The sequence below is a fragment of the Kitasatospora papulosa genome (assembly GCF_000717245.1).
Taxonomy (GTDB): domain Bacteria; phylum Actinomycetota; class Actinomycetes; order Streptomycetales; family Streptomycetaceae; genus Streptomyces; species Streptomyces papulosus.
Genome location: NZ_JNYQ01000001.1, coordinates 1084088 through 1141758, shown reverse-complemented (window position 1 = coordinate 1141758; position 57671 = coordinate 1084088). Strand labels below are relative to the sequence as shown.

The 57671-nt window shown below is 71.5% G+C and carries 43 protein-coding genes, 1 tRNA gene and 1 pseudogene (2 of these 45 running past the window's edge); 20 read left to right on the top strand and 25 right to left on the bottom strand.

The features are described from left to right. From IA22_RS0105000 to IA22_RS33965, 3 genes are all read right to left on the bottom strand, one after another. Nucleotides 1-1007, bottom strand: the 5' portion of a protein-coding gene (locus IA22_RS0105000; RefSeq protein ID WP_030122840.1) for an SWIM zinc finger family protein. Its footprint begins 271 nt before the window's first position; the window shows 1007 of its 1278 coding nt (coding positions 1-1007); the start codon lies at nt 1005-1007; the stop codon falls past the left edge of the window. Further along, entirely contained in the window at nt 1004-3889 is a 2886-nt protein-coding gene (locus IA22_RS0104995; RefSeq protein WP_030122839.1) for a DEAD/DEAH box helicase, read from the bottom strand. Before IA22_RS0104995 ends, IA22_RS0105000 begins: the two co-directional genes overlap by 4 nt. A 145-nt stretch (nt 3890-4034) precedes the next feature. Further along, nucleotides 4035-5105, bottom strand: coding sequence for a slipin family protein (locus IA22_RS33965; protein WP_033248548.1), 1071 nt, complete (start codon nt 5103-5105; stop codon nt 4035-4037). Nucleotides 5106-5324: 219 nt separating this feature from the next. Between IA22_RS33965 and IA22_RS0104985 the strand changes: the two genes are divergently transcribed. Further along, entirely contained in the window at nt 5325-5681 is a 357-nt protein-coding gene (locus IA22_RS0104985) for a hypothetical protein (protein ID WP_030122837.1), read from the top strand. A gap of 10 nt (nt 5682-5691) precedes the next feature. Here the strand turns inward: IA22_RS0104985 and IA22_RS0104980 are convergent, their stop codons facing one another. Further along, nucleotides 5692-6396, bottom strand: a complete 705-nt coding sequence (locus IA22_RS0104980) for a class I SAM-dependent methyltransferase (protein ID WP_030122836.1) — start codon at nt 6394-6396, stop codon at nt 5692-5694. 36 nt (nt 6397-6432) lie between these two features. Further along, nucleotides 6433-7581 (bottom strand): ADP-ribosylglycohydrolase family protein, encoded by a 1149-nt coding sequence (locus IA22_RS0104975; RefSeq protein WP_030122835.1) that lies wholly within the window; start codon nt 7579-7581, stop codon nt 6433-6435. A gap of 76 nt (nt 7582-7657) precedes the next feature. Here IA22_RS0104975 and IA22_RS0104970 point away from each other — a divergent pair, with 76 nt between their 5' ends. Next, complete coding sequence (locus IA22_RS0104970; protein WP_030122834.1) at nt 7658-7936, top strand: DUF6343 family protein; 279 nt, start codon at nt 7658-7660, stop codon at nt 7934-7936. 124 nt (nt 7937-8060) lie between these two features. Here the strand turns inward: IA22_RS0104970 and IA22_RS0104965 are convergent, their stop codons facing one another. The 4 genes from IA22_RS0104965 to rpsA all read right to left on the bottom strand — a co-directional run bounded on the left by IA22_RS0104965 (nt 8061) and on the right by rpsA (nt 12201). Next, on the bottom strand, nt 8061-8459 hold the full coding sequence (locus IA22_RS0104965) for a tetratricopeptide repeat protein (RefSeq protein WP_015576760.1): 399 nt from the start codon (nt 8457-8459) through the stop codon (nt 8061-8063). 131 nt (nt 8460-8590) lie between these two features. Beyond that, entirely contained in the window at nt 8591-9193 is a 603-nt protein-coding gene (coaE, locus tag IA22_RS0104960; protein WP_015576761.1) for a dephospho-CoA kinase, read from the bottom strand. Nucleotides 9194-9236: 43 nt separating this feature from the next. Next, nucleotides 9237-10175 carry a PAC2 family protein gene (locus IA22_RS0104955; protein ID WP_014156845.1) on the bottom strand — a complete coding sequence of 313 codons (939 nt, stop codon included), beginning with the start codon at nt 10173-10175 and terminating at the stop codon, nt 9237-9239. 514 nt (nt 10176-10689) lie between these two features. Continuing rightward, the gene (rpsA, locus tag IA22_RS0104950) at nt 10690-12201 is read right to left on the bottom strand and encodes a 30S ribosomal protein S1 (RefSeq protein ID WP_014156844.1); all 1512 of its coding nucleotides are present in this window, start codon (nt 12199-12201) and stop codon (nt 10690-10692) included. Between the two features lie 395 nt (nt 12202-12596). Here rpsA and IA22_RS0104945 point away from each other — a divergent pair, with 395 nt between their 5' ends. Together IA22_RS0104945 and hrpB are read left to right on the top strand one after the other, a co-directional pair. Next, entirely contained in the window at nt 12597-13424 is an 828-nt protein-coding gene (locus IA22_RS0104945; RefSeq protein WP_014156843.1) for a class I SAM-dependent methyltransferase, read from the top strand. A 45-nt stretch (nt 13425-13469) separates the two neighbouring features. Beyond that, nucleotides 13470-15971 (top strand): ATP-dependent helicase HrpB, encoded by a 2502-nt coding sequence (hrpB, locus tag IA22_RS0104940; protein WP_015576765.1) that lies wholly within the window; start codon nt 13470-13472, stop codon nt 15969-15971. 121 nt (nt 15972-16092) lie between these two features. On the opposite strand, the gene IA22_RS37470 is transcribed toward hrpB, so the two are convergent. Beyond that, nucleotides 16093-16452: a hypothetical protein gene (locus IA22_RS37470; RefSeq protein ID WP_234435333.1), complete on the bottom strand. Its 360-nt coding sequence runs from the start codon at nt 16450-16452 to the stop codon at nt 16093-16095. A gap of 471 nt (nt 16453-16923) precedes the next feature. On the opposite strand from IA22_RS37470, the gene IA22_RS0104930 reads away from it, so the two are divergent. Then, complete coding sequence (locus IA22_RS0104930) at nt 16924-17574, top strand: TetR/AcrR family transcriptional regulator (RefSeq protein ID WP_234434582.1); 651 nt, start codon at nt 16924-16926, stop codon at nt 17572-17574. A gap of 169 nt (nt 17575-17743) precedes the next feature. On the opposite strand, the gene IA22_RS0104925 is transcribed toward IA22_RS0104930, so the two are convergent. Further along, nucleotides 17744-19441: a lytic transglycosylase domain-containing protein gene (locus IA22_RS0104925; RefSeq protein ID WP_030122832.1), complete on the bottom strand. Its 1698-nt coding sequence runs from the start codon at nt 19439-19441 to the stop codon at nt 17744-17746. A 186-nt stretch (nt 19442-19627) separates the two neighbouring features. On the opposite strand from IA22_RS0104925, the gene IA22_RS0104920 reads away from it, so the two are divergent. Next, the gene (locus IA22_RS0104920) at nt 19628-20506 is read left to right on the top strand and encodes a DUF4184 family protein (RefSeq protein ID WP_030122831.1); all 879 of its coding nucleotides are present in this window, start codon (nt 19628-19630) and stop codon (nt 20504-20506) included. Between the two features lie 35 nt (nt 20507-20541). Here IA22_RS0104920 and polA read toward each other — a convergent pair whose 3' ends face one another. Further along, complete coding sequence (gene polA, locus IA22_RS0104915; RefSeq protein WP_030122830.1) at nt 20542-23253, bottom strand: DNA polymerase I; 2712 nt, start codon at nt 23251-23253, stop codon at nt 20542-20544. Between the two features lie 213 nt (nt 23254-23466). Here polA and IA22_RS0104910 point away from each other — a divergent pair, with 213 nt between their 5' ends. The 7 genes from IA22_RS0104910 (at nt 23467) to IA22_RS0104880 (ending at nt 32487) form a co-directional block, all read left to right on the top strand. Continuing rightward, on the top strand, nt 23467-25737 hold the full coding sequence (locus IA22_RS0104910; RefSeq protein WP_030122829.1) for an FdhF/YdeP family oxidoreductase: 2271 nt from the start codon (nt 23467-23469) through the stop codon (nt 25735-25737). 88 nt (nt 25738-25825) lie between these two features. Next, a complete protein-coding gene (locus IA22_RS0104905) occupies nt 25826-26296 on the top strand; it encodes a PaaI family thioesterase (RefSeq protein ID WP_014156837.1) in 471 nt (156 codons plus the stop codon). Nucleotides 26297-26887: 591 nt separating this feature from the next. Beyond that, the gene (locus tag IA22_RS0104900; RefSeq protein ID WP_030122828.1) at nt 26888-28123 is read left to right on the top strand and encodes a branched-chain amino acid ABC transporter substrate-binding protein; all 1236 of its coding nucleotides are present in this window, start codon (nt 26888-26890) and stop codon (nt 28121-28123) included. A 98-nt stretch (nt 28124-28221) separates the two neighbouring features. After that, complete coding sequence (locus tag IA22_RS0104895; protein ID WP_014156835.1) at nt 28222-29154, top strand: branched-chain amino acid ABC transporter permease; 933 nt, start codon at nt 28222-28224, stop codon at nt 29152-29154. A gap of 5 nt (nt 29155-29159) precedes the next feature. Beyond that, nucleotides 29160-30890 carry a branched-chain amino acid ABC transporter permease gene (locus IA22_RS0104890; RefSeq protein ID WP_030122827.1) on the top strand — a complete coding sequence of 577 codons (1731 nt, stop codon included), beginning with the start codon at nt 29160-29162 and terminating at the stop codon, nt 30888-30890. A 5-nt stretch (nt 30891-30895) separates the two neighbouring features. Continuing rightward, entirely contained in the window at nt 30896-31774 is an 879-nt protein-coding gene (locus IA22_RS0104885) for an ABC transporter ATP-binding protein (protein ID WP_030122826.1), read from the top strand. Further along, on the top strand, nt 31771-32487 hold the full coding sequence (locus IA22_RS0104880; protein ID WP_014156832.1) for an ABC transporter ATP-binding protein: 717 nt from the start codon (nt 31771-31773) through the stop codon (nt 32485-32487). The genes IA22_RS0104885 and IA22_RS0104880 overlap by 4 nt, the downstream gene beginning before the upstream one ends. Before the next feature lie 73 nt (nt 32488-32560). On the opposite strand, the gene IA22_RS0104875 is transcribed toward IA22_RS0104880, so the two are convergent. Then, nucleotides 32561-33217 carry an ANTAR domain-containing response regulator gene (locus IA22_RS0104875; protein ID WP_014156831.1) on the bottom strand — a complete coding sequence of 219 codons (657 nt, stop codon included), beginning with the start codon at nt 33215-33217 and terminating at the stop codon, nt 32561-32563. Between the two features lie 99 nt (nt 33218-33316). Between IA22_RS0104875 and IA22_RS0104870 the strand changes: the two genes are divergently transcribed. Further along, a tRNA-Leu gene (locus IA22_RS0104870) sits at nt 33317-33391 on the top strand. A 120-nt stretch (nt 33392-33511) separates the two neighbouring features. After that, a pseudogene (locus IA22_RS38195) lies at nt 33512-33607 on the top strand (helix-turn-helix domain-containing protein); the annotation flags it as partial. A 6-nt stretch (nt 33608-33613) separates the two neighbouring features. Here IA22_RS38195 and pyk read toward each other — a convergent pair. Then, nucleotides 33614-35047, bottom strand: coding sequence for a pyruvate kinase (gene pyk / locus IA22_RS0104865; RefSeq protein WP_030122825.1), 1434 nt, complete (start codon nt 35045-35047; stop codon nt 33614-33616). A 259-nt stretch (nt 35048-35306) separates the two neighbouring features. Here pyk and IA22_RS0104860 point away from each other — a divergent pair, with 259 nt between their 5' ends. Then, nucleotides 35307-37118 carry a bifunctional metallophosphatase/5'-nucleotidase gene (locus IA22_RS0104860; RefSeq protein ID WP_014156828.1) on the top strand — a complete coding sequence of 604 codons (1812 nt, stop codon included), beginning with the start codon at nt 35307-35309 and terminating at the stop codon, nt 37116-37118. 72 nt (nt 37119-37190) lie between these two features. Here the strand turns inward: IA22_RS0104860 and IA22_RS0104855 are convergent, their stop codons facing one another. The 5 genes from IA22_RS0104855 to IA22_RS0104835 all read right to left on the bottom strand — a co-directional run bounded on the left by IA22_RS0104855 (nt 37191) and on the right by IA22_RS0104835 (nt 44327). Then, a complete protein-coding gene (locus tag IA22_RS0104855) occupies nt 37191-38624 on the bottom strand; it encodes a lysine N(6)-hydroxylase/L-ornithine N(5)-oxygenase family protein (RefSeq protein WP_014156827.1) in 1434 nt (477 codons plus the stop codon). Then, nucleotides 38621-40021 carry a pyridoxal phosphate-dependent decarboxylase family protein gene (locus IA22_RS0104850; RefSeq protein WP_030122824.1) on the bottom strand — a complete coding sequence of 467 codons (1401 nt, stop codon included), beginning with the start codon at nt 40019-40021 and terminating at the stop codon, nt 38621-38623. Before IA22_RS0104850 ends, IA22_RS0104855 begins: the two co-directional genes overlap by 4 nt. A 295-nt stretch (nt 40022-40316) precedes the next feature. Next, nucleotides 40317-42899, bottom strand: coding sequence for an aminopeptidase N (gene pepN, locus IA22_RS0104845; protein WP_030122823.1), 2583 nt, complete (start codon nt 42897-42899; stop codon nt 40317-40319). 137 nt (nt 42900-43036) lie between these two features. Further along, nucleotides 43037-43360 (bottom strand): chorismate mutase, encoded by a 324-nt coding sequence (locus tag IA22_RS0104840; protein ID WP_014156824.1) that lies wholly within the window; start codon nt 43358-43360, stop codon nt 43037-43039. 190 nt (nt 43361-43550) lie between these two features. Beyond that, nucleotides 43551-44327 carry a S1 family peptidase gene (locus IA22_RS0104835; protein ID WP_014156823.1) on the bottom strand — a complete coding sequence of 259 codons (777 nt, stop codon included), beginning with the start codon at nt 44325-44327 and terminating at the stop codon, nt 43551-43553. A 258-nt stretch (nt 44328-44585) separates the two neighbouring features. Between IA22_RS0104835 and IA22_RS0104830 the strand changes: the two genes are divergently transcribed. Next, nucleotides 44586-45494 (top strand): hypothetical protein, encoded by a 909-nt coding sequence (locus IA22_RS0104830; RefSeq protein ID WP_014156822.1) that lies wholly within the window; start codon nt 44586-44588, stop codon nt 45492-45494. A gap of 38 nt (nt 45495-45532) precedes the next feature. Beyond that, a complete protein-coding gene (locus tag IA22_RS0104825) occupies nt 45533-46603 on the top strand; it encodes an ankyrin repeat domain-containing protein (RefSeq protein ID WP_030122822.1) in 1071 nt (356 codons plus the stop codon). 91 nt (nt 46604-46694) lie between these two features. On the opposite strand, the gene IA22_RS0104820 is transcribed toward IA22_RS0104825, so the two are convergent. The 4 genes from IA22_RS0104820 to IA22_RS0104805 form a co-directional block, all read right to left on the bottom strand. Continuing rightward, nucleotides 46695-48446, bottom strand: coding sequence for a DEAD/DEAH box helicase (locus IA22_RS0104820; protein ID WP_030122821.1), 1752 nt, complete (start codon nt 48444-48446; stop codon nt 46695-46697). Between the two features lie 203 nt (nt 48447-48649). Then, entirely contained in the window at nt 48650-48853 is a 204-nt protein-coding gene (locus IA22_RS0104815; protein ID WP_003969786.1) for a cold-shock protein, read from the bottom strand. Between the two features lie 473 nt (nt 48854-49326). After that, the gene (locus IA22_RS0104810; protein WP_015576777.1) at nt 49327-49944 is read right to left on the bottom strand and encodes a TetR/AcrR family transcriptional regulator; all 618 of its coding nucleotides are present in this window, start codon (nt 49942-49944) and stop codon (nt 49327-49329) included. Nucleotides 49945-50003: 59 nt separating this feature from the next. Next, nucleotides 50004-50525 (bottom strand): pyridoxamine 5'-phosphate oxidase family protein, encoded by a 522-nt coding sequence (locus tag IA22_RS0104805; protein WP_038271685.1) that lies wholly within the window; start codon nt 50523-50525, stop codon nt 50004-50006. Between the two features lie 246 nt (nt 50526-50771). Between IA22_RS0104805 and IA22_RS0104800 the strand changes: the two genes are divergently transcribed. Continuing rightward, entirely contained in the window at nt 50772-51686 is a 915-nt protein-coding gene (locus IA22_RS0104800) for a rhomboid family intramembrane serine protease (RefSeq protein ID WP_030122819.1), read from the top strand. A gap of 58 nt (nt 51687-51744) precedes the next feature. After that, on the top strand, nt 51745-53013 hold the full coding sequence (locus tag IA22_RS0104795) for an SLC13 family permease (protein ID WP_014156816.1): 1269 nt from the start codon (nt 51745-51747) through the stop codon (nt 53011-53013). A 123-nt stretch (nt 53014-53136) separates the two neighbouring features. On the opposite strand, the gene IA22_RS0104790 is transcribed toward IA22_RS0104795, so the two are convergent. Further along, entirely contained in the window at nt 53137-54615 is a 1479-nt protein-coding gene (locus tag IA22_RS0104790; RefSeq protein ID WP_030122817.1) for a glutamate synthase subunit beta, read from the bottom strand. Then, nucleotides 54608-57671 carry the 3' portion of a glutamate synthase large subunit gene (gene gltB / locus IA22_RS0104785; RefSeq protein WP_014156814.1) on the bottom strand. 1496 nt of this gene lie beyond the right edge of the window, so the window shows 3064 of its 4560 coding nt (coding positions 1497-4560); its start codon lies off the right edge, out of view — the gene reads right to left on this strand; the stop codon is at nt 54608-54610. Before gltB ends, IA22_RS0104790 begins: the two co-directional genes overlap by 8 nt.

The following is a 57671-nucleotide window of genomic DNA, read 5'->3' as shown; positions in this document are numbered from 1 at the left end:
CCCTGCCGCCACGCGGCGACGGCCCGGGCCAGGTCCGTCGTGCTGCGGCCGGTGGCGAAGGCCAGCTCACGGTAGAGCGCCCGGGTCGTCGCGGTGAGTCCGGCGGTGGGCCGGGACGCGGCGATCCGTACGGCGTCCTGCCAGGTGCCGAGCCCGGCGAGCGGGTCCTCGCCGGTGGTGAGCATCGTGTGCGCGCGGGCCGCCGCGTCCCTGGCCAGGTGGTCGAGGCCGAGCGGGTCGCGGGCGCCGGGCAGTTCCGGGTAGGAGGGCGGCTCCCCCGGATACTGCGGCACGGGCAGCGGCGCGGGCAGCGGCGGCAGGAAGCGGTCGGCCAGCGCGTCGGAGGCCGCGACCGACGGCATGGCGGGGGTCTCGGGGCGCTCACGGGCGGAGTGCTCGGCGTTGCGGCGGCCCAGCTCGTCGAGGAGCTCGCGCTCACCGCGGCCCCGCATCAGCAGCAGGACGAACGGGTCGCTGTCGAGGAGCCGCGCCGTCTGGAAACAGAGCGCCGCCACGTGCTTGCAGGGCCAGCCGCGGTCGGGGCACGAACAGTCCGGGTCCAGGTCACCGGCGGCGGGCAGCAGCCGGATTCCGGCCTCGCCCGCCGTGTCGACCAGGGAGTGCGGCATCTCCTTGTCGAGGAGCGCGGACAGGTGCCCCGGCCGGGCGGCGACGGCGTCCAGGAGGGTGTCCCAGTCGGACGCGGGGAACGAACGCAGGCGCAGCTCGGCGCGGTAGGGGCGGGGACGGCTGCCGTGGACGTAGGCGATGACCCGGCCGGGAGTGACGGTGATCGCTGCGACATGGCCCCCGTCGGCGTACTCACGGCCGCGTGCGAGCCGTGCCTCGTCCATCGACAGGGATTCCAGGGCCTCCACCCAGGCCCTGCCCCACCAGCTCTCGGCGAAGGGGCCGTCGGCGTCCGAGGTGCGGGCGGGCACGGCTTCGAAGGTGCGTCGCAGGTCGTCGGGGCCCGGACGGGCGGCGGGTCCGCCGTTCGGGCTCATGAGGTCCTCCGGAGGGAGACGAGGTCGGCGAGGTCGCGGTCGTCGAGCTCGGTCAGAGCGGCCTCGCCGGAGCCGAGCACGGCGTCCGCGAGGGCACGCTTGGACTGCAGCAGTTCGCCGATCCGGTCCTCGACCGTGCCTTCGGCGATCAGCCGGTGCACCTGCACGGGCTGGGTCTGGCCGATGCGGTACGCCCGGTCGGTGGCCTGCTCCTCGACCGCCGGGTTCCACCACCGGTCGTAGTGGATGACGTGGGCGGCCCGGGTGAGGTTCAGGCCCGTGCCGGCCGCCTTGAGGGAGAGCAGGAAGACGGGGACCTCGCCGGACTGGAAACCGTCCACCATCCGTTCCCTCTCGGGTACCGGCGTGCCGCCGTGCAGCAGTTGGGAGGGGATGGACCGGGAGGCGAGGTGGGCGGAGAGGAGACGGGCCATCGACACGTACTGGGTGAAGATCAGGACGGAGCCGTCCTCGGACAGGATGGTGTCGAGCAGCTCGTCGAGAAGGGCGAGCTTGCCCGAACGGCCGGTGAGCCGGGTCGGCTCCTCCTTCAGATACTGCGCCGGGTGGTTGCAGATCTGCTTGAGCGAGCCCAGCAGCTTCATGATCAGTCCGCGCCGTGCGATGCCCTCGGACTGCTCGATGAACGCCATCGTCTCGCGGACGGCCGCCTCGTAGAGGGTGGCCTGTTCGCGGGTGAGGAAGACGGGGTGGTCGGTCTCGGTCTTGGGCGGAAGCTCGGGCGCGATGCCCGGGTCGGACTTCTTGCGGCGCAGCAGGAAGGGGCGCACCAGCCGGGAGAGCCGCTCGACCGCCTCCTCGTTGCCCAGGCCGGCGGCGGTGCCGGTGTTCTCGACGATCCTGGCGTGCCGGGAACGGAAGGCCTTGAGCGGGCCGAGCAGGCCCGGGGTGGTCCAGTCGAGCAGGGCCCACAGCTCGGAGAGGTTGTTCTCCACGGGGGTGCCGGTCAGGGCGACGCGCGCGGGGGCGGGGATGGTGCGCAGCGCCCTGGCCGTCGAGGAGTGCGGGTTCTTGACGTGCTGTGCCTCGTCGGCGACGACGAGGCCCCAGCCGTGCGCGGCGAGCTGCTCGGCTCCGGAACGCATCGTGCCGTAGGTCGTGAGGACGAAGCCGCCGTCGGAGCCGTCGAGGGTGCGGTCCGTGCCGTGGAAGCGGCGCACGGGAACACCGGGTGCGAAGCGGTTGATCTCCCGGTGCCAGTTGCCGAGGAGGGAGGCGGGACAGACGACCAGGGTGGGTTCGGTCCGCGCGCGGTGCAGATGGAGCGCGATGACGGTGATCGTCTTGCCCAGGCCCATGTCGTCGGCGAGACAGCCGCCGAGGCCGAGCGCGGTCATCCGGTCGAGCCAGGCGAGGCCGCGGAGCTGGTAGTCGCGGAGGGTGGCGTGGAGGCCGGGCGGGGCGGGGAGGGTGGCGTCCTCGTCGAGGATCCGCTCACGGAGCGCGGCGAGGGCTCCGGCCGGCACGGCTTCGACCTGTTCGCCGTCGACCTCGGCGCTGCCGGTGAGGGCCACGGCGAGCGCGTCCACCGGGTCGAGCAGGCCGAGCTCGCGCTTGCGTGCCTTGCGGACGAGTGCGGGGTCGACGACGACCCACTGGTCGCGCAGTCGCACCACCGGCCGGTGCGCCTCGGCCAGGGTGTCCATCTCCGCCTCGGTGAGCCGGTCGTCGCCGAGGGAGAGCTGCCAGTCGAACGCGAAGAGCTGCTCGGCGTCGAAGAAGGAGGTGCCGTCGGTCGCCGAGCCCGGCGCGGGCCGGACGACCGCGGCGGCGGTGAGCGAGCGGGCGAGCTCCCGGGGCCAGTGCAGAGCCACCCCGGCGGCTGCGAGCCGTGCTCCGGCGGGGCCGATCAGCTCGTACAGCTCGTCCTCGGTGACGGCGAGCACGTCGGGGACGGGCTGGTCGAGCAGCCGCTCCAGCGGCGGCCAGACACGGGCCGCCCGGCGCAGCGCGAGCACGGCGTCGATCCGGGCGCGCGGCCCGAAGGGCTCGCCCGCGCCGCCGCTCCACAGGGTGGCCGCGTCGGTGACGTACGTCGGATCGGCCAGGCTGTGCACCTGGGTGATCGCGGCGGCGGCATGGCGCGTGGTGGCCGCCCCGTCGTCGCCGGCCGTCTCCCCCGGGGCCCCTGCCGCGTCGAACAGGTCGTACGCCGACAGATCGAGCCGGAGCGAGACGCGCACCCCCGCGTCGAGGCCGGCTGCGACCTCGACGGCCCAGGCCCGGGCCTCCGGCAGATACTGCGCCTCCCGGGCGGCGAACGGCGCCCCCATGGCATGGGCCGCGGCGGGCGTCCGGGGCAGGGTGTCGGCGACGGCGTCGAGGAAGGCGCCGAGCAGCGCGCGGGGTTCGGGGACGCGCAGGGGTGTGCCGTCGAGCGGGACGGCGTGCCCCTCGGGCGGCATCGAGGCGGCGACGGCCCTGAGATGGGCGATGTCCTCCGCGTCACGCGGTCCGGCCCGCCAGGCGTCGTGGCCGTCGGACGTCAGCCCCGGCAAGATCCTGCCGCGTGCGACGAGCGTGAGGGCGTGCAGGGCGGCCGCGCCCCACGCGCGGGTGGCGGGGTGGGCGGACGCGCGGTGCCGGGCCCGCGCGAGCAGGGGCACCGCGTCCGCGACGGGAAGCGCGACGGCGGGCACGATGCGGGTGCGGACCCCGTCCGTGCCGTGCCGCTCGACGACGGTGAGCTCGGTGAAGGTGAAGGCCTCGGTGTCCACGTCGGGACCGGCGAGGTCCTCGCCCGTCCCTGGGCCGGGGGCCCAGAAGGCTATGCGGCCGTCCCGGGGAAGCGCCGCCGGCAGGAAGACCGCGGCGCACCGGAGCAGCCGTTCGGCGGTGACGTCCTGCGTATGCCGTGTCATGCTCACCGCCCCTCACTGCCTCGATCCGGTGTCGTCTCTCCTGTCCCGGTGAGTCTAGGCGGGGGGTGTGACAACGCCCGCCCCGGCCGTGTCTCCAGGTCGGAGCGGGCGCGGGGCGGTGCCGGTGGCGGGTGGGACGGCCGTGTCAGTGGTGGCTGAAGGGGTTGCCGCGGCGACGGCCGGACGGCTCCGGATCGAACTCCGGGACCGTCTCCGGGTCGAACTCCGGCACACCGTCCGGAGCGGCTTCCGGCAGGCTCCCGTCCGGGCCGGTGTCCTCATCCGTGAGGGGCGCGTCCGGGAGCGGCTGGTCGGTGAAGGTCTGCGCCGTGACCGCGGGGTCCACGACGTCCGGGTCCATGGGGGACGCCGGTTCGGCGGGTTCGGCGGGCCGCTCCGGTGCCGGCTGTCCGGACCCGTCCTGTGGCCGCCCCGCGGCGACGGACGGCTGCGGCCCCTGCTGGGCGCGCTCCAGGAAGCGGAGCAGCTCCACGGGGAAGGGCAGGACGAGCGTGGAGTTCTTCTCGGCGGCGACCGCGACGACCGTCTGCAGCAGCCGCAGCTGGAGCGCCGCCGGCTGCGTGGACATCTGCTGCGCGGCCTGGGCGAGCTTCTTCGACGCCTGCAGCTCCGCGTCGGCGTTGATGACCCTCGCACGCCGCTCACGGTCGGCCTCGGCCTGCCGGGCCATGGACCGCTTCATCGTCTCCGGCAGGGAGACGTCCTTGATCTCCACCCTGTCGATCTGCACACCCCAGCCCACCGCGGGGCTGTCGATCATCAGCTCCAGGCCCTGGTTGAGCTTCTCCCGGTCGGACAGCAGATCGTCCAGGTCGCTCTTGCCGATGATCGAACGCAGGGAGGTCTGCGCCATCTGGGAGACCGCGAAACGGTAGTCCTCGACCTGGATCACCGCGCTCGCGGGGTCCACGACCTTGAAGTAGATGACGGCGTCCACCCGCACGGTGACGTTGTCGCGCGTGATGCCGTCCTGGGCGGGCACCGGCATCGTCACGATCTGCATGTTCACCTTACGGAGCCGGTCGACCCCGGGGACGATCATGGTGAACCCCGGGGGACGCACCTCGTCGTGGAGCCGGCCGAGCCGGAGCACCACGCCCCGTTCGTACTGCTTGACCACCCGGGCCGCGGCCATGGCGTACACCAGACCGCCCGCGAGCACCGCCACCAGGGCAACCACCAACGCCTGGACCATCACGGCCCCCTGCCTACAGGGTGCGTTTCCGCACCCGCCTATCACGCCCTATTAACACCATATGCCCGATACGCACACCTGCGAACCTCTGTCCGGGTGTCAGGGGACCCGGCCGGCCGCGCACGGGATGCCGGTGCGCGACCGACCGGGCAGGGTGGCCAGCGCCAGCACGTCCCCGAGACGTACCGATGAGCCGGACGAGCAGACGAGGACCCGCCCATGTCCGTCACCGCGCCCCCCACCGTTCTCCGCCGCCGTGCCGCTATCGCCGCCGGTGCGACCCTGCTCGTCCTGGCCGTCACGGGCTGTTCCGGCCTGGGGCGCACGGCGGTCGGACCGGTCTCCTACACCACCGGCAAGGACGAGGTCGTCAGCGTGCACAGCCCCTCGGTGAAGGGCTGCCACACGATGGGGCCCGACGGCGCGACCAAGGTCGACAACCGGACCCTGATCGACATGGTCCTGTACACCAGCCGCGACTGCAGCGGCCAGGGCACCGCCTACGTGGCCACCACGTTCTCCGACACGAACGCGGCGAGCGCCCGGCCGTGGCGCAGCTACACCTTCATCCACTGAGCGGGCGGGGTCACGGCCGACGGGGGCGGGCCAGCACCCAGACACCGTCCGGGGTCAGGCAGCGGTCGACCACGAGCCCCGCCTCCCCCAGATACGCCTCGAACCGCTCCACGGACAGCTCACGCGACCGGAAGGTCTGGGTCCAGCGGGCGTCCTCGAAGACGTACTCCACGCGCACCTCGTCCACCCCCTCGCCGACCGGGTGCGCCGAGAGGATCCGGATGACACATCCTGCGGCCGGGTCCTCCCGCTCCCGGGGCACGGCGGAGTGGTAGTCGGCGGCCTCCCGCTGGACGAGGACGAGGCCGTCGTCCTTCACGTACGTGCGGCAGGTCCTGAGCAGCCCCTCCCTGACCCGGTGATCACCCGAGTGCACCAGGAACGATCCGAGCACGACCGCGTCGAACCGCTCCTCCCCCAGGTCCAGGGTCTCGATGGGGCTCAGGACCGTACGGGCTCCGCGCACCCGCTCGAGCATCCCCGGCGACTCGTCCACCGCGGTCACCTCGAAGCCCCGGGCGACCAGCGGGTGGGTCACCCGGCCGGCGCCGCAGCCCAGTTCGAGAATGCTCGCTCCTGGCCGCAGCACCGAAGCGATCACCTCCGGCTCGGTGCCGACGGACAGGCGTGCGTACAGCTCGACGGCACACCCGTCCGGCGTGATCGAGCCCGGCCCCGTCCCCGTGTATCCCTCACGTACCAGCGGTCCGCTCATACATCCGGAACGGGCGGGTGCCGCGGCGCGTTCCCCTCAGCACTGCGGGTAACGGCCGTCGGGCCAGGACACCGGCTGCTCCAGCTCCATGCACAGGTCGTCGGCGACCTCGGCGATCACGGACCGCCCCTCGGTGACGGCAAGCCAGGTGGCCGGCAGCCGTACGTCACCGTGGTGCGCGCCGAGCAGGTTGCCGCAGATCGCGCCCGTGGAGTCGCTGTCACCGGAGTGGTTGACCGCGAGCAGCAGCGCCTCGGCGACGTCGTCGGCCCCGGGGAGCACGAGGGCGCAGTACACGGCGACGGCGAGCGCCTCCTCGGCGACCCAGCCCGCGCCCAGGGACTCGACCCGCTCCGCGGTGGGCCGGCCCCGGGCCGCGAGGTCGACCGCCGCACGTAGGGCGGCCGTCGTCTCGTCATGGCCCGGATGGCGGCCCAGCAGGTCCACGGCGCGCAGGACGGCGCCCTCGGGCGAGTCGCCCTGCAGCAGATGCGTGACGATCGCGGCGAGCGCGCCCGCCGCGTAGGCGCCGGTCGGGTGGCCGTGGGTGATCAGGGCGCACCGGGCGGCCAGCCCGAAGGCGGTCGCCGCGTCCGTGCCCAGCAGGCCGAAGGGGGCCGACCTCATCACCGTGCCGCAGCCCTTGGACTGCGGGTTGACGGGGCCCGGCAGACCGAGCGGGGCGCCGGTCCGCGGGACGTGGCGGGCGGCCAGACCCGTGAGGCAGGCGTTGCCGGGCGCGCGGCGCGCGTACAGCCAGGGCTGCTGCCGGAGCCAGCCGGTCCGTACGGGCTCGTCCCCGCCACGCGCGGGCGGGGCGGGATGATTCTGGGTGTCGAGCCAGCGCAGGTAGGCGTTGCGGACGAGCTCCACCTCGGCTCCCGCGGTGCCGGTCGCGACCGCCCGGGAGTGGACCCTGATCAGCCCTTCGACCGTGAAGAGCGTCATCTGGGTGTCGTCGGTGATCCGGCCGACGACACCGTCGGCGTCCGGGACCGGGCCGCGTATCCCCCGCTCGCCGTGGCCTCTGCGGATGCCGTCCAGGGAGAGGAACTCGACCGGGTTGCCCAGTTGGTCCCCGACCGCACCGCCCAGCAGCGTGCCCCGCACCCTGGACCGGCGGGCGACGGCGTCACCCCAGGCCGCCGCCCCTGTTGCCGTGTGCCCGTGCCCGGTCGTCGTCACAACCCGCTCCCCGTCGTCCGCCCGCCTGTTTCCGTACGCCGCGCCTCGGGGTCATGCTGGAGACGAGGCGATCGTGATGCGTACCGGAAATGAACCGTCCACCGCACGCAGCCCCCTGCGGATGCGACTCTGGCTGAGTCTATGGGGCATGATCTGGGCCGCGCTGGGGCTGGCGGCCTTCGTGGCGACCGGACGCGTCGGCTGGGCGACGGCGTGCGGGGTGCTGCTGGTGGTCACGGTCACCGACCTCTGCTTCGTGGTCCGGCATCTGCGGCAGGGGCCGCGCTACCAGCCGGGCCGGGACGTCCCCCCGTACGAACCGGACAGGGGCGGGCGGGCCCGGTACCGCCGCTGAGACCACGGCCCCGAGCGGGTACCGGCCGGTCGCGAGGTCAGCGGCGACGGCCCCGTCGGCGCACGCTCGTGGGGCGCGGGCCCGTCAGCCGCGTCGCGGACCCGTCAGCCGCGTCGCGGACCCGTCAGTCGCGGGCTTCGCCGTCGCGGGCCTCGCCGTCGCGGTCCTCGAAGCGGGCGGCCTGGAGGTACTCCGGCTTGGGGTCGAGCGCGGCGGCCAGACGGAAGTGGCGGGTGGCCTGCTCGGGCCGGCCGGCCCGCTGGAAGGTACGGGCGAGCGCGAAGTGCGCGAAGGCGTTGTCCGGCTCGCGTTCCAGGACAAGCTCGAACTCCAGCTCGGCCGGGCGCAGTTGGGCCGCTGCGAAGAAGGCCCGCGCACGCAGCAGCCGCGCGGCCGTGTTCTCGGGGTGGGCGCCGATCACCGAGTCGAGCAGCTTGACCGCACCCCGCGGGTCCCGTGCGGCGAGCAGCTGCTCCGCCGCGCGGAAGTCGATGACATGCGTTTCCGGGTTCTTCTCGGGCACGGCCCTATCCTTCCCCTCGTTGCCAGGTCTTCAACATCCGGCCACAGGCGCGTATTCCGGCCGGGTGGCGGGCGGCCGGGCGAGCACCGGCACGGCGACGGCCGGACGGGGGCTCCGGCGGGCCCCCGGGATCAGCTCGCGGCGGCCCGCGCCGCGAGGTCCGACCAGACCGTGCGGACCTGGGACTCCAGGTCCTCCAGCGGACCGTCGTTGTCGATGACGAGATCGGCGACGGCGAGGCGCTGCTCGCGCGTCGCCTGCGCGTCCATCCGCGCACGGGCGTCGGACTCCGTCATGCCACGGAGCCGTACGAGCCGGTCGAGCTGGGTCGCGGGCTTCGCGTCGACGACCACGACGAGGTCGTAGAGCGGTGCGAGGCCGTTCTCCGTGAGCAGGGGGACGTCGTGGACGACGACCGCCCCGGCTGCGGCGGCCCGCTCCAGTTCCGCGGAACGCGCCCCGACGAGGGGATGGACGATGTTGTTGAGCGTGGCCAGGCGCGCGGGGTCCGAGAACACGATCGAACCGAGCGCCGGCCGGTTCAGGGAACCGTCCTGGGTGAGGATGCCGGGACCGAAGGCCTCGACGACGGCCGTGAGCCCCGGGGTGCCGGGTTCGACGACCTCGCGGGCGATCCGGTCGGCGTCGATCACCACGGCTCCGTAGCGTGCGAGCAGCCGTGACACTTCGCTCTTGCCGGCGCCGATCCCGCCGGTCAGGCCCACTTTCAGCATGTGCCGAGCCTAGCCTCCGGCCGCGCGGCGGCCGGAGGTCCCCTCAGGAATCGCCTTCGCGTTCCGCGAGGAAGCGCTCGAACTCGCGGCCGATCTCGTCCGCCGACGGCAGATCGGCCGGCTCCGCGACGAGATTGCCGCGGGTCTCGGCTCCCGCGAGCGCGTCGTACTGGTGCTCCAGCCCCTCGACGAGGGAGACGAGCTCCTCGTCGCCCTGGCCGACCTGCCGGTCGATCTCGGTCTGGGTCCGGTGCGCCTCCGTGCGCAGGGTGTGCGCCACGCTCGGCAGGACGAGCCCGGTCGCCGCCGTGACCGCCTCCAGGGCGGTGAGCGCGGCGTCCGGGTAGGACGACCTGGCGACGTAGTGGGGCACGTGGGCGGCGACACCGAGGACGTCGTGCCCGGCCTCCATCAGCCGGTACTCCACGAGTGCCTCGGCGGACCCGGGGACCTGCGCCTCGTCGAAGGGGCTGCGGTGGCCGGGCATCAGGTCCGTGCGGTTGCCGTGCGGGGTGAGGCCGACGGGCCGGGTGTGCGGGACGCCCATGGGGATGCCGTGGAAACTGACCGCGAGGCGGACGCCGAGCCGCTCCACGACCTGTTCCACCGCGGCGGCGAACCGCTCCCACTCGACGTCGGGCTCGGGTCCGGAGAGGAGCAGGAACGGGGCACCGGTGGCGTCCTGGACGACCTTGACCTCGAGGGCGGGCGACTCGAACGACGTGTACCGGTCGCGCTTGAAGGTCAGCAGCGGGCGACGCGCCCGGTAGTCGACGAGCCGGTCGTGGTCGAAGCGGACCACGGTCTGGTGCGGCAGCGTCTCGAGCAGGCCGTCGACGATCTGCTCGCCGGTCTCGCCCGCGTCGATGTATCCGTCGAAGTGGTAGAGCATGACCAGGCCGGCCGACTCCTGGGCGAGCGCCATGTCGACCACGGCCAGGCCCTTCGGCTCCCATTCGTACAAACTCTGCGGATCAGGCACGGTTACCGCTCCTCCTCGTGTTCCTGGACAAGAACGCCCCGTCCGGCCAGGGCATTCCCGTCGGCACGCATTCCCTCGCGATCAGGCCGGCAGGCGGCTGCGCGGAACCGTCCCCGCCTTCCGTGCCGAGGTGAACTCCCTTGCTGCCAGGCGTCGGTGCGGCCGAGGTGGTCGACCGCCGGCGAAGTGCACATGTCCTGCGGGCCCGTTGGGCGGTGCCGGGGCCGGCGCGTCGAGGGGCGGGCGCCGGTGTGGACTCCGCGGAGGGTGTCATCCACCGGCTCCCCTCGTGATCCCGGCGTTGCGCGGATCCTGGCACGGGGGTGTTACGGGCCGTCAGCCACTCGGGGGTCCCGCACGTTTCATTCCCCCCGCCCCCGCCCGGCACTCCCCGTCCCTGCCGGGCACAATCGCGCCCCCGTCCGGACATGCGTGAGGCCCGCCCCCCGAAGGGGACGGGCCTCACTCACAGCTCTACAGCTACTGCAGCCGATGAGCGGCTGGGGTCAGAGCGTCAGCTCTGGCCGCCGGCCAGCTTCTCGCGCAGGGCAGCCAGGGCCTCGTCCGACGCCAGGGCGCCGGAGTTGTCCGCGGACTCCGAGGAGTACGAGCCGCCACCGCTGCCGCCGGAGGCAGCCGGGGCAGCGCCGGCCGGGGCGGCAGCACCCTCGGCAGCGGCGGCCTCGTCGGCCTCGCGGGACTTGATGACCTGGGCCTGGTGCTGCTCGAAGCGCTGCTGCGCCTCGGCGTACTGGGTCTCCCAGACCTCGCGCTGCGCCTCGAAGCCCTCGAGCCAGTCGTTGGTCTCGGGGTCGAAGCCCTCGGGGTAGATGTAGTTGCCCTGGTCGTCGTACGACGCGGCCATGCCGTACAGGGTCGGGTCGAACTCGACCGAGGCCGGGTCCCCACCGAAGGCCTCGTTGGCCTGCTTCAGCGAGAGGCTGATGCGACGGCGCTCGAGGTCGATGTCGATGACCTTGACGAAGATCTCGTCGTTGACCTGGACGACCTGCTCCGGGATCTCCACGTGGCGCTCGGCCAGCTCGGAGATGTGGACCAGGCCCTCGATGCCCTCGTCGACGCGGACGAACGCACCGAAGGGAACGAGCTTGGTGACCTTACCGGGAACGACCTGCCCGATCTGGTGCGTGCGGGCGAACTGCTGCCACGGGTCTTCCTGCGTCGCCTTGAGCGACAGCGAGACGCGCTCGCGGTCCATGTCGACGTCGAGGACCTCGACGGTGACTTCCTGACCGACCTCGACGACCTCGGAGGGGTGGTCGATGTGCTTCCAGGACAGCTCGGAGACGTGCACGAGACCGTCGACGCCACCCAGGTCCACGAAGGCACCGAAGTTGACGATCGAGGAGACGACGCCGGAACGGACCTGACCCTTCTGCAGGGTCGTGAGGAACGTCTGGCGGACCTCGGACTGGGTCTGCTCGAGCCAGGCACGGCGGGACAGGACCACGTTGTTGCGGTTCTTGTCCAGCTCGATGATCTTGGCCTCGAGCTCCTTGCCCACGTAGGGCTGGAGGTCGCGGACGCGACGCATCTCGACGAGCGACGCCGGGAGGAAGCCACGGAGGCCGATGTCGAGGATGAGACCACCCTTGACGACCTCGATGACCGTACCGGTGACGATGCCGTCTTCTTCCTTGATCTTCTCGATGGTGCCCCAGGCACGCTCGTACTGAGCGCGCTTCTTCGAGAGGATCAGGCGGCCTTCCTTGTCCTCCTTCTGGAGAACCAGGGCCTCGATCTCGTCGCCGACCTTGACGACCTCGTTCGGGTCGACGTCGTGCTTGATCGAGAGCTCGCGGCTCGGGATGACACCTTCGGTCTTGTAACCGATGTCGAGGAGGACCTCGTCGCGGTCAACCTTGACGATGACACCGTCAACGATGTCGCCGTCGTTGAAGTACTTGATCGTCTCGTCGATCGCCGCGAGGAACGCGTCCGCGTCGCCGATGTCGTTGACCGCAACCTGCGGAGTGGTGGCGGTGGTCTCGGTGCTGCTCGTCATGTGGGAAAGGGCTCCGGTACGGACAGTGAGTCGTAGGTACTGCTACGCCGTAAGCCCGTATCGCCTCTGCAGAAGCCGGACAGCCTGGAAAGCACCCCACCTGACCGGAAAGGCGCCTCGACAACCGAGGGGACATGCAACAGACGCGAGCGCAGCCTGCTAGGTCTGAAGCGCGCAGGCTCGCGACGCAACTTGTAGCATACGGGGGCAGCCGGACAGGGTCAATGCGCGAAGGCGCACACCCGGGGCGCAACACCCCAATCCCGGCACAACTCACGTTCGCCGAGGCCACATCGGTCACCACGGCGTGTCGCGCGCGCACGGCCGTACTGACCCGTGCGGGCCGGAGGGCACCCGCACGAAGCGGGTGAAGGCAAACTACAACGACGGGCACGATGAGCCAAGAGACCTACGACTCCGAACCCGAAGCGACCCGGCGGGAAGCCGGTGCGGCGGAGAGCAGCCGGGCGAACCGCGGATGGTGGGACCGGAACGCCGACGAGTACCAGAGCGATCACGGAACGTTCCTCGGGGACGACCGCTTCGTCTGGGGTCCGGAAGGGCTGGACGAGGCGGAGGCGGGCCTGCTGGGCCCCGCCGACGCGCTGAAGGGCATGGACGTCCTGGAGATCGGGGCCGGCGCCGCCCAGTGCGCGCGCTGGCTCGCCGCCCGGGGCGCCCGGCCGGTGGCCCTGGACCTCTCCCACCGCCAGCTCCAGCACGCCCTGCGCCTCGGGGGCGGCGTCCCCCTGGTGGAGGCCGACGCCGGCCGGCTCCCGTTCCGGGACGGCTCCTTCGACCTGGCCTGCTCCGCCTACGGCGCGGTGCCCTTCGTCGCCGACCCCGTCCAGGTGTTCCGCGAGGTGCGCCGCGTGCTGCGGCCGGGGGGCCGCTGGGTCTTCTCGGTGACGCACCCGATCCGCTGGGCGTTCCCCGACGAACCGGGACCGGAGGGCCTGTCCGTCTCCGCCTCGTACTTCGACCGTGTGCCCTACGTGGAGCAGGACGAGCGCGGCGACGCGGTGTACGTGGAACATCACAGGACCCTGGGCGACCGGGTCCGGGACGTGGTGGCGGGCGGGTTCCGGCTGGTGGACCTCGTGGAACCGGAATGGCCGGCCTGGAACGACCAGGAGTGGGGCGGCTGGTCCCCGCTGCGCGGCAACCTGATCCCCGGCACGGCGATCTTCGTCTGCGAGCGGGACTCCCGCGACGGCGCGTAGGTACCGGCCGCCCGCGGTGCGGGGGCGGCGTACGACACTGGGGGCGTGATCCGCACCGACGTCCTGGACCAGTTGCCCGTCCGCACCGCCGTGCCCGCCCTGGAGCGCGCCCTCGACGAGCGGGGTGCCGCGGTGCTCTGTGCGCCGCCCGGGACGGGGAAGACCACGCTCGTACCCCTGGTGCTCGCCGGGCTGACCGGGGGCGGCCCGGCGCGCAGGGTGCTCGTCGCCGAGCCCCGCCGGATCGCGGCGCGGGCCGCGGCGCGGCGTATGGCGTGGCTGCTCGGCGAGCGGACCGGGGGGCGGGTCGGTTTCACGGTGCGCGGTGAGCGCGTGGTGGGGCCGGACACCGTGGTGGAGGTCGTGACCACCGGGGTGCTGCTCCAGCGGCTGCAGCGCGACCAGGAACTGGCCGGGGTCGACGTGGTGATCGTCGACGAGTGCCACGAGCGTCATCTGGACGCGGACACGGCCGCCGCCTTCCTGCTCGACGTGCGGGGGACGATCAGGCCGGACCTGCGCCTGGTCGCGGCCTCGGCGACCACGGACGCCGAGGGCTGGGCGCGCCTGCTCGGTGACGCGCCCGTGGTGGAGGCGCACGGTGTGTCGCATCCGGTCGAGGTGGTGTGGGCGCCGCCCGCCGGGACCGTGAGGCCGCCGCACGGGATGCGGGTGGACCCCGCCCTGCTGACGCACGTGGCCTCGGTGGTGCGCCGGGCACTCGCCGAGCGGGACGGCGACGTCCTGTGCTTCCTGCCCGGCGTCGGCGAGATCGGCCGGGTCGCCGCACAGCTCGCCGGCGTGGACGCCGAGGTGCTCCAGGTCCACGGGCGCGCGCCCGCCGCCGTGCAGGACGCGGTGCTCGCGGGTCCGTCCGGCGGACGCCGGGTGGTGCTGGCGACCTCCGTGGCGGAGTCCTCCCTCACGGTGCCGGGGGTGAGGGTCGTCGTGGACTCGGGGCTCGCCCGGGAACCGCGTACCGACCATGCCCGGGGACTGGGCGCGCTGACGACCGTACGGGCGTCTCGGGCGTCGGGCCGCCAGCGGGCCGGCCGCGCGGGGCGGGAGGCCCCTGGCGCCGTGTACCGGTGCTGGGAGCAGGCGGAGGACGGGCGTCTCGCCGCGTTCCCCTCCCCCGAGATCAAGGTGGCCGACCTCGCGGCGTTCGCGCTGCAGGCGGCGTGCTGGGGTGATCCGGACGCCTCCGGGCTGGCGCTCCTGGATCCGCCCCCGGCCGGCGCCCTGGGCGCGGCGCACGAGGTGCTGGCCACGGTCGGCGCGGTGGACGCGACAGGACGGGCGACGGACCGGGGCGTACGGATGTCCCGGATCGGCCTGCACCCCCGCCTGGCCCGGGCTCTCCTTGACGGCGCGGACGAGGTGGGCGGGCGGCGGGCCGCGGAGGTGGTGGCGCTGCTGAGCGAGGAGCCGCCGCGGGAGTACGGCGACGACCTGGCGCACGCGTTGCGCACGGCGCGGCGCGGCGGCGACGGTTACGCCGCTCGCTGGCGGCAGGAGGTCAGGCGGCTCTCGGGTGCGCTCGGCGCCCCGGGCGGCGCGGCCGGCGGCCCGGACGACGTGGCCGTGGGTCTGGTGGCGGCGCTGGCGTTCCCCGAGCGCGTGGCGCGGGCCCGGGGCGAGGGGGCGTTCCTGATGGCGTCGGGTACGGGTGCGCTGCTCGCCGACGGCTCACGGCTGCGCAGCGCGCGGTGGCTGGCGGTCGCCGTCGCCGACCGGCCGGCCCATGCCGCGTCGGCCCGGGTGCGGCTGGCCGCCGTCGTCGACGAGGCGACCGCGCGGCTGGCCGCGGGGCACCTGCTGTTCTCCGGCGAGGAGGTGCGCTGGGCGGACGGCGACGTGGTGGCGCGTTCGGTGGAGCGGCTCGGGGCCGTGGAGCTGTCCGCGCGGGCGCTGCGCGCCCCGGCCCCCGGGCTGGTGCGCGGGGCACTGCTGGAAGGGCTGCGGCGCGAGGGGCCGGGGCTGCTGCGGTGGACCGGGGACGCCGCGGGGCTGCGGCTGCGGCTCGCGTTCCTGCACCGGGTGCTGGGGCAGCCGTGGCCGGACGTGTCGGACGACGCGCTGCTGGCGCGGGCCGACGAGTGGCTGGAGCCCGAGCTGTCGAGGGCCGGGCGCCGCGCGGATCTGGCGCGTATCGACGCGGGGCAGGCCGTGCGGCGCCTGCTGCCGTGGGCGACGGGGGACGCCGCCCGGCTCGACGAGCTGGCCCCGGAGCGGATCGAGGTGCCCAGCGGGTCCCGGGTCCGGGTGGACTACGGCGGCGAGCAGCCCGTGCTCGCGGTGAAGCTGCAGGAGCTCTTCGGGCTGGGCGAGACTCCCCGGGTGGCCGGGGTGCCCGTACTGGTCCACCTGCTGTCCCCGGCCGGGCGCCCGGCCGCGGTGACGGCGGACCTGGCGTCCTTCTGGCGGGAGGGGTACCGGGACGTGCGGGCGGAACTGCGCGGCCGCTATCCGAAGCACCCGTGGCCCGAGGACCCCACGACGACGGAGGCGACCCGCTTCACGTCGGCGCGGCTGCGCCGGGGCTGAGGGGCGCGCCGCGCCGCGTCCCGGGGGCGTCCCCGCCCGATCGTGCGGGAACGCCGTGTCTCCGGAGCCGGGGCGGCCGGATCCCCGCGTCCGAGGATCCGGCCGGTGCCCGGCGTCGGGCTCAACGGGCCCGGACGCTCGTCGCCGCGGCGAGGATCCAGTTCCTGAACTCGACGGCGTAGTGCCGCAGGTGGTGCTCCAGGACGTCCTGCGGGCACGCGGCCGGCACATGGACCGTCAGGCTCGCGGTGAAGCCTTCGGCGGTGTCACCGAACTGGGTCAGCGCCCGTCCGACGACCGTGCCGTCGGCGAGAAAGAGGTTCGAGGACATCTTGTGCGGGAACTCCGGCTCCGGGAGCAGTTCCTCCGCGTCGGCCGCCCACGCCATCGCGTCCGTTCCCCAGCCCCCCATGAAGAAGGAACAGACGTGGGGGCCGATGTTCTCCACCACGTGGAACGATCCGTCGGCCTCGGGGGCCATCACGTAGTGCTCGGGGTGCGCGTCGAGCAGTGCGTTCTCGTCGGCTGCGAAGGCCTTGTCCGTCCAGCCCAGGAACTCGGCCGACGAGAGGCCCCGTGCCGTCAGGACCGTCGTGCCCCCCCTGGAAGGTGCCGTCGGAGGCGCGGGCGCTCTCCCGCAGGAGGGCGTTGCCCTCCTCGATGTCCGCGGCCAGCAGGTCGAGCAGGCCCTGGCGTCCGAGCCGCGCCCTGAAGCGGTGCAGGGCGCGGCGGGCGTAGAACAGCTCGAAGTCGTCGATGCTCCCCGGGCCGGCGGGCCCCGAGGTGAGTGTGACGGCCACGGGTGAGGGATTCAGGTCACCGGTCATTCCCGAGAACCTCCAGATGTGAAAGTCAGACGCGAATGTGAATTCACGTTCGCATCCAGTTAGCCGCAGGAGTCCGCCGGATGTCAAGGAAATCCGCCCCGATCACCGCCGATACGATGCGGGCCATGACCGATGAGCCGAAGCGTCCCGTGCCCTACCGGGAGCCCCGGCAGGCCCGGAGCGCCGTGACGCTGGCTCGCATCCTGCGGGCGGCGGAGGAGATCGCCGCCTCGGACGGCCTGGAGGAGATGACGATCGCGGGCGTCGCGGAGCGCGCCGGTGTGGCCGTCGGGTCGATCTACCGGCGCTTCGACGGCAAGGAGCAGCTGATCACCGCCCTGACGGAGCGGATGCTGGAACGACGCGAGGAGTACGTGGCCGAGCGACTCCGCTCGGCGGACGCGTCACTCCCCGGCGTCATGGACGCCTACGCGCACGCGCTGCTGCAGTCGTTCGCCGACAGCAGCAACCTGTTCCCCGAGCTGCTGCGGGCGCGCGCGACCGACGCCCTGGACCGCGGGGCCCGCACCATCACCGAGCTCCACCGCCTGCTGCTGGAAGCGGCGGCCCCCTACGCACACATGATCCGGCGCTCCGACCCGGCGGCGGCGCTGGACACCGCGGCCCGCGCGATCCTCGGCGCCTGCTTCCACAACTCGGTGCGGCCCGACCCCGCCGCGGACGAGGCGGCCCGACGCCGGTACGCGCAGGAGCTCGGCGACATGGCGACCGCCTACCTCCTCACACCCGGCCGCGGCGAGGCCCCTCGCACCTGAACCGGCGGCGGGCGGAGCGACGTACGGCCGATCCCGACGTGCCACCCGCGGCCCCGCCCTGGAAGCCCGGGGCGGCAGGGCAGGGCACTCCGAGCGCGTCCGCCGGGCGCACGTCCAGAGGTTCGCGCGCCCGGCGGGCCGGCCGGGCGTAACGGCCGGCCCCTCGCGGTCAGGCCGCGGGGGCGGCCTCGACCTTCAGCTCGACGGTCACCGTGGCACCGCTCGCGGTGGTGAGCCGCAGGGTGTAGGTGCCCTCGGTGTCGTCGGCGTAGATCTCGGGGAGTTCCAGGACCCCGTCGGCGCCGGTCGTCAGGTTCAGCGTACGGACGGGATCACCGGCCGCGTCCTCGAAGTACGGGCCCTTGTCGTTCTCGGCGGGCGTCCCGGCGTCGGTGATCATCGTGGCGGTGACCGCGGTGTTGGCGACGCCCGTACCCTTGTACGTGGTCCTGACCTCGACACGGTCGGTGAACTCGGCACCGGGGGCGGCCGTCAGGGCCTTGTCACCGGTCAGGGCGATGGTGTCCGCGACCCGGGCGGTGACGTTCGCGGTCCAGGAGAGGGCGCGCGGCTGGGTGGTCCCGGCGACCGCCGTCACCTTGAAGACACCCGTCTTCTCCCCTGCCGTCAGGACGGGTGCGGTGACGGTGCCGTCGGCTCCGGTCCTCAGGGTCACGGTGCTCTTCCCGTCGGCGAAGCGGGCGTCCGTCGCTCCGACGACGGCGAAGGTGACCGAGGTCCTGGCGAGCGGCTTGCCCAGCTTGTTCTTGGCCCGGACCGTCACACGCTCGCCGAACGCCTCGCCCGCCGTGGCGGTGAGGGTTCCGGTGCCCGCGTCCTCGAGGCTGCCGAAGGTCTCCGACGGGGTGGGCGTCGGCGTCGGCGGTTTCGTCGTGGGCGGCTTCGTGGTGGGAGGAGTCGAGGTGCCCGGGCTCGGGGACTTACCGCCGCCGGGCTTCGAGGGGCTCGGGGTGGGGCTCGGGGACGTACCGCCGCCAGGGGTGCCGGTCGTCGGCGTGGGCGTGGGGAACGGGGACGTGGTGCCGCCGCCCGTGTCCGCCGGGAGCACTCCGGTGCCGTCCGGGACCTCGTGGGTGCCGCGCTTGTAGTAGTCGAACCAGGAGCGCACCGTGCGCAGGTACTCGGTCGAGTGGTTGTAGCTCAGCACCGCCCGGTCGAGGTCCGCGGCGACCGAGAGGTCGCGGGTCCCGGCACAGAGGTAGCGCCCCGCCGCGAGCGCGGCGTCGTGGATGTTGTTGGGGTCCTTGCGTCCGTCGCCGTTGCCGTCCTGGCCCCAGGTGGCCCAGGTGGACGGGATGAACTGCATCGGGCCGACGGCGCGGTCGTGGGTCGAGTCGCCGTCGTACGCCCCGCCGTCGGTGTCCTTGATGAGCGCGAAGCCCTGCCCGTTGAGGGCCGGACCGAGGATCGGGGAGAGGGTGGTGCCGTTCGCGTCGACCTTGCCCCCGCGGGCCTGTCCCGACTCGACCTTGCCGATCGCGGCGAGCAGCTGCCACGGCAGACGGCACGCGGCGTCGGTTGCCGCGAGCTCCTGCTCCGCCCTCTTGTACGCGGCCAGGACCGAGGCGGGTATACCGGCCTCCGCACTGCCGGTCACCGGCAGATTCACCGACGCACCCGGCTTGTTGGGCGTGTTCAGGGGCGGAAGGTCCGTGTGGTAGGGCGAGTTGCCCGTGGCCGCGCTGTCGCCGGACGGCGTCGCACCGGCTGCGGCCTGGTCGCCCGCGGCGGTGTCGGACTGGGGTGCCGCGGGAGCCTGGGAGGCGGAGAGAGCCGCCACCGCGGCCGCGGCCACCGCCGTGGTGGTGGCCCCTCTGCGCAGTCTGCGGCCGAATTGCGCTGCCATACGTGTCGGTCCTCCCCGTCGACGGATGCCCGCGCTCCCCAGCGCGAGGACTCAGGCGACCCTACGGCAACTCCCGCCGCCCGAACACTGGTCCGTGACCGCTTCTTACCGGTTTCTCAGCTTCCCTGCCGTCAAGTCACCGGTGTGCCCCGAGGAGGTGACCCGGGCTCACGCATACTTGCCGTCATGCCGTTCACGCTCAGCCACGCCGCAGCCGTGCTCCCGGGGATCCGCAGGTCCGGACGGGGCCGTGGACCCCTCGTCGCCTCCGCGCTCGTCGCCGGATCGTTCGCGCCCGACCTGACGTACTACGCGGACACGGCCGTCCCCGGAGCCATGGAATTCGGCGAGGTGACACATTCCGTGTGGGGAGTGTTCACCGTGGACGTCCTCGTCACAGGCGCCCTGGTGGCACTGTGGCTGATGCTGCGCGAACCGCTCGTCGCGCTGCTGCCCCGGGCGGCGCGGGGACGCGTGCACACCTTCCTGCGGGGCACGCCCCGCCGGCCCGGCCGTCCGGCCCTCGCCGAGGGCGCCTGGTTCGCCCTGTCCGCGGTGATCGGCTCGGGAACCCACGTCGTGTGGGACGCCTTCACGCACCACGACCGGTGGGGCACCGACCTGGTCCCCGCCCTGAACGGGAGCGTCGGCGGCCACCCGGTGTTCCAGGTCGTGCAGTACGGCAGTTCGGCCGTGGCCCTGACGGTCCTGGCCTGGTTCGCGTACACGGGTCTGCGGCGCATCGGACCCGTCCCCGTATTGGAGTCCGTGCCGGTGCTGACCCGGGGCGAACGCGGGTGGGCCGGGGCGCTCCTCGCGCTGTGCGTCCTCCTGGGGATCGTCCACCGGTGCGCCCGCTGGTATGCCTGGTTCGGACACATCGACACACCGCTCGACATCATCCCGACGGCCTGCTTCGGCGCCGGCGCGGGCCTGGCGGCCGGGCTGGTGCTGTACGGGGCGTGGATGCGGCTGCTGCGGCGCGGGCCGTCCGGGCCCCCGCCGCCGGACGGCCCGCGCGCGGACACCGCGGCGGCCCGCCCGGCGGGCCGCCACGCCGGCTGAGACCGTCGCGGTGCCGGGCCCTCCCCCGCCGGGAGCTAGTGCGCGGCGGTCTCCCAGTCCCTGCCCACTCCCACCGACACGTCCAGCGGCGCGCGGAGCTCGACCGCCGTGGACATCTCGCGGCGCAGGATCTCCTCGACCTGCTCCCGCTCGCCCTTCGCGATCTCCAGGACGATTTCGTCGTGGACCTGGAGCAGCATCCGTGATGTCAGCTCCGCCTCCGTCAGCGCACGGTCCACCTTGAGCATCGCGACCTTCACGATGTCGGCGGCCGTCCCCTGGATCGGGGCGTTGAGCGCCATCCGCTCGGCGGCCTCGCGCCGCTGACGGTTGTCGCTGTTGAGGTCCGGAAGATAGCGGCGCCGGCCGAGGATCGTCTCGGTGTACCCGGTGGACCTGGCTTCCTCCACGACCCGGTGGAGGTAGTCGCGCACCCCGCCGAACCGCAGGAAGTAGGTGTCCATCAGCCCGCGCGCCTCGCCGGCCTCGATGTTCAGCTGCTGGGAGAGACCGAACGCGGAGAGCCCGTAGGCCAGGCCGTACGACATCGCCTTGATCTTGCGGCGCATCTCCGCGTCGACGGCCGACTTCTCGACGCCGAAGACCTGCGAGGCGACCGTCGTGTGCAGGTCCTCCCCGGAGGTGAACGCCTCGATCAGACCGGCGTCCTCGGAGAGGTGCGCCATCACCCGCAGCTCGATCTGGCTGTAGTCGGCCGTCATCAGCGTCTCGAAGCCCTCGCCGACGACGAACCCACGGCGGATCGCCCGCCCCTCGTCCGTGCGGACGGGGATGTTCTGCAGGTTGGGGTCGGTGGAGGAGAGCCGGCCCGTCGCCGCGACCGTCTGGTTGAAGGTGGTGTGGATCCGGCCGTCCGCGGCGATCGTCTTGATCAGGCCCTCGACGGTGACCCGCAGCTTCGCCTGCTCGCGGTGGCGCAGCATGATGACCGGCAGCTCGTGCTCGGTCTGCGCGGCCAGCCAGGCCAGCGCGTCCGCGTCCGTCGTGTAACCCGTCTTGGTCTTCTTGGTCTTCGGCAGGGCCAGCTCGCCGAAGAGGACCTCCTGGAGCTGCTTGGGCGAGCCGAGGTTGAACTCACGGCCCACCGCGGCGTGCGCCTCCTGCACCGCCTGCTGCACCGCACCGGCGAACTGCTGCTCCATGGACTCCAGATGGGCCCGGTCGGCGGCGATGCCGTGCCGCTCCAGGCGGGCCAGCATGATCGACGTCGGCAGCTCCATGTCGTACAGCAGCTCGGTGGCGCCGGCCTCCTTCAGACGCGTCGTGAACGCGTCCCCGAGGTCCAGCACCGCGCGGGCCTGCGCCATGAGGGCGTCGGCCTCCGCACGGTCGTCCGCGCCGAAGGCCAGCTGCCCGTCGGACGCGGGAGCCGGGGCCAGCTCCCGTCCGAGGTACTCCACGGCCAGCGCGTCCAGGGCGAAGGAGCGGCGGCCCGGCTTGACCAGATAGGCGGCGAGCGCCGTGTCCATGGAGATGCCCTCGAGCCGCCAGCCCTGCTCGGGAAGGACCCGCAGGGCGTTCTTGGCGTTGTGCAGAACCTTGGGCTGCCCCGGGTCCGCGAGCCACGCGGCGAGGGCCTGCTCGTCGGCCTCCGCGAGCTCCGCCGGATCCAGCCAGGCGGCGGCCCCGTCGGCGGCGGCGAGCGCGATCTCCGTGACCGTGCCGCAGCCCAGGGACCACGTGTCGACGGTCATCACACCGAGCGGCTGCCCGGCACGGGCCTCCAGCCACGGGGCGACCTCCCCGGACCCCAGCACCACGCCGTCCAGCTCGATCCCGGCCGCCGGCTCCGGCGGACCGGCCTCCTCCGCACCCGGGTCGACCGCGAGCAGCCGCTCACGCAGGCTCGGGTTACGGATCTCCAGGACGTCCAGCACGCCCGTGACCGCCGTGCGGTCGTACGGGGCGCGCTCCAGCTCCGCCGGAACCTTCGGCAGCTCCACGTCACGGACCATCTCGGTCAGCACGCGGTTCATCTTCACCGCGTCCAGGTGGTCCCGGAAATTCTGGCCGGCCTTGCCCTTCACCTCGTCGGCGCGCTCGACCAGCTCCGCGAACGACCCGAACTGGTTGATCCACTTCGCCGCCGTCTTCTCGCCCACGCCGGGGATACCGGGAAGGTTGTCCGACGGGTCGCCGCGCAGCGCCGCGAAGTCCGGATACTGGCTCGGCGTGAGCCCGTACTTCTCCTGGACCTTCTCCGGGGTGAAGCGCGTCAGCTCCGAGACGCCCTTCGTCGGGTAGAGCACCGTGACGTTGTCCGTGATCAGCTGGAACGAGTCCCGGTCACCTGTGACGATCAGCACCTCGAAGCCGGCCGCCTCGGCCTGCGTGGCCAGCGTCGCGATGACGTCGTCCGCCTCGAAACCGTCCACCGCGAACCGGTCGGCGCGCATCGCGTCCAGCAGCTCACCGATGAGCTCGACCTGGCCCTTGAACTCGTCGGGGGTCTTCGAACGGTTCGCCTTGTACTCGGGGAACTCCTGCGCACGCCACGTCTTGCGGGACACGTCGAACGCGACGGCGAAATGCGTGGGCGCCTCGTCGCGCAGCGTGTTCGCCAGCATCGACATGAAGCCGTACACGGCATTCGTCGGCTGCCCCGTCGCCGTCGTGAAATTCTCCGCGGGCAGGGCGAAGAACGCCCGGTAAGCCAGGGAGTGCCCGTCCATCAGGAGCAGGCGCGGTCGGTTGTCTGCCGTCTTCTTCGATGCCGTCTCAGCCACGCCCCCGATCCTGCCACGGACCACTGACATTCCGGACCGGCCGCCACCCGGGCCCCTCCACCACGCACACCCTCCCGAACGGCCACCCCTTTCCCCCTCGGGGTGACCCGGCACGCGTGCATGACAGGATCGAAGGCAGTGAAGGCGTAGAAGACGTGACAGGGCGCGCGAGGACGTGAGCGCGCCCCCCGCAAGCGCTCGAAGGGGAGCACCATGGCAGCCAAGCCCCCGACCGGAGACCCGGTCCAGGACGCGCCGCAGATCGACCCGGTCCAGCACTCCGCCGCCGGACTGCCCGCCGTCGCCCACACCCTGCGCATCGCCCAGCAGCAGATGGGCGTCCGCCGCACCGCGCAGACCCTCCTCAAGGTCAACCAGAAGGACGGCTTCGACTGCCCCGGCTGCGCCTGGCCCGAGGGCGACAAACGCCACACGGCCGAGTTCTGCGAGAACGGCGCCAAGGCCGTCGCCGAGGAGGCGACCCTGCGCCGCGTCACCCCCGACTTCTTCGCCGCCCACCCCGTCGCCGACCTCGGCACCCGCAGCGGTTACTGGCTCGGACAGCAGGGACGCATCACCCAGCCCGTGTACCTGCCCGAGGGCGCCGACCGGTACGAGGCCGTGACCTGGGAACGCGCCTTCGAGATCATCGCCGAGGAGCTCACCGCCCTCTCCTCCCCCGACGAGGCGCTCTTCTACACCTCGGGCCGCACCAGCAACGAGGCGGCGTTCCTCCTCCAGCTCCTCGCCCGCGAGTTCGGCACCAACAACCTGCCCGACTGCTCCAACATGTGCCACGAGTCGTCCGGCTCGGCCCTCACCGAGACCATCGGGATCGGCAAGGGCAGCGTCAGCCTCGAGGACCTCCACCAGGCCGACCTGATCATCGTCGCCGGGCAGAACCCCGGCACCAACCACCCCCGGATGCTCTCGGCCCTCGAACAGGCCAAGGCAGCCGGGGCGAAGATCATCTCGGTGAACCCGCTGCCCGAAGCCGGCCTCGAACGGTTCAAGAACCCCCAGACGGCCCGAGGCATGCTCAAGGGCGCCGCCCTCACCGACCTCTTCCTCCAGATCCGCATCGGCGGCGACCAGGCGCTCTTCCGCCTCCTCAACAAAATGATCATCGAGGCCGACGGAGCGGTCGACACCGGCTTCGTCGCCGAGCACACCCACGGCTACGAGGAGTTCGTCCAGGCCGCCCGCGCGGCCGACTGGGACGAGACCCTCACCGCCACCGGCCTCGACCGCGCCACCATCGAGCAGGCGCTCTCGATGGTCCTCGCCTCGGAACGCACCATCGTCTGCTGGGCCATGGGCCTCACCCAGCACAAGCACTCCGTGCCGACCATCCGCGAGGTCGTCAACTTCCTCCTGCTGCGCGGCAACATCGGCAGGCCCGGCGCCGGCGTCTGCCCCGTGCGCGGCCACTCCAACGTCCAGGGCGACCGCACCATGGGCATCTTCGAACGCCCCGCCCCCGCCTTCCTCGACGCTCTCGACCGGGAATTCGGCATCACCTCGCCCCGGCACCACGGCTACGACGTCGTACGGTCCATCCAGGCGCTGCGCGACGGCGACGCCAAGGTCTTCTTCGCCATGGGCGGCAACTTCGTCGGCGCCACCCCCGACACCGCCGTCACCGAGGCGGCCATGCGCCGGGCACGCCTCACCGTCCACGTCTCGACCAAGCTCAACCGCTCGCACGCCGTCACCGGCATCCGCGCCCTGATCCTGCCCACGCTCGGACGCACCGACAAGGACGTCCAGGCCGGCGGGAAGCAGTTCGTCACCGTCGAGGACTCCATGGGCATGGTCCACGCCTCACGCGGCAACCTCGCCCCCGCGAGCCCCCACCTGCTCTCCGAACCCGCGATCGTCGCCCGCCTCGCCCGCGCCGTCCTCGGCCCCGCCTCCACCACCCCGTGGGAGGACTTCGAGAAGGACTACGGCACGATCCGCGACCGTATCTCCCGCGTCGTCCCCGGCTTCGAGGACTTCAACGCCCGCGTCGCCCGGCCCGGCGGATTCACCCTCCCCCACGCGCCCCGCGACGAACGCCGCTTCCCCACCGCCACCGGCAAGGCGAACTTCACCGCCGCACCGGTCGAGTACCCCGAACTCCCCGAGGGCCGGCTCCTGCTCCAGACCCTGCGCTCCCACGACCAGTACAACACCACGATCTACGGCCTCGACGACCGCTACCGCGGCATCAAGGGCGGCCGCCGCATCGTCATGGTCAACCCCCAGGACGCCCAGGACCTCGGACTCGCCGACGGCTCCTACACCGACCTCGTGAGCGAGTGGAAGGACGGCGTCGAACGCCGCGCCCCCGGCTTCCGCGTCGTCCACTACCCCACCGCACGCGGCTGCGCCGCCGCCTACTACCCGGAGACCAACGTGCTCGTCCCCCTGGACGCCACCGCGGACACCAGCAACACCCCGGCCAGCAAATCGGTCGTCGTCCGGTTCGAGACGCCGTGAGCCGCAGATCACTAAGCGGACGCTCAGCCGTCTGATAAGAACAGTGCACACAGCAACGGACGACCGCACACGATCGGAGCCGGACCCCATGGGCGAGCACACCGCACCCACGTTCCCCCAGGAGATCATCGACGAGTACGCGGCACTCGGCGTCGACCTCCCCGCACTCTTCTCCGCCGGACACCTCGGCGAGCGCATGGGGGTCACGATCGTCGAAGCGTCCGCCGAGCGCGTCGTCGGCACCATGCCCGTCGAAGGCAACACCCAGCCCTACGGACTGCTCCACGGCGGCGCCTCCGCCGTCCTCGCCGAGACCCTCGGCTCCATCGGGAGTATGCTGCACGGCGGCGCCACCAAGATCGCCGTCGGCGTCGACCTCAACTGCACCCACCACCGGGGCGTCCGCAGCGGCCTCGTCACGGGCGTCGCCACCCCCGTGCACCGCGGTCGCTCCACCGCCACGTACGAGATCGTCGTCACGGACGAGCATGACAAGCGGGTCTGCACCGCCCGCCTCACCTGCCTGCTCCGCGACGCGGCCGGCCCCACCGCAGGCTGACCCACCCCCTCAACACCCCGCTGCCCGGCCGGATGCTCACCGCATTCCGGACCGGGCAGACCCATATCCGAAGCAAAACACAGGACTTGGCGGACACACAGGGTCAACACCCTTGACCGTCAAGCCCGTTCCATGAGCCACTTCAACAGCCAAACCACCTCCCCGAGGCCTCTCACATATCCCACACATGTAACACTCCGTAACATGTGTGCAATACACGAAATGCGTCACGCGCACGCCCCGGGCCAGCCGGCCGATCCGCGCCACGCCCCTTGCGCCCCGATTCGCGCGACAGCACCAAGATCGCCCCAAGCCCCTTAGCAGAGCTGCGGGTTCTCACCATGCGGTCACTCCGCCGCCGGGGCAAAAGCCGTACACCTCCACACTGCGGCCAACAAGCCTTCCCCACGGCATAACAAGACAGTCACATCATCAGCGGACCTGTCCCGCACCCCCGCACCTGCCCATAGAGTCACGGCCAGTCACCGCGCCGCCGGGCGCGTCTGCTGCACGGCCCTGTCTCGACCAGTACGGCCCGGCGATCGTCACGGCACCTCAGCAGAGGAGGCCGCGCCAGGGAAAGGACCTTTCGTGCGACACCGTTCTTTGCTCATCCTCACCACAGTGCTCACCACAGGCGCACTGACTCTCACCGCCTGCGGATCGCGCGACGACGACAGCAAGGGCAACAGCGACAGCGGCAGCAAGACCACCGTCGTCATCGGTGTCGACGCCCCGCTGACCGGATCCCTCTCCGCGCTCGGCCAGGGCATCAAGAACTCCGTGGACCTCGCGGCCAAGACCGCGAACAAGAACAACGAGGTCCCCGGCATCGAGTTCAAGATCGAAGCCCTCGACGACCAGGCCGTCCCCGCCTCCGGACAGGCCAACGCCACCAAGCTCGTCGGCAACAAGGACGTCCTCGGAGCCGTCGGCCCGCTGAACTCCGGCGTCGCCCAGTCCATGCAGGGCGTCTTCGAGAAGGCCGACATGGCCCAGGTCTCCCCCGCCAACACCAACCCCGCCCTCAGCCAGGGCGACAACTGGGGCAAGGGCGACTCCAAGCGCGTCTTCAAGACCTACTTCCGCACCTGCGCCACGGACGTCGTCCAGGGCAAGTTCGCCGCCCAGTACCTCTTCAACGACGCGAAGAAGAAGAAGGTCTACGTCGTCGACGACAAGCAGACCTACGGCGCCGGCCTCGCCGCGATCTTCTCCGCGGAGTTCACGCGCCTCGGCGGCAAGGTCGTCGGCACCGACCACGTCACGGTGAAGGAGACCGACTTCTCCAGCACCGCCGACAAGGTCAAGAGCTCCGGCGCCGACTCCGTCTACTACGGCGGCCAGTACCCCGAGGGCGGCCTGCTCTCCGACCAGATCAAGAAGACCGGCGCCAAGATCCCCACCATGGGCGGCGACGGCATCTACGACCCCGCCTTCATCAGCGCCTCCGGTGAGGCCAACGACGGCGACTTCGCCACCTCCGTCGGCTACCCCGTCGAGGCCCTCCCGACCGCCAAGCAGTTCATCTCGGACTACAACGCCGGCGGCTACAAGGACCCGTTCGCAGCCTACGGCGGCTACTCCTACGACGCCGGATGGGCCATCATCCAGGCCGTCAAGGCCGTCGTCGCCGACAACGACGGCAAGCTCCCCGAGGACGCCCGCGCCAAGGTCACCGAGGCCATGGCCAAGGTCTCCTTCGACGGCGTGACCGGCAAGGTCTCCTTCGACGAGTTCGGTGACACCACCAACAAGCAGCTCACCGTCTACGAGGTCCAGAAGGGCGCCTGGAAGGACGTCAAGAGCGCCACGTTCGAGGACTGATCACCCAGCACCACCCCGGCACACGCTCCTGACCGCGCGAGGGCGCAACAGCGCCCTCGCGCGGTGTCATATCCGACAAGCTCATCGGAGGCACTGCGGTGAACGAACTGCCGCAACAGCTGGCGAACGGCCTCGCACTCGGCGCGCTCTATGGCCTCATAGCCATCGGGTACACCATGGTGTACGGCATCGTCCAGCTCATCAATTTCGCCCACGGCGAGATCTTCATGATCGGGGGCTTCGGCGCCCTCACCACCTACCTCGCGCTCCCCAGCGGAACCTCGCTCATGGTGGTCATACCCCTCATGATCATCGGAGGCGCCATCGCCTCCGTCGCCGTAGCCACAGCCGCGGAACGCTTCGCCTACCGCCCCCTGCGCGGCGCACCACGACTGGCCCCCCTCATCACCGCGATCGGCCTCTCGATCGTCCTCCAGCAGCTTGTCTGGGGCTTCTACCCCGACGCCAAGAAGCCGCGCAGCTTCCCGGAGTTCAAGGGCGAGTCGTTCAAGATCTTCGACAACCTCTACCTCCAGCGCGCAGACGCCTTCATCCTCGTCCTCGCCCCCCTCTGCATGCTCGCCCTCGGCATGTTCGTCGCCAAGAGCCGCAGCGGCCGCGCCATGCAGGCCACCGCGCAGGACCCCGACACGGCCAAGCTCATGGGCATCAACACCGACCGCATCATCGTGATGGCCTTCGCCATCGGAGCCGCGTTCGCCGCCATCGCAGCCGTCGCCTACGGCCTCGACAAGGGCCAGATCAACTTCGAGATGGGCTTCCTCCTCGGACTCAAAGCCTTCACCGCCGCCGTACTCGGCGGAATCGGCAACATCTACGGCGCCATGGTCGGCGGAGTCGTCCTCGGCCTCGCCGAAGCCCTCTCCATCGCCTACATCGAAGAAATCCCCGGCATGCAGCAGCTCGGCGGCGGCGCCTGGGCCAACGTCTGGGCATTCGTACTTCTCATCGTCGTCCTCCTCGTCAGGCCACAAGGCCTGCTCGGCGAGCGCGTCGCGGATCGGGCGTGAGAACCATGACAACCGACACCACAACCGCCGCCACCACACCGGCCACCACCGCCTCCCGGACCAAGGCGCTGCGCGGCCTCACCGCCCTCGGCGGCGTCGCGACCATCGCCAGCACCTTCCTGTCGTGGACCTACACCGACGAGTTCCCCGGAGACCTCACCGTCTACGGCTACCCCGGCGGCCTCCAGGTCCTCACCCTCGTCGCAGGCGCCCTCGTACTCCTGTACGCACTCGCCGCCCTCGACATCCGCGGCCTCCGCTGGCTCGCCCCCACCGGCACCACCAAAGCCCTCCGGCTCCTCGCCCTCGGCGCCTTCGCGACCACCTGGTTCACCGTCGTCGCCATCGCCGTCGAACTCGGCGGCATCGTCAACCTGGAACCCGGCGGCTTCGTCGCAGCAGTGACCTCCGCGATCCCCCTGATCGCCTTCCTCCTGCCCGACGACACCCACAAGGCCACCCGCCCCCGGGAGCTCCCCTCCTGGGCCGAAATCCTCATCATCGTCGCCGCCTTCGGCACCGGGCTCTACGTCGTCACCTACGGCATCGACACCGAATACGCCGAACTCTTCACCGGCTACATGATCACCGCCGGTTTCGCCGTGACCGCCCTCTTCAAAGCCGGCCTCATGGCCCGGCTCTCCGGGCTCACCACGAAATACCGCTCCATCGCCGTGGCCGCCGCATTCGTGGCCGCAGCAGCATTCCCCTTCACACAGACCACCGACCAGTTCACCCTCATCGCCGTCAACATCCTCATCTTCGCGACGGTCGCACTCGGACTGAACATCGTCGTCGGCCTCGCCGGCCTCCTCGACCTCGGATACGTCGCCTTCCTCGGCGTCGGCGCCTACACCGCCGCACTCGTCTCCGGCACCACCGCCTCCGCCTTCGACGTCCACTTCCCCTTCTGGGCAGCCGTCCTCACCGGAGCGGCCGTCTCCCTCATCTTCGGCGTCGTCATCGGCGCACCGACCCTCCGGCTCCGCGGCGACTACCTCGCCATCGTCACCCTCGGCTTCGGCGAGATCTTCCGCATCACCGTCGGCAACCTCGACGGCGTATCCGGACCCCAGGTCACCAACGGCCCCAACGGCGTACCCAACATCCCCGACCTCGTCTTCTTCGGATACGACTTCGGCGAATCCCACACGATCCTGGGCATCGAACTCGGCGGATACGCCAACTACTACCTGCTCATGCTGCTCGCGATGATCCTCGTGGTCCTCGTCTTCAGCCGCGCCGGCAGCTCCCGCATCGGCCGCGCCTGGGTCGCCATCCGCGAGGACGAGACCGCCGCCACCGCGATGGGCATCAACGGCTTCCGCGTCAAACTCATCGCTTTCGCCCTCGGCGCCACCCTCGCCGGCCTCGCCGGCACCGTCCAGGCCCACGTACAGAGCACCGTCGTCCCGGAGATGTACGTCTTCGCCGGACCCGTGCCGCCCAACTCCGCCTTCCTCCTCGCCGCAGTCATCCTCGGCGGCATGGGAACCATCAGCGGACCCCTGATCGGCGCGACCCTCCTCTACATGATCCCCGCGAAGCTGCAGTTCCTCCAGGACTACCAGCTTCTCGGCTTCGGCCTCGCACTCATCCTGCTGATGCGCTTCCGCCCCGAAGGCCTCATCGCCAACCGGCGCGCCCAGCTGGAATTCCACGAGACCGGCCAACTCGACACGCCCGAAGGCACACTGCCCGAATCCGGCGTCGGCACCGTGAAGGCGGGGGCGTGAACGACATGACGACCACCACCGAGACCACCACGCCCGTCCTGGACGCCAGCGGCGTCACCATGCGCTTCGGCGGCCTCACCGCCGTACGCGACGTCGACCTCAAGGTCAACGCAGGCGAAATCGTCGGTCTCATCGGCCCCAACGGGGCGGGCAAGACCACCTTCTTCAACTGCCTCACCGGGCTCTACGTCCCCACCGAGGGCAAGGTGCGCTACAAGGGCACCGTCCTGCCCCCCAAGCCCCACCTCGTCACCCAGGCAGGCATCGCCCGGACCTTCCAGAACATCCGGCTCTTCGCCAACATGACCGTCCTGGAGAACGTCCTCGTCGGACGCCACACCAGGACCAAGGAAGGCCTCTGGTCCGCCCTCCTCCGCGGCCCCGGATTCAAGAAGGCCGAAGCCGCGTCCCACGCACGCGCCATGGAACTCCTCGAGTTCATCGGCCTGCAGGACAAGGCCGACCACCTCGCACGCAACCTCCCCTACGGAGACCAGCGCAAGCTGGAGATCGCACGCGCCCTCGCCAGCGACCCCGGCCTCCTCCTCCTGGACGAGCCCACCGCGGGCATGAACCCCCAGGAAACCCGCGTCACCGAAGAACTCATCTTCGCCATCCGGGACATGGGCATCGCCGTACTCGTCATCGAGCACGACATGCGCTTCATCTTCAACCTCTGCGACCGCGTCGCCTGCCTCGTCCAAGGCGAAAAACTCGTCGAAGGCACACCCGCGGTCGTCCAGGGCGACGAACGCGTCGTCGCCGCCTACCTCGGCACGCCCTTCGAAGGCGACACACCCGAGAAGGCCGGCACACCCGATGCCGAACCCGCCGCAGCGGACAACGCGGGAAGCACCACCAGCACAGAAGGGGAAGGCCAGTGACCGCACTGCTCGAGGTCGAGGACCTCAGGGTCGCCTACGGCAAGATCGAAGCCGTCAAGGGAATCTCCTTCACCGTCGAGGCCGGTCAGGTCGTCACCCTCATCGGAACCAACGGCGCGGGCAAGACCACAACCCTGCGCACCCTCTCCGGCCTCCTCAAGCCCTCCGGCGGGCGGATCCTCTTCGACGGGAAACCCCTCACCGGGATCCCCGCCCACAAGATCGTGGCACTGGGCCTCGCCCACTCCCCCGAAGGCCGCCACATCTTCCCCCGCCTCAGCATCGCGGAGAACCTCCAGCTCGGCGCCTTCCTCCGCACCGACAAGGCAGGCATCGAGAAGGACATCCAGCGCGCCTACGACCTCTTCCCCATCCTCGGGGAACGCCGGAAGCAGGCCGCCGGAACCCTCTCCGGCGGCGAGCAGCAGATGCTCGCCATGGGACGCGCACTCATGTCCCAGCCCAAACTGCTCATGCTCGACGAGCCCTCCATGGGCCTCTCCCCGATCATGATGCAGAAGATCATGGAGACCATCGTCGAACTCAAGGCGTCCGGCACCACGATCCTGCTCGTCGAGCAGAACGCCCAGGCGGCCCTCTCCCTCGCGGACCAGGGCCACGTCATGGAGGTCGGCAAGGTCGTCCTCTCCGGCACGGGCGCCGACCTCCTCCACGACGAGTCGGTCCGCAAGGCCTACCTCGGCGAGGACTGAGCACCCGGCACCACGACAAGGGCCCGCCCCCGGACATCCGGGAGCGGGCCCTTCTCCGTGCGCGCGTACGCGCCTACTCGGCAGCCTTCTTCTTCTCCTCGGCGTCCTCGATCAGCGCCTCGGCCAGCTGCTGCATCGACATCCGGCGGTCCATCGACGTCTTCTGGATCCAGCGGAACGCGGCCGGCTCGGAGAGGCCGTAATCCGTCTGCAGGATGCTCTTCGCCCGGTCCACCAGCTTCCGGGTCTCCAGCCGCTGCGACAGGTCCGCGATCTCGCTCTCCAGCGCCTTCAGCTCCGCGAACCGGGACACGGCCATCTCGATGGCCGGGACCACGTCGCTCTTGCTGAACGGCTTCACGAGGTACGCCATCGCCCCCGCGTCCCGGGCCCGCTCGACCAGATCCCGCTGCGAGAACGCCGTCAGCATCAGGACCGGGGCGATGGACTCCTCGGTGATCTTCTCGGCGGCGGAGATCCCGTCGAGGACCGGCATCTTCACATCGAGGATCACCAGGTCCGGCCGGTGCTCCCGCGCCAGCTCGACGGCCTGCTGCCCGTCCCCGGCCTCACCGACGACCGAGTACCCTTCCTCCTCCAGCATCTCCTTGAGGTCGAGGCGGATGAGCGCCTCGTCCTCGGCGATGACGACGCGGGTCGTCAGCGGCGGGACGTGCGACTTGTCGTCGTCGGCGGCGTCTACGGGCTGGGGCGACTCGGGGGTGGTCACGGGGCTCCTTGGTCAAGACAGGGGTGCAGCTCCCAAGAGCCTACCTAGCTACGCTAAGCTGGATCATCGGCGGGTCGAAGTAAACCTTCGATTCATCGCGCCCCGGTAGTCCAATTGGTTAGAGACAATGGATTCAAAACCCATACAGTGTCGGTTCGAGTCCGACTCGGGGTACTTTCCTTGGATTCCAAGGTTGAGCAATGATTTAACGGCTTCACCTGATCCGGGTAGCGCCCGAGTGTCTCCGTGCCGACGTCAGCTCAGGCACCCTCAGCCGTACCGCCCGGCTCCGACGGCACCGACCTCACCGACTGCGACCAGCTCGGCATCTCCGTAGCCCGACGGGCGTCCGTGGCTCTCGTGGACGCTCACGTCGGGCCGAAGTACTGACGACCGTTACTTCGGGCTGTCGTCCTCGCCGATGTGGTGCACCCGCACCAGGTTCGTGGAGCCGGCGACCCCGGGCGGGGAACCGGCCGTGATGACCACGATGTCGCCCTTCTGGCAGCGGCCGATCCGCAGCAGCTCCTCGTCCACCTGCGCCACCATCGCGTCCGTCGAGTCCACGTGCGGCCCGAGGAACGTCTCGACGCCCCACGTCAGGTTCAGCTGCGCACGGGTGGCCCGGTCCGGGGTGAAGGCCAGCAGCGGGATCGGGGAGCGGTAACGGGAGAGGCGTTTGACCGTGTCGCCGCTCTGGGTGAAGGCCACCAGGGCCTTCGCGCCGAGGAAGTCGCCCATCTCGGCTGCCGCGCGGGCGACCGCGCCGCCCTGGGTGCGGGGCTTGTTGCGGTCGGTGAGGGGCGGGAGGCCCTTGGCGAGGATGTCCTCCTCGGCCGCCTCGACGATGCGGGCCATGGTGCGGACGGTCTCGACGGGGTACTTGCCGACGCTGGTCTCGCCGGACAGCATCACGGCGTCCGTGCCGTCGATGACGGCGTTGGCGACGTCGGAGGCCTCGGCGCGGGTGGGGCGGGAGTTGTCGATCATCGAGTCGAGCATCTGGGTGGCGACGATGACCGGCTTGGCGTTGCGCTTGGCGAGTTTGATGGCGCGCTTCTGGACGATCGGGACCTGTTCCAGGGGCATTTCGACGCCGAGGTCGCCGCGGGCGACCATGATGCCGTCGAAGGCGGCGACGATGTCGTCGATGTTGTCGACGGCCTGGGGCTTCTCGACCTTGGCGATGACGGGGAGGCGGCGCTCCTCCTCGTCCATGACGCGGTGGACGTCGTCGATGTCGCGTCCGGTGCGCACGAAGGAGAGGGCGATGACGTCGGCGCCGGTGCGCACGGCCCAGCGGAGGTCTTCGATGTCCTTCTCGGAGAGCGCGGGGACGGAGACGGCGACGCCGGGGAGGTTGAGTCCCTTGTGGTCGGAGACCATGCCGCCTTCGATGACGGTGGTGTGGACGCGGGGTCCGTCGACGCCGGTGACTTCGAGGGTGACGCGGCCGTCGTCGATGAGGATGCGTTCGCCGGTGGTGACGTCGGCGGCGAGTCCGTCGTAGGTGGTGCCGCAGGTGTGGCGGTCGCCTTCCATGGGTTCGACGGTGATGGTGAAGTCGTCGCCGCGTTCAAGGAGTACGGGGCCTTCGGCGAAGCGGCCGAGGCGGATCTTCGGGCCTTGAAGGTCGGCGAGGATTCCTACGCTGCGGCCGGTTTCCTCGGAGGCTTTGCGCACGTGGTGGTAGCGCTCTTCGTGTTCGGCGTAGGTGCCGTGGCTGAGGTTGAGGCGGGCGATGTCCATTCCCGCTTCGACGAGTGCCTTGATCTGCTCGTACGAGTCGGTGGCGGGTCCCAGGGTACAAACGATTTTCGCTCGGCGCATGGTTCGAGCCTAGACCTTACCTGTGGGTAGGTATTTGTCTCCGCATGACTGCTCAACGGCCTTTTGGTTAAGGGTTATTGCTAACTGTTGAATTGTGCGGCGGCGCGCTCCGATGAGCGTGCGCCGGGTGGCCGGCGGGCGTGGTGGCGGCCCGGCCGGTGGCTGCCGGTCACCAGATCGAAACCTGCGCGGGGTGTTGCGGGTGGGGTCGCCTGGGCCAGAATCTACGCGCGTTGTTCGCACGAACGAGGAGTCAAGGATGCCGTTGAACCGTAGGACGTTTCTGGGCCGTTCGGCCGTGGCCGGCGCCGGTGTGGCGCTGGCCGGCGGGGTCGGGGCGGGGCCGGCGGTGGCCTCGGAGTCGAAGGGCCACGGTCACGGGCGTCCGCCGAAGCGGTACTCGTTCACGGTGATGGGGACGACGGATCTGCACGGGAACGTCTTCAACTGGGACTACTTCACGGACAAGGAGTTCGACGACAAGGCGCACAACGACGTCGGTCTGGCGAAGATCTCGACGCTGGTGAACCAGATCCGTGAGGACCGCGGGCGCCGTAACACGCTGTTGATCGACGCGGGTGACACGATCCAGGGCACCCAGTTGTCGTACTACTACGCGAAGATCGATCCGATCACGGCGAAGCGCGGTCCGGTGCATCCGATGGCGCAGGCGATGAACAAGATCGGCTATGACGCGGCGGCGCTCGGGAATCACGAGTTCAACTACGGCATTCCGGTGCTGCGGAAATTCGAGGAGCAGTGTGACTTCCCGCTGCTGGGTGCGAATGCGCTGGACGCGAAGACGTTGCGGCCCGCTTTCGCGCCGTATGTGATCAAGCGGATGCGTACGCCGCACGGCCGTGATGTGCGGGTGGCGGTGCTGGGGCTGACGAATCCGGGTATCGCGATCTGGGACAAGGCGAATGTGGGCGGGAAGATGGTGTTCCCGGGTCTCGAGGAGCAGGCGGCGAAGTGGGTGCCGAAGCTTCGTTCGATGGGTGCGGACGTGGTGATCGTCTCGGCGCACTCGGGTTCGTCGGGTACGTCGTCGTACGGTGACCAGCTGCCGTACGTCGAGAACGCGGCGGGTCTGGTGGCGGAGCAGGTGCCGGGGATCGACGCGATCCTGGTGGGTCACGCGCACTCGGAGATTCCCGAGTACTTCGTGACGAACAAGGAGACGGGGAAGCAGGTCGTTCTCTCGGAGCCGTTGAAGTGGGGTCAGCGGCTGACGCTGTTCGACTTCGATCTGGTGTGGGAGAAGGGCCGCTGGGTGGTCGAGAAGGTCGGCGCCTCGGTGCTGAACTCGAACACGGTGGAGGAGGATCCGCGGATCACCTCGCTGCTGGGCGCCGAGCACCGGGAGGTGGTGGCGTACGTGAACCAGGTGATCGGTACGTCGGTGGCGGCCATGTCGACGGCGGACGCGCCGTGGAAGGACGAGCCGGTCATCGATCTGATCAATCTGGTGCAGGCCGAGACGGTGAAGGCGGCGCTGGCGGGTGGGGAGTACGCGGCGTTGCCGGTGCTGTCGCAGGCGGCGTGCTTCTCGCGTACGGCGGCGATTCCCGCGGGTGAGGTGACGATCAAGGACGCGGCGGGGCTGTATCCGTTCGAGAACACCCTGGAGGCCCGGCTTCTGACGGGGGCCCAGCTGAAGGACTATCTGGAGTTCTCGGCGAAGTACTACGTGCAGACGGCTGCGGGGGCGCCGGTGGACACGTCGAAGCTGACGAATGCGGAGAACATTCCGGATTACAACTACGACGTGGTGTCGGGGGTGACGTACGACATCGATATCGCGAAGCCGGCCGGCTCGCGGATCGTGGGGTTGTCGTTCGAGGGTGCGCCGGTGGATCCGGCGGCGCGGTTCGTGTTCGCGGTGAACAACTACCGGGCGAGTGGGGGCGGCAACTTCCCGCATGTGCCGGGCGCGAAGCAGTTGTGGGCGAATTCGGACGAGATCCGGAACACGATCATCGGGTGGGTCCAGGCCAAGGGTTCGGTGGATCCGGCCGAGTTCGCTTCGGTGGACTGGCGTCTGACGCGGGACGGTGTGCCGGTGTTCTGACCGGTTTCCGGCCTGCCGGCCGGTGTGGGGCGGCCGTTCTCCTTCGGGAGGGCGGCCGCCTTCGTGTGGTGCTCAGTGGTCCTGTGCGAGGGGGACGGGTGTGGGGCTCTGGCCGGGGATGGCGGGGGTGGTGCGGGGGGTGAGGCCGAAGGTGGTGAAGGCGGTGCGGCGTGGAAGGGGGTAGGGCGTGGTGCCGGTGAGGTTGTTGAGGATGGTGGCGCTGCGCCAGGCGGCGAGGCCGAGGTCCGGGGCGCCGACTCCGTGCGTGTGGCGTTCGGCGTTCTGCACGTAGATGTTGCCGGTGAGGGCGGGGTCGAGGTCGAGGCGGAAGTCGGTGTGGATGCGGGGGCGCCCCTGGGTGTCGCGGCGGATGTGGGGGGCGATGCCGGTCAGCAGGGTGTCGAGGGGGCGTTCGCGGTAGCCGGTGGCGAGGACGACGGCGTCGGTGGTGAGGCGGCTTCGGGTGGCCTGCTGGGTGTGTTCGAGGTGGAGTTCGATGCGGTTGCCGTGGCCGGAGAGGCGGCCTGCGGTGCGGACGCTGACTCCTGGGGTGAGGGTGGCGTCGGGCCAGCCGCCGTGGAGGGTGCGCCGGTAGAGCTCGTCGTGAATGGCGGAGATGGTGTCGGTGTCGATGCCTTTGTGGAGTTGCCACTGCTGGGGCACGAGGGTGTCGCGTACGTGCTCGGGGAGTGCGTGGAAGTAGTGGGTGTAGTCGGGGGTGAAGTGTTCGAGGCCGAGTTTCGAGTACTCCATGGGGGCGAAGGCCTGGGTGCGGGCGAGCCAGTGGATCTTCTCGATGCCGAGGGGGCGGGCGCGGAGGAGGTCGAGGAAGATCTCGGCGCCCGACTGTCCGGAGCCGATGACGGTGATGTGGCCGGCTCCGAGGAGTTCTTCGCGGTGGTGGAGGTAGTCGGCGGAGTGGATGACGGGGATGGCGGGTGCTTCGGCGAGGGGGCGCAGGGGTTCGGGGATGAAGGGGGCGGTGCCGACGCCGAGGGCGATGTGGCGGGTGTGGGTGTGTCCCTGTGACCGGGTTTCGCCGTCGGGGCCGAGCCGGGTCCAGTCGACCTCGTAGTGGGAGTGGGCCGCGTTCCAGTGGACGGCGTCGACCTGGTGGTCGAAGTGGATGGTGGGGAGTTGTTCGCTGACCCAGCGGCAGTAGGCGTCGTATTCGGCTCGGTGGATGTGGAACTGCTCGGCGAAGTAGAAGGGGTAGAGGCGTTCGCGGGTGCGGAGGTAGTTGAGGAAGGTCCAGGGGCTGGTGGGGTCGGCGAGGGTGGTGAGGTCGGCGAGGAAGGGGACCTGGAGGGTGGCGCCGTCGATGAGGAGGCCGGGGTGCCAGTGGAAGGCGGGGCGTTGTTCGTAGAAAGCTGTGGTGAGGGGGCTGGTGCCGGGGGTGGTGGGGATGCCGTGGGCGAGTGCGGCGAGGGAGAGGTTGAAGGGGCCGAGGCCGATGCCGACGAGGTCGTGGGGCCGGTCGCCTTCGGGGGTGGTCCGGTCGGTCATCGGGGGGTGCTGCCTTCCTTGGTGGCGCCGGTGTGGGCGTGGGTGACGAGGGTGAGGAGGCTTCGGAGGTCGTCGGGGGTGGTGTGGGGGTTGAGGAGGGTGGCTTTGAGCCAAAGGCCCTGGTCGGTGTGGGCGCGGCCGAGGACGGCGTGGCCGCGGTCGAGGAGGGTGCGGCGGATGGTGGCGACGGTGGTGTCGTCGGTGTGGGTGGGCCGGAAGAGGACGGTGCTGATGGTGGGGCGGTCGTAGAGCTCGAGGGCGGGGTCGGCGTCGATGAGGTCGGCGAGGTGGTGGGCGGTGGTGAGGGTGCGGTCGACGAGCTCGGCGAGGCCGTCGCGGCCGAGTGCCTGGAGGGTGACGGCGATCTTGAGGGCGTCGGGGCGTCGGGTGGTGCGGAGGGAGCGGCCGAGGAGGTCGGGGAGTCCGGCGTCGGTGTCGTCGTCGGCGTTGAGGTAGGGGGCGTGGTGATGGAGTACGTCGAGGTGGTGGTGGTGGGGGACGGCGAGGATGCCGGCGGATGCGGGTTGCCAGCCGAGTTTGTGGAGGTCGAGGGTGACGCTGTGGGCGCGGTGGAGGCTGCGTAGGGCGTGGCGGTGGGTGGGGCTGAAGAGGAGGGGGCCGCCGTACGCGGCGTCGATGTGGAGTTCGGCGCCGTGGGTGGTGGTGAGGTCGGCGATGTCGGTGAGGGGGTCGATCCGGCCGGTGTCGGTGGTGCCCGCGGTGGCGGTGACGAGGAGGGGGCCGTCGTTGCGGAGGAGGGCGTCGCGGAGTGCGGGGAGGTCCATGACGCCGGCGGGGGCGGGGATGACGACGGGCCGGGGCAGGCCGAGGAGCCAGGCGGCGCGGGTGATGCTGTGGTGGGCGTTGGCGGCGCAGATGGTCTGGACGGGGCCGTGGCGTTCGCGGGCGAGGAGGAGGGCGAGTTGGTTGGCTTCGGTGCCGCCGGTGGTGACGAGGGCGTCGGGTTGCGGGGCGTGGGGGTAGATCTCGGTGGCGAGGGCGGTGGTGAGGGCGGTTTCGAGGGCTGAGGCGGCGGGGGCCTGGTCCCAGGAGTCCATGGAGGGGTTGAGGGCGGAGGCGGCGAGGTCGGCTGCTGCGGCGAGGGCGAGGGGCGGGGTGTGGAGGTGGGCGGCGCAGTGGGGGTGCGCGGGGTCGGCGGCGCCTTCGGCGAGTGCGGTGACGAGGGTGCGCAGGGCGTGGTGGGCGCCGGTGCCGTGGTCGGGGATGAGGAGGCCGGTGGTGCGGAGGAGGTGCTGGGTGACGGTGTCGGGTCCGCCGGCGGGGAGGGGGCCGTTGCGGCGGGTGGCGCCGTCGTGGAGTGCGGTGAGGACGGTGTCGATGAGGGGACGCAGGTGGGCGGGGCCTGCTGTGCCTCCGGCCAGGGGCGGGGTGGGCATGGGTGGTGTGGTCCTTCGGGTGCGTGGGGGCGGTCTTGCCAGCTTTTCCGGTTTGCGGAGGAGGCGGGCCGAAGAGCCCAACGATCTGAACCCGAAAGGGGTACTGCGGCCCGGTATGGCGGCGGTGGGAGCCGTGGGGCTGGTATCGGCGTTCGCTGTTCGCATGACTGTGCCCGGCCCCTTTCGGTGAGGGGCCGGGCACGGTCGTGGGCGGGGTGAGGGCTCCCCGCGCGGTGGGGGCGGGAGTTCGCGGGGAGCGGGCCGGTGGGTGTCGTGGCCCGCGAGGGGGCTCCGCTCAGTGGGCGTCGCGTACGGCGAGTGCGCGGCGGAGGTCGTCGAGCTGGTCGGTGAGTTTGCGGCGCAGGGCGGGGGTGAGCGCGGGGTCGGTGAGGGCTTGTTCGCCGAGGCGGATGCTGTCGGGGTCGACGGCGTGGGCGGGGAAGGCGTGGCGTCCCGCCGCTTCGGCGATGGCGGGCCCCCGGCGTGCGGCGAGCGCGATGGCGTCGGGGTAGTAGCGGGCGACGTACGGGTGGAGGAGTTCGCTCTGTCCGGGGTGCCAGAAGCCCTGTGCGGTGGCGGTGAAGAGGTAGTTGGACAGGGTGTCGTCGGTGAACATCGCCTGCCAGGCCGCGGCTTTGGCTTCGGCGGTGGGGAGGGCGGCGCGGCAGCGGGCGGCGCCTTCCTGCCCGGTGGCGCTGGGGTCCTTGTCGAGTTCGTGGGCGATGGCGGTCTCGTCGGTGGCGCCGAGGACGGCGAGCCGGGTGAGGATGCGCCAGCGGAGTTCGGCGTCGAGTTCGGGTCCGCCGGGGACGGTGCCTTCGCGGAGCCAGTCCTGGATGGCGTCGGGCTGGGTGGCGGCGTCGATGAAGTGGCGTACGGCGATGAGGCGGAGGCCGGGGCCGGGGGTGGTGGTGCCCGGTGCCTGTTCCCAGTCCTTGGCGGTGAGTCCTTCGGTGCGGCGCAGGAGGTCGCGGCAGAGGGAGGTGAGGGTGGCGAGGGCGGTGGGCCGGTCCTGGGGCGGGAGGTAGCGGTCCGCGATCTGGGTGGCGGCGAAGCCGAGGACGCCCTGTACGAGGGCGAGGTCGGTCTCGTAGGGGAGGTGGGTGCGGGCGGCGGTGAGGTGGACGGTGGGGTGGAGTTCGCCGTCGCGGACCATGTCGCGGGCGGTGTTCCAGACGAGGGCGCGGGTGAGGGGGTCGGGGATGCCGGAGAGGTGGGTGAGGGCGGTGTCCCAGGAGTCGGGGTCGAGGCGGATCTTGGCGTAGGTGAGGTCGTGGTCGTTGAGGACGACGAGGTCGGGGCGGTGGCCGGGCTGGGTGGTGGGGGTGCCGTCCTGGGGGATGTCGATGTCGAAGCGGTCGCGGAGGGTGAGCTGGTCGGTGCCGGTGTGGGTGTCGAGGCTGTGGTCGTAGGTGCCGACGGTGATGCGGTGGGGGCGCTCGCCCGCGCGGTCGACGGTGAGGTTCCAGCTGTGGCCGCTGCTCTCGACGTGTGCGGTGAGGGTGTCGACGCCGGTGGTGCGGAGCCAGGCGTCGGCCCAGGTGTGGACGTCGCGGTCGGTGGCGGTGGCGAGGTTGTCGATGAAGTCGGCGAGCGTGGCGTTGGCGAACTTGTGGCGGGAGAAGTGGGTGTTGATCCCGGCGAGGAAGTCCTTCTCGCCAAGCCAGGCGACGAGTTGGCGGAGTGCGGAGGCGCCCTTGGCGTAGGAGATGCCGTCGAAGTTGAGGAGGGCGGAGGCCGTGTCGGGCACCGCGTCGGGGTCGGGGGCGACGGGGTGGGTGCTGGGCCGCTGGTCGGCGTCGTAGCCCCAGCCCTTGCGGGAGACACCGAATTCGACCCAGGTGTCGGGGTATGGGGTCTGCCCTGCTCGAACGGAGTTGAGAGCTTGGGGAAGGGTGGCCTCGGTGAGGGTCTGGTAGCCCATGTACTCGGCGAAGGACTCGTTGAGCCAGATGTCGTCCCACCAGGTCAGGGTGACGAGGTCGCCGAACCACATGTGGGCCATTTCGTGGGCGACGACCATGGCGCGCGTCTGGCGTTCGGTGTCGGTGACGGCGGAGCGGTAGATGAACTCGTCGCGGAAGGTGACGAGTCCGGGGTTCTCCATGGCGCCGGCGTTGAACTCGGGGACGAAGGCCTGGTCGTAGGAGTCGAAGGGGTAGGGCTCGTCGAACTTCTCGTGGTAGCGGTCGTAGCAGGCGCGGGTGATGTCGAGGATCTCGTCGGCGTCGGCGTCCAGGTGGGGGGCGAGGGAGCGGCGGCAGTGGATGCCGAAGGGCAGCCCGGCGTGCTGGGTGGTGACGGAGTGCCAGGGGCCTGCGGCGACGGCGACGAGGTAGGTGGAGATGGGCGGGGTGGGGGCGATGTGCCAGCGGCCGTCGGTGGCCTGGGTGCTCACGCCGTTGCCGAGGACGGTCCAGCCGGTCGGCGTGGTGACGGTGAGGTCGAACACGGACTTGAGGTCGGGCTGGTCGAAGGCGGCGAAGACGCGCTGGACGTCTTCCATGAAGAGCTGGGTGTAGACGTAGGTCTCGCCGTCGGCGGGGTCGGTGAAGCGGTGCATGCCTTCGCCGGTGCGGGAGTAGCGCATGGTGGCGTCGACGGTGAGCTCGTGGGGGCCGGCGGTGAGGCGGTCCAGGGGGTAGCGGTTCCCGTCGAGGCGTTCGGGGTCCAGCGGCTGTCCGTCGAGGCTGAGGGAGCGCAGGGTTTCCGGCTTGATCTCGACGAAGGTGTCTCCGGCCGTACGGGCGGTGAACCGGATGGCGGTCGTGGAGTCGAAGGTCGCCTCGCCCGTGGTGAGGTCGAGGTCGACCGTGTACCGGTGTACGTCGAGGAGCTGGGCGCGGGTCTGCGCTTCGTTGCGCGTCAGTACGGACATGGCGCCCATGCTGCCGTACGGGTCCGGGGCTGTGCAGTGGGGTTCTCGCAGGGCTGACGGCCGGGCCGCGGGGCGTTCCCGCGGGTGGGGGCCGGCCCGGGGCGGCGGGGCGCGGGCCGGAGCCGGCCGGGGCGGGGTCAGGCGTCGGGGCCGGTGGTTTCCTCGGCGATGCGCTCGTGGTGGCGGATGACCTCGGCGACGATGAAGTTCAGCAGCTTCTCGGCGAAGGCGGGGTCCAGCCGGGCGCTCTCGGCGAGCTGCCGCAGCCGGGCGATCTGGCGGGCCTCGCGGGCGGGGTCGGCGGGCGGCAGGTGGTGGGCGGCCTTGAGGTGGCCCACCTGCTGGGTGGCCTTGAAGCGCTCGGCGAGCATGTGGACGACTGCGGCGTCGATGTTGTCGATGCTTTCGCGCAGCCGGTTCAGCTCGGCGGTGGCGTACTCGTCGATGTCGCTCGTGGTCATGGTCAGCGAGCTTAGACGTACGGGTCGCGGGGTGGGCGACGGCGGGGCGAGATCGGCCGGGACCGGGCGGGGCCGCCGGCCGGGGCCGGGTCGGTGGCCGGGTGGACGGGCCGGGGCGCCGCCGGTGCAGATGGGCCCGGGGGCGCCCGTCAGGCCGGGCGCCCCCGGGGGTCTTACGGGGTGGGGCGGGTCAGAGGGTCGAGGCGGCCGAGGCTATGGCGGAGGCGAACGTCGACACCTGGGTGTAGACGCCGGGGTAGCCGGGGCGCGCGCAGCCCTCGCCCCAGCTGACGATGCCGACCTGGATCCAGGCTCCGGCGTTGTCCTTGCGGAACATGGGGCCGCCGGAGTCACCCTGGCAGGTGTCGACGCCGCCGGTGCTGACGTATCCCGCGCAGATCTCCTGGCTGGGGACGAGGTCGCTGCCGTAGGCCTGCTGGCAGGTGGCGTCGGAGACGAAGGGCACGTTGGCCTTGAGGAGGTAGCGCTGCTGGCCGCCGCCCTCGGTGGCGGCGCCCCAGCCGGCGATGGTGAAGGTGCCGCTGTCGTAGGCGGTGGTGGTGGCGATCTTCAGGGTGGGCTGGTTGATGGGCTGGGCGAGCTTGATGAGTGCCCAGTCCTTGCCGACGCCGTTGTAGCCGGGGGCCTGGAGGACCTTGGTGGAGCGGACCTTGACGGCGGAGGACGACTGGAGGTCGACGGCTCCGGCGGTGGCGGTGATGGAGGTGTTGTTGCCGGATCCGCTGACGCAGTGGGCGGCGGTGAGCACGATGGTCTGGCTGTAGAGGGCGCCGCCGCAGCCCATGGAGAGCCGGACCATGAAGGGGAATTCGCCCTGGGCGGCGCGGGTGCCGCCGACGACGGGTGCGGGGGCCGCGGAGGCGTTCGCGGGCTGGAGGCTGAGGGTGGCGAGTGCCACGGCGGCGATGACGGAGCATCTCTTGACTGCGCGCAGAAGCTGCTTCACGAGGGTGGCCTGCTTTCGTGTGGGGGGTCGGGACGGGGGTGGCGATGCAGGCGTGCGGGGTTGCTCGTCCTGGTCAGGGGCGCACATCGACCACTTCTCGACATGTCCCCGACAAGGAGGATCCGATTATCGGGAAGCGGTCACCGCTGTCACAAGGCAGGAATTCCGGCCAAGATCACTGCCCCGCCCGTCGGCCGGCCCGGCCCTCACCGGCCTAGAGTGAAGGGTCCGTTGAGCGCCGTCGATGGGGGTCCGGTCGTGAGCGACGTCAGGAGCGGCGACGGCGGTGCGGTCGTCCACGGGTTCCCGCACCTCGACGCGGTCAGGTCCGCGATCACCGCGCTCTACCGGCGCGTCTCCCCCGACGGCGTGCGCGCCTACGCCGCGAGCCTCGCCCCGGCCGACGCCGCCTTCTCCGACGCGGACGACCTGTACCTCGGGTCCCAGAGGGTGGCCGCGGCCCTGGTCCGGCACCTGCGCCTGCCGCAGGCGCGTGTCGTCGTCGGCTTCCGGCGGATGGAGCACGCCGCGAGTGTCGAACTCACCGCGGGGCCGGAGTACTTCGTCGAGCTGAACGACCGGTTCCGCACGCACCGCAGGGACATCGGGGCCGCGCTCGCGCACGAGATCACCCATGTGCTGCTGCACCGGCTGGGGCTGGAACTGCCCGGCACCCGTGAGAACGAGATCCTCACGGACACGGTGACGGCCTATCTCGGCGCGGGCTGGCTCCTGCTGGACGCCTTCCGCCAGGACGCGGTCTCCAGCCAGAAGCTCGGCTATCTGACGCCCGAGGAGTTCGGGTACGTACTCGCCAAGCGCGCGCTGGTCTTCGACGAGGACCCGTCCGTCTGGTTCACCAGCCCCCAGGCGTACACCGCTTACACCAAGGGCCGGGCCGAGGCCCTGCGCGACCTGCGACGGCCGCCGCTGACGGCTGCGGGGTGGGCGGGCGGGCGGCGTTACGCGAAGGACCGCCGTCACGCCGCCGCCCACCCGGGCTCGGCCCCGGACCCGTCCGTCGGGTACGCCTTCGAGGGCGGGGCGGACGGGCTCCGTGTCTCCTTCCCCTGTCCCACCTGCCACCAGCGCGTCCGTGTGCCGGTCCGGGGCCGGACGCGGGCCCGGTGCGGACTGTGCCGCACCGTCCTGGAGTGCGACACCTGACAAGCCGGTACGCACCGGGCCCGCCGTAGGGTCGGTGTATGACGAACGGTCCGGTGGGAGGCGCGACGAACCTCTTCGAGGCGCTGTACGACGACGAGAACGCCGTCGTACGGGCGCTCCGCGCGGGCGCGTCCGCCGAGTCGCGCGACGAGGAGGGGACGACCGCGCTCTATCTGGCCTGTGTGCAGGACCTGCCCGGCGCGGTCCGTCTGCTGCTGGCCGCGGGCGCGGACCCCGACCGGGCGAGCGGCCCGGAGGCGGGCGATCTGCCGCTGTGCGGGGCCGCGTGCGGGGGCCACACGGAGGTCGTCGGGGCGCTGCTTTCGGCCGGGGCGGATCCGGACCTGCGGGAGGAGTTCGGTTTCACCGCGCTGCGCTGGGCGGCGGGCCTCGGACACGCACGGGTCGCGGAGGTCCTGCTGGACCACGGCGCCGACCCCGACCTTCCGGGCCCGCAAGGTGAGCTCCCGCTGGTGGTGGCGGCGCGGCGGGGATCGGTCCACACCGTGCGGGCCCTGCTCCGGCACGGTGCCGGGGGCCTGTCCCCCGCCCTGGAGGAGGCCAGGCGCATGCTCGCCTCGGATGTCGAGCGGGAACTCCGGGACGCGCTGCGGCGCATGTACGGGGACGCGGGGACGGCGAGCGAGGTGCGCCGGGAGCGGGTGGACGGCGGGGTGACCGTCACGGTCGAACTGCTGCGGGACGGGGTGCCGTTCGCGGGTCAGGACCTGCAGACGGGGCACGGGGCGATCGCGACGCTCCTGGAGCGGGAGCTGGGTGTGCGGACCCCGTTCGAGGAACTGGCCGTCCGGGCGCTGCGGGACGGGGACCCCGGGCTGGACAACTGGCTGGAGGCGGTCGGAGCGTTGTGGCTGCGCGGCGACGAGGAGACGTTCCAGGCGGCGGCCGCGTGGACCGCGGCCGGGGAGGCGCTGAGGCAGGCGTTCGGGGCGGACGTGCTGGCGCGGCTCGGATTCCACACCGGCGGCAGGCCGTTCGCCGGGCGGGCGGTTCCGTTGCTGCGGGAGCTGGCACGCTCCGCCGACCCGGTGCCGGCCGGGGCGGCGGAGCGTGCGCTCGCCGGGTACGACGCCCCGCCCGGAGAGTGAGGGCACGCGCGGGGGTTGTTGCGGCGGGCCGGTGGCCCGGGGAGGTACGACGGACGTGGTGACCGGCGGGACCGGTCACCACGTCACGCGGTCACGCGGCCCGGCGTCCGCGGCCGGGGGCGTTGCCGCGCCCCGTGCCGCCCGCCCGGCCGGCGCCGGCACCGCGGCCGGAACCGCCCGCGCCACCGGCTCCACCGCGAGGTGCTCCACCGTTGCCGCGCGCTCCGCCGTTGCCGCCGGAGGCGCCACGCGAGCCGCCGCCCGCACCGCCGCGGGCCGCGCCGCCGGTGCCCTGCGCGCCGCCGGTGCCCTGCGCGCCGCCGGTGCCCTGCGCGGCACCGGTGCCCGCTCCCGCGCCGGCGGTGCCGCTGCGGCCCCGGCCACGTCCACGGCTGCCCGAGCGGAACGACCCGCCCGCGGCCGAGCCCGACCCCTGGCTCCCGCCGCGCGTACGCGGCTTGGGCTGCGTCGGCTCCGGCACCTCGATGACGACCGCGACGCCGGACGGCTCACGGGCGCCCGTGATGCGGCTGAGTTCCTCGTCGCTGGACTTGATCCGGGTGGTGAGCGGCGCGATGCCCGCGTCCTGCATCAGCCGGGTCATGTCGCGCTTCTCGTCGGGCAGCACGAGCGTGACGACACTGCCGGACTCCCCGGCGCGCGCGGTGCGGCCACCGCGGTGGAGGTAGTCCTTGTGGTCGGTGGGCGGGTCCACGTTGACGACCAGGTCCAGATCGTCGACGTGGATGCCCCGCGCCGCCACGTTCGTCGCGACGAGCGCGGTGACCTGGCCGTTCTTGAACTGGTCCAGCGTCCGGTTGCGCTGCGGCTGGGAACGTCCGCCGTGCAGGGCCGCGGCGCGCACACCGCTGGCGAGGAGCCGCTTCGCGAAGCGGTCGGCGCCGCGCTTGGTGTCCACGAACATGATCACGCGACCGTCGCGGGCCGCGATGCGGGTGGCCACGGCCTTCTTGTCCGTCTCGTCCGCCACGTGCAGCACGTGGTGCTCCATGGTGGTGACGGCGCCGGCCGACGGGTCGACCGAGTGCACGACCGGGTCGGTGAGGAACATCTTGACCAGCCGGTCGATGTTCTTGTCGAGGGTCGCCGAGAACAGCATCCGCTGCCCGTCCGGCTCGACCTGCTTGAGGAGTGCGACGACCTGCGGCATGAAGCCCATGTCGGCCATCTGGTCGGCCTCGTCCAGGACGGTGATGGACACCGCGTCCAGTCGGCAGTCACCGCGCTCGATGAGGTCCTTGAGGCGGCCGGGCGTGGCGACCAGGACTTCGGCACCGCGGCGCAGCGCACCGGACTGCCGGCTGATGGACATGCCGCCGACGACGGTGGCGACGCGCAGGTTCACGGCGGTCGCGTACGGGGTCAGCGCGTCGGTGACCTGCTGGGCGAGTTCCCGGGTGGGTACGAGGACGAGCGCCAGCGGGGCGTGCGGCTCGGAGCGGCGTCCCGCGGTGCGGGCGAGCAGCGCGAGACCGAAGGCCAGGGTCTTGCCCGAGCCGGTGCGGCCGCGGCCGAGGATGTCACGGCCGGCCAGCGAGTTCGGGAGGGTGGCGCCCTGGATGGGGAAGGGCTCGGTCACGCCCTGCGCGGCGAGGGTCTTCAGCAGCGCGGCGGGCATGTCGAGGGCGTCGAACGACTCGACGGCGGGGAGCGCGGGGGTGACGGTCTGCGGCAGGGCGAACTCGCCGCCCTGGGACGGTGCGGGCCTGCGGCGTGCCGGGGCACGGCCCGCGCCCCGGGTGTTCGTCTGCGGCCGGTCCGTACCGCGCCCCTTTATCGGGCGGTTGCGGGTCGGTCGGTCCTGGCGTTCGGAGCGGGTCATACGGAATTGCCCTCCTGGGGGATTCCTGGGATCACTGCCGACTGCTGCGGACTGCTCGGGTCTGTGCGCCCCAGGATGCATGCACAGAGCAGGTGTCCCGGTGGCGGAGCCTGAACCGGGGGTGACGACACGTCGGAAACAGCACAAACCGGGGCCCGCACCTTCACGGTGCGGGCCCCGGCTGCGAGGTACGCGTCCGGCAATTAGGCCGGGACGATGTTCTCCGCCTGCGGGCCCTTCTGGCCCTGCGTGACGTCGAAGGAGACCTTCTGGCCCTCCTGGAGCTCACGGAAGCCCGAGGTGGCGATGTTGGAGTAGTGGGCGAAGACGTCGGCGCCGCCGCCGTCCTGCTCGATGAAGCCGAAGCCCTTTTCCGAGTTGAACCACTTCACGGTTCCAGTAGCCATGTCATTCTCCTAAAAGAGGTGCAGTGCCGGAAATCCGCACTTTACGAATTCCAAGTCGCCGCATTGAGCCCCATCCGGAGAAAGCCGGAAAACAATAAAGCGCCTGAGGAGGGTTCCCGTCAGGCGCACATAAAGTTCATGGGTACCAAAACTGCAACTCGGCAACCGTAGCACGTTCTGTCGGCGGGCGGCAGATCACTCCGTCTCGGCGCGTCGGGTGATCCGCCCGCCGGCCGGGCGGCACGGGCCGCCCGTCGGGGGGGACTCCGCGGCACGCCCCGCCCCGCTCCCCCAAGGGATGCGTTCTGCGCCCAGCGGCGTGACGTCTCCCCCGGCGGCACCTGGGGCGGCCGCTTCGCCCTGAGCGCGGATTCACCCGGATGCCGTACCGCGGGCCCGGGCCCGGGAAGTCCCGGGCGTCCGGACCCGTGGCAGGGGGTTGGGCCGGACGGGTGGCGTGGGCGTAGGGGGTGTCAGACGCGGGGGGTGAGGCCGTCGAGCAGGAGCGTGAGGTACCCGCGGGCGAGCTCCCCGTGGTCCTGGCCGGGGCCGGCGCCGGGGTCGTGCCAGGAGGCCGTGCCCCAGATCGCGTCGCGGAGGAGACGGCAGGCGAGCCGGGTGTCCAGGTCCCTCCGGAACGACCCGTCGGCGGCCCCCCGCTCCAGGGTGCGGCTCAGGGCCTCCTCGAGCACGGGACGTACCCCGGCGAGGCGGGGGAAGCCGGGCCGGCCGGCGAGGTGCGCGCCCTCGGTCCGGTAGATGGCGGCGGCGGCACGGTTCCGTCCGATGTGGCGGAAGGAGGCGGTGACGAGCGCCTCCAGGGTGTCCCGGGGGCCGAGCCCGGCGTCGAGGACGGCGCCGCAGGTGGCCCGGAGCCCGGTCAGGAAGGTGGAGAGGATCTCGTCGGCCATCGACTCCTTCGAGTCGAAGTGGTGGTAGAGGCTGCCGGCGAGCATGCCGGCCTCGTCCGCGATCCCGCGCACGGTGGTGGCGTCGTAGCCCTGTGCGGCGAAGACCTGCGCGGCGACGGCCAGCAGTTCGGTACGGCGCTCCGGCCGGGACGCCGCCGTGGGCTTCTTCTTGGTAGGCACTCCCCCATTGTCCGCCCGGCCGCACGGCCCCCCGCACCGCGTGGCCGCAGGTCAGAGCGTCACGCCTCGCGTACGGGACTGTCGTCGGCGGCCCTGCGCAGGGTGCGCAGGGAGTGGCCGGGGCGCCAGACCCGGATGACGAGGTCGTCGCCGTCGAGCCCGGTACGGACCACTTCCGCGGGGTCGGCGCGGAACAGGAGGAAGGGCTCCGGAGGTGTCACCTCCGCGATGAAGCGGGCCAGCACGGCGGGGTCGGTGACCTCCACGGCCCGTCCGGACACCCGGACGTCCCCGTCGGCCATCTCCGCGTCGGGCCCCGGGTTGGCCTGGACGGCGAAGCGCGGATCGCGCCGCAGGTCCAGCGCCTTGCGTGAGTTCGGCATCATGCCGAACCACAGTGCGCCCATGCGGAACTCCACCTCCAGGCCGGTGACCCGGGGCGATCCGTCCGCGCGCAGGGTCGCCAGGACGTGGTGCCGGTACTGCTGGAACCGTGTGCGCACGGTGTCCTCGAAGGCCGGTTCCGCCGCGCGGAAGTCCTGCCATGTGCTCGGTGTCGCGCTCGATGTCATGGGCCCCATGGAACCGCTGAAACAGGACATCCTGTGTCTCGTTTCCGGGGAGACCGGGCACGTCACCCGACCGGGCGCCGGCACCGCGCGTCCCGGGTGGTCCCCGGGCGGGGTCCGGCCGCCCCGGTGACCGCGGGGGCTCCGGGCGTACCGCGCCCCGGTACCCAGGTGCCCCGCCGTTCCCGGGCGTTCGCTATCTTGAGCGCCGCCGCCTCTTGCGGCGCTCCTCCCCGTCGACGAATGAAGGAGCCGGCCATGGAGGCCGCCGCCACCACGTGCTATCGCCATCCGTCGCAGGAGGCGTATGTGCGCTGCACCCGCTGCGACCGCTACATCTGCCCCGACTGCATGCGCGAGGCGTCGGTCGGGCACCACTGCGTGGAGTGCGTGAAGGAGGGGCAGCGTTCGGTCCGTCAGGCGCGTTCGCTGTTCGGGGGCGCTGCGGCGGGCGCCGCCGCACCGGTCGTGACCTATGTCCTGATGGCGCTGAACATCGTCGCGTACGTCGTCGAGGTGGTCAGGTCCGAGACGGTCGACCGGTTCGGGATGCTCGGGGCGGTCCTCGTCGACGGGTCGGGCGGGCAGTACTACTACAAGGGCGAGACCTATCCCGGCCTGGAGCTGACCGGGGTGGCCGACGGTGAGTGGTACCGGTTGCTGACGGGCGCCTTCCTGCACCTGCCGCCCGACGCGTCGTTCGGTGTGATGCACCTGGTCTTCAACATGTTCGCGCTGTGGAACCTCGGCCGGATGGTGGAGGACCAGCTCGGCCGGGCCCGGTACCTGGCGCTGTACCTGCTGTCCGCGGTGGGCGGTTCGGTCCTGGTGTACCTGGTCTCGCCGGAGACGACGGCGGTGGGCGCCTCGGGGGCGATCTTCGGCCTGGCGGCGTCGTTCTACGTCATCAACCGGCGCCTGGGCCGGGACATGCGGCCGGTCAACCGCTTCATGGCGGGTTTCCTGCTCTGGATGGTCGTCTCCGCCGCGTTCACCTCGTGGGAGGGGCACCTCGGCGGGCTGCTGACCGGCGGGCTGGTGACCTACGGGCTCGCGTACGCGCCGGCCAGGCTGCGCACGTCCGCGACGCAGCTGGCGGGCGGGGTGGTTCTGATCGTGCTGCTGGCGGCGGTGGTCGTCCTGCGAACGGCCGCTCTGACCGGGACGGTCTGACGGCCGGACCCGCGGGTCCGGTCATCGGCCCGAGTCCACCTTCTGGGACCATCGTCCCATGGTGAGAGATGTGTCAGGAGCGGGGTCCGCGCGCCCCGGGAGCTCGGGGAGCGGCGGCCCGGGCGACGGCCGGCGGCGCGGGTTCGTCCGGCGGCTGCACCCGCTCGACTGGCTCGCCGGGGCCCTGCTGGTCCTCGGGCTGCTCGCCGTGGCGACCGGGCTGCTGCCCTCGGAGACGGCCGCGGACGAGATGCGGCGCGTGGGGCCCCTGGTGGTGTTCCTGGGCACGGTGATCGTGATGGCCGAACTGACGGGCCGGGCGCAGGTCTTCGACGTCGTGTCGGCGTGGGTGGCCCGGGCGGGGCGGGGACGCTATCCGCTGCTCTTCGGCCTGTGCGTGCTGTTCGCCTCGCTCACCACGATCACGCTGAACCTGGACACCACGGCGGTGCTGCTGACCCCGGTCATGCTGGCTCTGGCCGCACGGGTGGGCATCGCGGCGGTGCCGCTCGCGATGACGACGGTGTGGCTGGCCAACACGGCGAGTCTGCTGCTGCCGGTGTCGAACCTGACGAACCTCCTGGCGGCGGACCGGGTGGCGCTCTCGCCGTCGGGGCTCGCCGCGGTGATGTGGCTGCCCCAGCTGGCGTCGATCGCCGTGACGTCGCTCTGCCTGTGGGTCTTCTACTGGCGTCGTGGCCGGCGCGGCGCGGACCGGTACACCCCGCCGGGTCCTCCGGTGGCCGGGGACCCCGTCCTGCTGCGGATCTGTTCGGTGGCCTGCGCGGGGTTCCTGCTGGCGATCCTGGTGGCGGACGTCCCGCTGTGGTCGGCGTCGCTGACCGCGATGGTGGTCGTCGTGGCGGCGTTCGCCGTTCGGCGCAGGCAGGAGCTGAGCCTGTCCCTGGTGCCGTGGCGGCTGCTGGTGCTGGTCCCGGGGATGTTCCTGGTGGTGGCGACGGTCGGCGCGCACGGCCTGCACGCGCTGCTGGAGTCCGCGCTCGGGTCGGACAACGGCTTCCTGGGGATGCTGCGGTCGGCGGCGGTGGGCGCCGGGCTCTCGAACGTCCTGAACAACCTGCCCGCCTATCTGGCGGGTGAGGCGGCGATCCCGGTGGGGAACCACGCGCAGTTGCTGGCCCTGCTCGTGGGGGTGAACGTGGGGCCGCTCGTGACCCCGTGGGCGTCGCTGGCGACGCTGCTGTGGTTCGAGCGGTGCCGCTGGCACGGGACCCGGATCGGTATGGGCCGCTTCCTCGGCACCGGCCTGGTGCTGTCGGTGGCGGGCACCCTGGCCGCCGTGTCCGCGCTGGCGCTGGTCACCTGAACGGTGTCCGGGCCCGTCGGAGGTGCCCGGACACGCCGCGGCGCCCGCCATGTCCGGTCGGGGACGGGGCGGGCGCCGCGTTCAGTTCCGTACGCCGTTGTACGGGACGTCGGTGTGCCGTGATCAGACCGTCAGGGAACGGTCCGTCGGGCGGATCGGGGCGTGCAGTGCGCTCGTCCCGGTCAGGAAGCGGTCCACGCCGCGCGCCGCGGAGCGGCCCTCGGCGATGGCCCACACGATGAGGGACTGGCCGCGGCCCGCGTCACCGGCGACGAAGACGCCGTCGACGTTGGTCGCGTAGTCGTCGTCGCGCGCGACGTTGCCGCGCTCGTCGAGTTCGAGGCCGAACTGCTGGACGAGACCGTTGGCCTGGTCGGTGCCGGTGAAGCCCATGGCCAGGGTGACCAGCTGGGCGGGGATGACCCGCTCCGTGCCGGCCTTCTGCTCCAGCTTGCCGTCCTTGAACTCCACCTCGATGAGGTGCAGGGACTGGACGTCGCCGACCGTCCGTCCCTCCTCGGGAGCGGAGCCCTCGAAGTGGGTGGTGGAGACGGAGTAGATCCGCTCGCCGCCCTCCTCGTGCGCGGAGGTGACCTTGTAGAGCATGGGGAACGTCGGCCAGGGCTGGTTGGCGTTACGCTCCGCGCCCGGCTGGGGCATGATCTCCAGCTGGGTGACGGAGGCCGCGCCCTGGCGGTGGGCGGTGCCGACGCAGTCGGCTCCGGTGTCGCCGCCGCCGATGACCACGACGTGCTTGCCCTGGGCGGTGATCGGGGAGACCGTGAGGTCGCCCTCCTGCACCTTGTTGGCGAGCGGCAGGTACTCCATGGCGAAGTGCACGCCGTTCAGCTCACGGCCCGGGACGGGCAGGTCGCGGGAGACGGTGGCACCGGCCGCGATGACGACCGCGTCGTAGCGGCGGCGGAGCTTGGCGGCGTCGATGTCCTTGCCGATCTCCACCTCCGTACGGAACTTGGTGCCCTCCGCGCGCATCTGCTCGATGCGGCGGTTGATGTGCGACTTCTCCATCTTGAACTCGGGGATGCCGTAGCGGAGGAGGCCCCCGATGCGGTCCGCGCGCTCGTAGACGACGACCGTGTGGCCGGCCCGGGTGAGCTGCTGGGCGGCGGCGAGTCCCGCCGGGCCGGAGCCGATGACGGCGACGGTCTTGCCGGAGAGCCGCTCGGGCGGCTGCGGGGTGACGTCGCCGCTGTCCCACGCCTTGTCGATGATGCTGACTTCGACGTTCTTGATGGTGACGGCCGGCTGGTTGATGCCGAGGACGCACGCCGACTCGCACGGAGCGGGGCACAGGCGGCCCGTGAACTCCGGGAAGTTGTTCGTGGCGTGCAGGCGCTCGGACGCCGCCGACCAGTCCTCGCGGTAGGCGTAGTCGTTCCACTCGGGGATGAGGTTTCCGAGCGGGCAGCCGTTGTGGCAGAACGGGATGCCGCAGTCCATGCAGCGTCCGGCCTGCTTGCTGATGATCGGGAGCAGCGAGCCCGGAACGTAGACCTCGTTCCAGTCCTTGACGCGCTCGCCGACCGGGCGGGTCCGGGCGACCTCGCGTCCGGTGGTCAGGAAGCCCTTGGGGTCAGCCATTGGTCGCCGCCTCCATCATCTTCTCGGTGGTCTCCTGCTCGGAGAGACCGGCGAGCTCAGCGGCGTCCTTGGCGGCGAGCACTGCCTTGTAGGTGGACGGGATGATCTTGCTGAAGCGGGCGGCCGAGGAGTCCCAGTCGGCCAGCAGCTTCTCGGCGACCGTGGAGCCGGTCTCCTCCTGGTGGCGGCGCACGACGTCGTGCAGCCACTGCTTGTCGGTGTCGTCGAGCAGCTCGACGGCGCCGATGTTGCCGGTGTTGACGTTGTCGAGGTCGAGGTCGACGACGTACGCGACACCGCCGGACATGCCTGCGGCGAAGTTGCGTCCGGTCTCGCCGAGGACGACGGCGTGGCCGCCGGTCATGTACTCGCAGCCGTGGTCGCCGACGCCTTCGGAGACGACCGTGGCACCGGAGTTGCGAACGCAGAAGCGTTCGCCGGTGCGTCCGCGGAGGAACAGCTCGCCGCCGGTCGCGCCGTAGCCGATGGTGTTGCCGGCGATGGTGGAGTACTCGGCGAGGTGGTCGGCGCCGCGGTCCGGACGGACGATGACGCGGCCTCCGGAGAGGCCCTTGCCGACGTAGTCGTTGGCGTCGCCCTCCAGGCGCAGCGTCACACCGCGCGGCACGAACGCGCCGAAGGACTGTCCGGCGGACCCGGTGAAGGTGATGTCGATGGTGTCGTCGGGCAGGCCCGCACCGCCGAACCTCTTGGTCACCTCGTGGCCGAGCATGGTGCCGACGGTCCGGTTGATGTTGCGGATCGCGACCTGCGCGCGGACCGGCTGGGCGGCCTCGGCGCTGTCGGCCTCCAGGGCGTCGGCGGCGAGCTTGATGAGCTCGTTGTCGAGTGCCTTGGCCAGGCCGTGGTCCTGCTCGGTGATCTGGTGACGCACCGCGCCCTCGGGGAGCTCGGGCACGTAGAAGAGGGGCTCGAGGTCGAGGCCCTGGGCCTTCCAGTGGGTGACGGCCCTCTCGGTGTCGAGGAGTTCGGCGTGGCCGACGGCCTCCTCGATCGTGCGGAAGCCGAGCTCGGCGAGGATCTCTCGGACCTCTTCGGCGATGAACTCGAAGAAGTTGACGATGTACTCGGCCTTGCCGGAGAACCGGTCGCGCAGGACGGGGTTCTGGGTGGCGATGCCGACCGGGCAGGTGTCGAGGTGGCAGACGCGCATCATGACGCAGCCGGAGACGACGAGCGGCGCGGTCGCGAAACCGAACTCCTCGGCGCCCAGCAGCGCGGCGATGACGACGTCGCGGCCGGTCTTGAGCTGGCCGTCGGTCTGGACGACGATGCGGTCGCGCAGGCCGTTGAGCAGCAGGGTCTGCTGGGTCTCGGCGAGGCCGAGCTCCCAGGGGCCGCCCGCGTGCTTGAGCGAGGTGAGCGGCGAGGCGCCCGTGCCGCCGTCGTGGCCGGAGATGAGGACGACGTCCGCGTGGGCCTTGGAGACACCCGCGGCGACCGTTCCGACACCGACCTCGGAGACCAGCTTCACGTGGACGCGGGCCGCCGGGTTGGCGTTCTTGAGGTCGTGGATCAGCTGAGCCAGGTCCTCGATGGAGTAGATGTCGTGGTGCGGCGGCGGCGAGATCAGGCCGACACCCGGGGTGGAGTGCCGGGTCCTGGCGACCCACGGGTACACCTTGTGGCCGGGCAGCTGGCCGCCCTCGCCGGGCTTGGCGCCCTGGGCCATCTTGATCTGGATGTCGTCCGCGTTGACCAGGTACTCGCTGGTGACACCGAAGCGGCCGGAGGCGACCTGCTTGATGGACGAGCGGCGGGCCGGGTCGTAGAGGCGCTCGGAGTCCTCGCCGCCCTCCCCGGTGTTGGACTTGCCGCCCAGCTGGTTCATGGCGACGGCGAGCGTCTCGTGCGCCTCCTGGGAGATGGAGCCGTACGACATGGCGCCGGTGGAGAAGCGCTTGACGATCTCGGCGGCGGACTCGACCTCGTCGATGGAGATCGGCTCGCGGCCGCCCTTGAAGCCGAACAGGCCGCGGAGCGTCATGAGGCGCTCGGACTGCTCGTTGACCCGGCCGGTGTACTTCTTGAAGATGTCGTACCGGCGGTTGCGGGTGGCGTGCTGGAGGCGGAAGACCGTCTCCGGGTCGAAGAGGTGCGGCTCGCCCTCGCGGCGCCACTGGTACTCGCCGCCGATCTCCAGCGCGCGGTGGGAGGCCGCGATGCCGGAGGCGGGGTACGCCTTGGTGTGCCGGGCGGCGACCTCCTTGGCGACGACGTCGAGTCCGGCGCCGCCGATCTTGGTGGCGGTGCCGTTGAAGTACTGGGCGACGAATGCCTCGTCGAGGCCGACGGCCTCGAAGACCTGGGCGCCGCGGTAGGAGGCGACGGTCGAGATGCCCATCTTGGACATGACCTTGAGGACGCCCTTGCCGAGGGCGTAGATCAGGTTGCGGATGGCCAGCTCGGGCTCGATGCCCTCGATGAACGTGCCGGCGCGGACGAGGTCCTCGACGGACTCCATCGCGAGGTACGGGTTGACGGCGGCGGCGCCGTAGCCGATGAGCAGCGCGACGTGGTGGACCTCGCGGACGTCACCGGCCTCGACCAGCAGGCCCACCTGGGTGCGCTTCTTGGTGCGGATGAGGTGGTGGTGGACGGCCGAGGTGAGCAGCAGCGAGGGGATCGGTGCGTGCTCGGCGTCGGAGTGCCGGTCGGAGAGGACGATGAGGCGGGCGCCGTCCTCCATGGCGGCGTCGACCTCGTGGGTGATCTCCTCGATCCGGGCGGCGAGGGCGTCACCGCCGCCGCTGACGCGGTAGAGGCCGGAGAGGGTCGCGGCCTTCATTCCCGGCATGTCGCCGTCGGCGTTGATGTGTATGAGCTTGGCCAGCTCGTCGTTGTCGATCACCGGGAAGGGCAGGGTGACGCTGCGACAGGACGCGGCGGACGGCTCCAGGAGGTTGCCCTGGGTTCCGAGGGAGGAGCGCAGCGAGGTGACGAGTTCCTCGCGGATGGCGTCCAGCGGCGGGTTGGTGACCTGCGCGAAGAGCTGGGTGAAGTAGTCGAAGAGCAGCCGGGGGCGCTCGGACAGC

Bases quoted from the DNA above. Each gene is read 5' to 3' on its own strand.
- IA22_RS0104995 (WP_030122839.1), bottom strand. From the start codon at position 3,889: ATGACACGGCATACGCAGGACGTCACCGCCGAACGGCTGCTCCGGTGC.
- IA22_RS33965 (WP_033248548.1), bottom strand. From the start codon at position 5,105: ATGGTCCAGGCGTTGGTGGTTGCCCTGGTGGCGGTGCTCGCGGGCGGT.
- IA22_RS0104985 (WP_030122837.1), top strand. From the start codon at position 5,325: ATGTCCGTCACCGCGCCCCCCACCGTTCTCCGCCGCCGTGCCGCTATC.
- IA22_RS0104980 (WP_030122836.1), bottom strand. From the start codon at position 6,396: ATGAGCGGACCGCTGGTACGTGAGGGATACACGGGGACGGGGCCGGGC.
- IA22_RS0104970 (WP_030122834.1), top strand. From the start codon at position 7,658: ATGCGTACCGGAAATGAACCGTCCACCGCACGCAGCCCCCTGCGGATG.
- coaE (WP_015576761.1), bottom strand. From the start codon at position 9,193: ATGCTGAAAGTGGGCCTGACCGGCGGGATCGGCGCCGGCAAGAGCGAA.
- rpsA (WP_014156844.1), bottom strand. From the start codon at position 12,201: ATGACGAGCAGCACCGAGACCACCGCCACCACTCCGCAGGTTGCGGTC.
- IA22_RS0104945 (WP_014156843.1), top strand. From the start codon at position 12,597: ATGAGCCAAGAGACCTACGACTCCGAACCCGAAGCGACCCGGCGGGAA.
- IA22_RS37470 (WP_234435333.1), bottom strand. From the start codon at position 16,452: ATGGCCCCCGAGGCCGACGGATCGTTCCACGTGGTGGAGAACATCGGC.
- IA22_RS0104930 (WP_234434582.1), top strand. From the start codon at position 16,924: ATGACCGATGAGCCGAAGCGTCCCGTGCCCTACCGGGAGCCCCGGCAG.
- IA22_RS0104925 (WP_030122832.1), bottom strand. From the start codon at position 19,441: ATGGCAGCGCAATTCGGCCGCAGACTGCGCAGAGGGGCCACCACCACG.
- IA22_RS0104920 (WP_030122831.1), top strand. From the start codon at position 19,628: ATGCCGTTCACGCTCAGCCACGCCGCAGCCGTGCTCCCGGGGATCCGC.
- IA22_RS0104910 (WP_030122829.1), top strand. From the start codon at position 23,467: ATGGCAGCCAAGCCCCCGACCGGAGACCCGGTCCAGGACGCGCCGCAG.
- IA22_RS0104905 (WP_014156837.1), top strand. From the start codon at position 25,826: ATGGGCGAGCACACCGCACCCACGTTCCCCCAGGAGATCATCGACGAG.
- IA22_RS0104890 (WP_030122827.1), top strand. From the start codon at position 29,160: ATGACAACCGACACCACAACCGCCGCCACCACACCGGCCACCACCGCC.
- IA22_RS0104885 (WP_030122826.1), top strand. From the start codon at position 30,896: ATGACGACCACCACCGAGACCACCACGCCCGTCCTGGACGCCAGCGGC.
- pyk (WP_030122825.1), bottom strand. From the start codon at position 35,047: ATGCGCCGAGCGAAAATCGTTTGTACCCTGGGACCCGCCACCGACTCG.
- IA22_RS0104860 (WP_014156828.1), top strand. From the start codon at position 35,307: ATGCCGTTGAACCGTAGGACGTTTCTGGGCCGTTCGGCCGTGGCCGGC.
- IA22_RS0104855 (WP_014156827.1), bottom strand. From the start codon at position 38,624: ATGACCGACCGGACCACCCCCGAAGGCGACCGGCCCCACGACCTCGTC.
- IA22_RS0104850 (WP_030122824.1), bottom strand. From the start codon at position 40,021: ATGCCCACCCCGCCCCTGGCCGGAGGCACAGCAGGCCCCGCCCACCTG.
- pepN (WP_030122823.1), bottom strand. From the start codon at position 42,899: ATGTCCGTACTGACGCGCAACGAAGCGCAGACCCGCGCCCAGCTCCTC.
- IA22_RS0104840 (WP_014156824.1), bottom strand. From the start codon at position 43,360: ATGACCACGAGCGACATCGACGAGTACGCCACCGCCGAGCTGAACCGG.
- IA22_RS0104825 (WP_030122822.1), top strand. From the start codon at position 45,533: ATGACGAACGGTCCGGTGGGAGGCGCGACGAACCTCTTCGAGGCGCTG.
- IA22_RS0104820 (WP_030122821.1), bottom strand. From the start codon at position 48,446: ATGACCCGCTCCGAACGCCAGGACCGACCGACCCGCAACCGCCCGATA.
- IA22_RS0104815 (WP_003969786.1), bottom strand. From the start codon at position 48,853: ATGGCTACTGGAACCGTGAAGTGGTTCAACTCGGAAAAGGGCTTCGGC.
- IA22_RS0104805 (WP_038271685.1), bottom strand. From the start codon at position 50,525: ATGGGGCCCATGACATCGAGCGCGACACCGAGCACATGGCAGGACTTC.
- IA22_RS0104800 (WP_030122819.1), top strand. From the start codon at position 50,772: ATGGAGGCCGCCGCCACCACGTGCTATCGCCATCCGTCGCAGGAGGCG.
- IA22_RS0104795 (WP_014156816.1), top strand. From the start codon at position 51,745: ATGGTGAGAGATGTGTCAGGAGCGGGGTCCGCGCGCCCCGGGAGCTCG.
- IA22_RS0104790 (WP_030122817.1), bottom strand. From the start codon at position 54,615: ATGGCTGACCCCAAGGGCTTCCTGACCACCGGACGCGAGGTCGCCCGG.